52 protein-coding genes, 1 pseudogene and 1 riboswitch are annotated in these 55,846 nt (G+C 66.1%); of the genes and pseudogenes, 26 read left to right on the top strand and 27 right to left on the bottom strand.

Going from position 1 to position 55,846, the window contains the following annotated elements:
* Window positions 1-953: 953 nt before the first annotated feature.
* The 3 genes from LRA89_RS18930 to LRA89_RS18920 are packed head-to-tail and all read left to right on the top strand — an operon-like array spanning window position 954 to window position 3,216.
* On the top strand, window positions 954-1,904 hold the full coding sequence (locus tag LRA89_RS18930; protein WP_230772539.1) for a hypothetical protein: 951 nt from the start codon (window positions 954-956) through the stop codon (window positions 1,902-1,904).
* Window positions 1,901-2,752, top strand: a complete 852-nt coding sequence (locus LRA89_RS18925) for a sulfotransferase domain-containing protein (protein ID WP_230772538.1) — start codon at window positions 1,901-1,903, stop codon at window positions 2,750-2,752. The genes LRA89_RS18930 and LRA89_RS18925 overlap by 4 nt, the downstream gene beginning before the upstream one ends.
* Window positions 2,749-3,216 (top strand): lasso peptide biosynthesis B2 protein, encoded by a 468-nt coding sequence (locus LRA89_RS18920; protein ID WP_230772537.1) that lies wholly within the window; start codon window positions 2,749-2,751, stop codon window positions 3,214-3,216. Before LRA89_RS18925 ends, LRA89_RS18920 begins: the two co-directional genes overlap by 4 nt.
* On the opposite strand, the gene LRA89_RS18915 is transcribed toward LRA89_RS18920, so the two are convergent.
* Window positions 3,162-3,752 carry an aspartyl/asparaginyl beta-hydroxylase domain-containing protein gene (locus LRA89_RS18915; RefSeq protein ID WP_230772536.1) on the bottom strand — a complete coding sequence of 197 codons (591 nt, stop codon included), beginning with the start codon at window positions 3,750-3,752 and terminating at the stop codon, window positions 3,162-3,164. The two genes, LRA89_RS18920 and LRA89_RS18915, sit on opposite strands and share 55 nt — an antisense overlap.
* 138 nt (window positions 3,753-3,890) lie before the next feature.
* On the opposite strand from LRA89_RS18915, the gene LRA89_RS18910 reads away from it, so the two are divergent.
* Genes LRA89_RS18910 through LRA89_RS18900 form a run of 3 tightly spaced genes read left to right on the top strand, consistent with a single transcriptional unit; the run spans window position 3,891 to window position 7,302 of the window.
* Window positions 3,891-5,093 (top strand): sulfotransferase, encoded by a 1,203-nt coding sequence (locus tag LRA89_RS18910; protein ID WP_230772535.1) that lies wholly within the window; start codon window positions 3,891-3,893, stop codon window positions 5,091-5,093.
* Entirely contained in the window at window positions 5,090-5,371 is a 282-nt protein-coding gene (locus LRA89_RS18905; protein ID WP_230772533.1) for a PqqD family protein, read from the top strand. The genes LRA89_RS18910 and LRA89_RS18905 overlap by 4 nt, the downstream gene beginning before the upstream one ends.
* Entirely contained in the window at window positions 5,368-7,302 is a 1,935-nt protein-coding gene (locus tag LRA89_RS18900) for an asparagine synthetase B family protein (RefSeq protein ID WP_230772532.1), read from the top strand. Before LRA89_RS18905 ends, LRA89_RS18900 begins: the two co-directional genes overlap by 4 nt.
* Here LRA89_RS18900 and LRA89_RS18895 read toward each other — a convergent pair.
* The gene (locus LRA89_RS18895) at window positions 7,290-7,457 is read right to left on the bottom strand and encodes a hypothetical protein (protein ID WP_230772531.1); all 168 of its coding nucleotides are present in this window, start codon (window positions 7,455-7,457) and stop codon (window positions 7,290-7,292) included. The two genes, LRA89_RS18900 and LRA89_RS18895, sit on opposite strands and share 13 nt — an antisense overlap.
* A 202-nt stretch (window positions 7,458-7,659) precedes the next feature.
* Between LRA89_RS18895 and LRA89_RS18890 the strand changes: the two genes are divergently transcribed.
* From LRA89_RS18890 to LRA89_RS18875, 4 genes are read left to right on the top strand one after another with little or no spacing between them, the layout of a single operon-like run.
* The gene (locus tag LRA89_RS18890; RefSeq protein ID WP_230772530.1) at window positions 7,660-8,187 is read left to right on the top strand and encodes a phage tail protein; all 528 of its coding nucleotides are present in this window, start codon (window positions 7,660-7,662) and stop codon (window positions 8,185-8,187) included.
* A gap of 24 nt (window positions 8,188-8,211) precedes the next feature.
* The gene (locus tag LRA89_RS18885; RefSeq protein ID WP_230772529.1) at window positions 8,212-8,757 is read left to right on the top strand and encodes a phage tail protein; all 546 of its coding nucleotides are present in this window, start codon (window positions 8,212-8,214) and stop codon (window positions 8,755-8,757) included.
* Between the two features lie 17 nt (window positions 8,758-8,774).
* Window positions 8,775-9,314: a phage tail protein gene (locus LRA89_RS18880; RefSeq protein ID WP_230772528.1), complete on the top strand. Its 540-nt coding sequence runs from the start codon at window positions 8,775-8,777 to the stop codon at window positions 9,312-9,314.
* Between the two features lie 5 nt (window positions 9,315-9,319).
* The gene (locus LRA89_RS18875; protein WP_230772527.1) at window positions 9,320-9,832 is read left to right on the top strand and encodes a GNAT family N-acetyltransferase; all 513 of its coding nucleotides are present in this window, start codon (window positions 9,320-9,322) and stop codon (window positions 9,830-9,832) included.
* On the opposite strand, the gene LRA89_RS18870 is transcribed toward LRA89_RS18875, so the two are convergent.
* Window positions 9,829-10,119, bottom strand: coding sequence for a DUF6916 family protein (locus tag LRA89_RS18870; protein WP_230772526.1), 291 nt, complete (start codon window positions 10,117-10,119; stop codon window positions 9,829-9,831). The two genes, LRA89_RS18875 and LRA89_RS18870, sit on opposite strands and share 4 nt — an antisense overlap.
* On the opposite strand from LRA89_RS18870, the gene LRA89_RS18865 reads away from it, so the two are divergent.
* On the top strand, window positions 10,118-11,380 hold the full coding sequence (locus LRA89_RS18865; protein ID WP_230772524.1) for a nucleotidyltransferase family protein: 1,263 nt from the start codon (window positions 10,118-10,120) through the stop codon (window positions 11,378-11,380). The genes LRA89_RS18870 and LRA89_RS18865 overlap by 2 nt on opposite strands.
* Here LRA89_RS18865 and LRA89_RS18860 read toward each other — a convergent pair.
* The 5 genes from LRA89_RS18860 to asnB all read right to left on the bottom strand — a co-directional run bounded on the left by LRA89_RS18860 (window position 11,346) and on the right by asnB (window position 18,139).
* Entirely contained in the window at window positions 11,346-12,644 is a 1,299-nt protein-coding gene (locus tag LRA89_RS18860) for a sugar transferase (protein ID WP_230772523.1), read from the bottom strand. The two genes, LRA89_RS18865 and LRA89_RS18860, sit on opposite strands and share 35 nt — an antisense overlap.
* Window positions 12,622-13,920: a nucleotide sugar dehydrogenase gene (locus LRA89_RS18855; protein WP_230772522.1), complete on the bottom strand. Its 1,299-nt coding sequence runs from the start codon at window positions 13,918-13,920 to the stop codon at window positions 12,622-12,624. Before LRA89_RS18855 ends, LRA89_RS18860 begins: the two co-directional genes overlap by 23 nt.
* Before the next feature lie 102 nt (window positions 13,921-14,022).
* On the bottom strand, window positions 14,023-15,153 hold the full coding sequence (locus LRA89_RS18850) for a glycosyltransferase family 4 protein (RefSeq protein ID WP_230772521.1): 1,131 nt from the start codon (window positions 15,151-15,153) through the stop codon (window positions 14,023-14,025).
* Entirely contained in the window at window positions 15,147-16,226 is a 1,080-nt protein-coding gene (locus LRA89_RS18845) for an EpsG family protein (protein WP_230772520.1), read from the bottom strand. Before LRA89_RS18845 ends, LRA89_RS18850 begins: the two co-directional genes overlap by 7 nt.
* Window positions 16,205-18,139: an asparagine synthase (glutamine-hydrolyzing) gene (asnB, locus tag LRA89_RS18840; RefSeq protein ID WP_230772519.1), complete on the bottom strand. Its 1,935-nt coding sequence runs from the start codon at window positions 18,137-18,139 to the stop codon at window positions 16,205-16,207. Before asnB ends, LRA89_RS18845 begins: the two co-directional genes overlap by 22 nt.
* Window positions 18,140-18,228: 89 nt before the next feature.
* Between asnB and LRA89_RS18835 the strand changes: the two genes are divergently transcribed.
* The 3 genes from LRA89_RS18835 to LRA89_RS18825 are packed head-to-tail and all read left to right on the top strand — an operon-like array spanning window position 18,229 to window position 21,202.
* Entirely contained in the window at window positions 18,229-19,011 is a 783-nt protein-coding gene (locus LRA89_RS18835) for an FkbM family methyltransferase (protein WP_230772517.1), read from the top strand.
* Window positions 19,008-20,108: a glycosyltransferase gene (locus LRA89_RS18830; RefSeq protein ID WP_230772515.1), complete on the top strand. Its 1,101-nt coding sequence runs from the start codon at window positions 19,008-19,010 to the stop codon at window positions 20,106-20,108. The genes LRA89_RS18835 and LRA89_RS18830 overlap by 4 nt, the downstream gene beginning before the upstream one ends.
* A 5-nt stretch (window positions 20,109-20,113) precedes the next feature.
* Window positions 20,114-21,202: a glycosyltransferase family 4 protein gene (locus LRA89_RS18825; RefSeq protein ID WP_230772514.1), complete on the top strand. Its 1,089-nt coding sequence runs from the start codon at window positions 20,114-20,116 to the stop codon at window positions 21,200-21,202.
* On the opposite strand, the gene LRA89_RS18820 is transcribed toward LRA89_RS18825, so the two are convergent.
* Window positions 21,153-22,238 (bottom strand): glycosyltransferase, encoded by a 1,086-nt coding sequence (locus LRA89_RS18820; protein ID WP_230772513.1) that lies wholly within the window; start codon window positions 22,236-22,238, stop codon window positions 21,153-21,155. The genes LRA89_RS18825 and LRA89_RS18820 overlap by 50 nt on opposite strands.
* A 77-nt stretch (window positions 22,239-22,315) precedes the next feature.
* Between LRA89_RS18820 and LRA89_RS18815 the strand changes: the two genes are divergently transcribed.
* Window positions 22,316-23,251: a glycosyltransferase family 2 protein gene (locus LRA89_RS18815; RefSeq protein WP_230772512.1), complete on the top strand. Its 936-nt coding sequence runs from the start codon at window positions 22,316-22,318 to the stop codon at window positions 23,249-23,251.
* Window positions 23,252-23,253: 2 nt separating this feature from the next.
* Here the strand turns inward: LRA89_RS18815 and LRA89_RS18810 are convergent, their stop codons facing one another.
* The 8 genes from LRA89_RS18810 to LRA89_RS18775 all read right to left on the bottom strand — a co-directional run bounded on the left by LRA89_RS18810 (window position 23,254) and on the right by LRA89_RS18775 (window position 33,924).
* The gene (locus LRA89_RS18810; RefSeq protein WP_230772511.1) at window positions 23,254-25,149 is read right to left on the bottom strand and encodes an acyltransferase family protein; all 1,896 of its coding nucleotides are present in this window, start codon (window positions 25,147-25,149) and stop codon (window positions 23,254-23,256) included.
* Window positions 25,146-26,837, bottom strand: a complete 1,692-nt coding sequence (locus tag LRA89_RS18805) for an ABC transporter ATP-binding protein (protein WP_230772510.1) — start codon at window positions 26,835-26,837, stop codon at window positions 25,146-25,148. Before LRA89_RS18805 ends, LRA89_RS18810 begins: the two co-directional genes overlap by 4 nt.
* Window positions 26,838-26,911: 74 nt before the next feature.
* Window positions 26,912-28,072, bottom strand: coding sequence for a tetratricopeptide repeat protein (locus LRA89_RS18800; protein WP_230772508.1), 1,161 nt, complete (start codon window positions 28,070-28,072; stop codon window positions 26,912-26,914).
* Entirely contained in the window at window positions 28,069-30,273 is a 2,205-nt protein-coding gene (locus LRA89_RS18795; RefSeq protein WP_230772544.1) for a GumC family protein, read from the bottom strand. Before LRA89_RS18795 ends, LRA89_RS18800 begins: the two co-directional genes overlap by 4 nt.
* A 67-nt stretch (window positions 30,274-30,340) precedes the next feature.
* A complete protein-coding gene (locus LRA89_RS18790) occupies window positions 30,341-31,606 on the bottom strand; it encodes an O-antigen ligase family protein (RefSeq protein WP_230772507.1) in 1,266 nt (421 codons plus the stop codon).
* Window positions 31,607-31,692: 86 nt separating this feature from the next.
* A complete protein-coding gene (locus tag LRA89_RS18785; RefSeq protein WP_230772506.1) occupies window positions 31,693-32,010 on the bottom strand; it encodes a hypothetical protein in 318 nt (105 codons plus the stop codon).
* A gap of 146 nt (window positions 32,011-32,156) precedes the next feature.
* Window positions 32,157-32,849 carry a polysaccharide biosynthesis/export family protein gene (locus LRA89_RS18780; protein WP_230772505.1) on the bottom strand — a complete coding sequence of 231 codons (693 nt, stop codon included), beginning with the start codon at window positions 32,847-32,849 and terminating at the stop codon, window positions 32,157-32,159.
* A gap of 73 nt (window positions 32,850-32,922) precedes the next feature.
* Window positions 32,923-33,924 carry an NAD-dependent epimerase/dehydratase family protein gene (locus tag LRA89_RS18775; RefSeq protein ID WP_230772504.1) on the bottom strand — a complete coding sequence of 334 codons (1,002 nt, stop codon included), beginning with the start codon at window positions 33,922-33,924 and terminating at the stop codon, window positions 32,923-32,925.
* On the opposite strand from LRA89_RS18775, the gene LRA89_RS18770 reads away from it, so the two are divergent.
* The 5 genes and pseudogenes from LRA89_RS18770 to LRA89_RS18745 all read left to right on the top strand — a co-directional run bounded on the left by LRA89_RS18770 (window position 33,880) and on the right by LRA89_RS18745 (window position 41,155).
* A complete protein-coding gene (locus tag LRA89_RS18770; protein WP_230772503.1) occupies window positions 33,880-36,636 on the top strand; it encodes a hypothetical protein in 2,757 nt (918 codons plus the stop codon). The genes LRA89_RS18775 and LRA89_RS18770 overlap by 45 nt on opposite strands.
* Window positions 36,637-36,957: 321 nt before the next feature.
* Window positions 36,958-38,271, top strand: a complete 1,314-nt coding sequence (locus LRA89_RS18760; protein ID WP_268934949.1) for an IS701 family transposase — start codon at window positions 36,958-36,960, stop codon at window positions 38,269-38,271.
* A gap of 494 nt (window positions 38,272-38,765) precedes the next feature.
* A pseudogene (locus LRA89_RS18755) lies at window positions 38,766-39,577 on the top strand (IS5 family transposase).
* Between the two features lie 414 nt (window positions 39,578-39,991).
* Window positions 39,992-40,567: a hypothetical protein gene (locus LRA89_RS18750; RefSeq protein ID WP_230772501.1), complete on the top strand. Its 576-nt coding sequence runs from the start codon at window positions 39,992-39,994 to the stop codon at window positions 40,565-40,567.
* Between the two features lie 51 nt (window positions 40,568-40,618).
* Window positions 40,619-41,155 (top strand): RES family NAD+ phosphorylase, encoded by a 537-nt coding sequence (locus tag LRA89_RS18745; protein WP_230772500.1) that lies wholly within the window; start codon window positions 40,619-40,621, stop codon window positions 41,153-41,155.
* A gap of 40 nt (window positions 41,156-41,195) precedes the next feature.
* Here the strand turns inward: LRA89_RS18745 and LRA89_RS18740 are convergent, their stop codons facing one another.
* Together LRA89_RS18740 and LRA89_RS18735 are read right to left on the bottom strand one after the other, a co-directional pair.
* Window positions 41,196-41,582, bottom strand: a complete 387-nt coding sequence (locus tag LRA89_RS18740; protein ID WP_230772498.1) for a PIN domain-containing protein — start codon at window positions 41,580-41,582, stop codon at window positions 41,196-41,198.
* A complete protein-coding gene (locus tag LRA89_RS18735; protein WP_230772497.1) occupies window positions 41,579-41,821 on the bottom strand; it encodes an AbrB/MazE/SpoVT family DNA-binding domain-containing protein in 243 nt (80 codons plus the stop codon). The genes LRA89_RS18740 and LRA89_RS18735 overlap by 4 nt, the downstream gene beginning before the upstream one ends.
* A gap of 310 nt (window positions 41,822-42,131) precedes the next feature.
* On the opposite strand from LRA89_RS18735, the gene LRA89_RS18730 reads away from it, so the two are divergent.
* On the top strand, window positions 42,132-43,367 hold the full coding sequence (locus LRA89_RS18730; RefSeq protein WP_230772496.1) for a tyrosine-type recombinase/integrase: 1,236 nt from the start codon (window positions 42,132-42,134) through the stop codon (window positions 43,365-43,367).
* Here the strand turns inward: LRA89_RS18730 and LRA89_RS18725 are convergent, their stop codons facing one another.
* Together LRA89_RS18725 and ada are read right to left on the bottom strand one after the other, a co-directional pair.
* Window positions 43,368-43,523 carry a transposase gene (locus LRA89_RS18725; protein ID WP_230772545.1) on the bottom strand — a complete coding sequence of 52 codons (156 nt, stop codon included), beginning with the start codon at window positions 43,521-43,523 and terminating at the stop codon, window positions 43,368-43,370. It lies immediately after the preceding gene.
* A 101-nt stretch (window positions 43,524-43,624) separates the two neighbouring features.
* Window positions 43,625-44,707, bottom strand: a complete 1,083-nt coding sequence (gene ada / locus LRA89_RS18720) for a bifunctional DNA-binding transcriptional regulator/O6-methylguanine-DNA methyltransferase Ada (protein WP_230772541.1) — start codon at window positions 44,705-44,707, stop codon at window positions 43,625-43,627.
* 297 nt (window positions 44,708-45,004) lie between these two features.
* On the opposite strand from ada, the gene LRA89_RS18715 reads away from it, so the two are divergent.
* Complete coding sequence (locus LRA89_RS18715) at window positions 45,005-46,300, top strand: pyridoxal phosphate-dependent decarboxylase family protein (protein ID WP_230772495.1); 1,296 nt, start codon at window positions 45,005-45,007, stop codon at window positions 46,298-46,300.
* Between the two features lie 85 nt (window positions 46,301-46,385).
* Here LRA89_RS18715 and LRA89_RS18710 read toward each other — a convergent pair whose 3' ends face one another.
* Entirely contained in the window at window positions 46,386-46,790 is a 405-nt protein-coding gene (locus LRA89_RS18710) for a MerR family transcriptional regulator (protein ID WP_230772494.1), read from the bottom strand.
* A 76-nt stretch (window positions 46,791-46,866) separates the two neighbouring features.
* Between LRA89_RS18710 and LRA89_RS18705 the strand changes: the two genes are divergently transcribed.
* Window positions 46,867-47,676 (top strand): IS5 family transposase, encoded by an 810-nt coding sequence (locus LRA89_RS18705; RefSeq protein ID WP_230772493.1) that lies wholly within the window; start codon window positions 46,867-46,869, stop codon window positions 47,674-47,676.
* A gap of 44 nt (window positions 47,677-47,720) precedes the next feature.
* A complete protein-coding gene (locus LRA89_RS18700) occupies window positions 47,721-48,410 on the top strand; it encodes a cation transporter (protein WP_230772491.1) in 690 nt (229 codons plus the stop codon).
* Here the strand turns inward: LRA89_RS18700 and LRA89_RS18695 are convergent.
* Entirely contained in the window at window positions 48,338-50,323 is a 1,986-nt protein-coding gene (locus tag LRA89_RS18695; RefSeq protein ID WP_230772489.1) for a TonB-dependent receptor plug domain-containing protein, read from the bottom strand. The two genes, LRA89_RS18700 and LRA89_RS18695, sit on opposite strands and share 73 nt — an antisense overlap.
* A 219-nt stretch (window positions 50,324-50,542) precedes the next feature.
* A riboswitch (ZMP/ZTP riboswitch) is annotated at window positions 50,543-50,624 on the top strand.
* A 17-nt stretch (window positions 50,625-50,641) separates the two neighbouring features.
* Between LRA89_RS18695 and LRA89_RS18690 the strand changes: the two genes are divergently transcribed.
* Window positions 50,642-51,274 carry a LysE family translocator gene (locus LRA89_RS18690; protein WP_230772488.1) on the top strand — a complete coding sequence of 211 codons (633 nt, stop codon included), beginning with the start codon at window positions 50,642-50,644 and terminating at the stop codon, window positions 51,272-51,274.
* 131 nt (window positions 51,275-51,405) lie between these two features.
* On the opposite strand, the gene LRA89_RS18685 is transcribed toward LRA89_RS18690, so the two are convergent.
* The gene (locus LRA89_RS18685) at window positions 51,406-51,888 is read right to left on the bottom strand and encodes an Lrp/AsnC family transcriptional regulator (RefSeq protein ID WP_230772487.1); all 483 of its coding nucleotides are present in this window, start codon (window positions 51,886-51,888) and stop codon (window positions 51,406-51,408) included.
* An 83-nt stretch (window positions 51,889-51,971) separates the two neighbouring features.
* Here LRA89_RS18685 and LRA89_RS18680 point away from each other — a divergent pair, with 83 nt between their 5' ends.
* Entirely contained in the window at window positions 51,972-52,859 is an 888-nt protein-coding gene (locus tag LRA89_RS18680) for an EamA family transporter (RefSeq protein ID WP_230772486.1), read from the top strand.
* A gap of 128 nt (window positions 52,860-52,987) precedes the next feature.
* Here LRA89_RS18680 and LRA89_RS18675 read toward each other — a convergent pair whose 3' ends face one another.
* From LRA89_RS18675 to LRA89_RS18665, 3 genes are read right to left on the bottom strand one after another with little or no spacing between them, the layout of a single operon-like run.
* Window positions 52,988-54,154, bottom strand: a complete 1,167-nt coding sequence (locus LRA89_RS18675) for an ROK family transcriptional regulator (protein WP_230772485.1) — start codon at window positions 54,152-54,154, stop codon at window positions 52,988-52,990.
* A gap of 32 nt (window positions 54,155-54,186) precedes the next feature.
* Window positions 54,187-55,446, bottom strand: a complete 1,260-nt coding sequence (locus LRA89_RS18670; RefSeq protein ID WP_230772484.1) for an MFS transporter — start codon at window positions 55,444-55,446, stop codon at window positions 54,187-54,189.
* Window positions 55,447-55,457: 11 nt separating this feature from the next.
* A complete protein-coding gene (locus LRA89_RS18665; protein WP_230772482.1) occupies window positions 55,458-55,742 on the bottom strand; it encodes a phosphatase PAP2 family protein in 285 nt (94 codons plus the stop codon).
* Between the last annotated feature and the right edge of the window lie 104 nt (window positions 55,743-55,846).

The raw sequence follows: 55,846 nt of genomic DNA, 5'->3' as shown, positions 1-55,846 counted from the left end.
TTCGCTGCCGGGCTCGAACAGCAACGGGCGGGGTTAACCCCGCCCGTTGTTTCACCTGCGCTCATGCGCGACAACACCGGCAGGTCTCTGGTTGCCGCTGGATGAAAAATTGGGGTCACGTCAGAAGATCTCCGATGGCTACCCCTCAGCTACACCACCCCTCGGAACACGACCACCGCTGTTCAAATCTCCCGAGCCACTTCTCCAGACCACGGAGCTAATCCGCTGGTCCGCCCAGAAGATCCGCCGTGTCGTCATCAGGCTGGCCCAGCGGCGCATCGAGCCTCGTCACATCATCGCATGGTCCTGCTGGCGACGCGCCCATCAAGCCGCCGTTCGACGGGCACATGTCCGATCAAAAAAGCAACTGTAATGCTAGGCTCAGTCGGACGGTGCCGGTCGCGCCTGTAGTCCGACGCCAAAACCGCATATTCGTGCTTCGCGGAGAGCAGGTGGGCACCCCTATCAACGTGCCACCCGGTAATGGGAGGGCATTGCAAAGGGCCGGGGGTACGTCGCTGGCGGTTTGAACAAGCCTTTTCCAGGGTCTCCTGCCAGCAAGCGTCCGCGCCGGGCGCAGCTATCCCATGGCGGCACGCCGTTTGTGGAAGATCAGGTGGTCAATGTTGTAGGCCAGGATGGTAAGGCCGACCTTCACCTCGGCGCGAGCGATGCCGATGGTGCCGATGAACAGCCCCATCTGATCCTTTTGCCGAGCAAAGACGTGCTCGATGCCGGTGCGAACGGCGGGGCGCTTCGCGTTGGCACCGGCGGTGCCCGTATGGTCATGCCGGTCGGTTGTGGATCCCTCCGTGTCGAAATCCGGGCTCGGGGGCTGGACTCGTCTGGCTAAAGCGGGAAATCCCCTGCGTGAACGATATGCCGCACGATGACGGCGGCATGGCGGATGCGCGGGCGCGGGTCGATCTAGGAACGGAAAGGCGGGGAAGCCGATGGATGGCGAACGGGCGGACGCGACGACGCATGCGTTCCATTATCTCGTCGCGGGACTGCCGGTGCGCGCCGACCTGCGTCTGCCCGGCCTGATCGACGCGGCGGTGTCGGGCGATCCCGCGATCACGATCCGACGCGCGCGTCTGGCCCCGCATCTGCCGGACGCGATCGACAGCGGCCCGACGTGGCAGATGGCGGACGGCCGTTTCCTGCTCGAAATACCCGGTGTCGTCCGCATGCTGCTGTGCGATGGTCGGGAGCTTTGCTACGATCCTCTCGACGGAACCTGCGATTCCGATCTGGACGTGTTCGTCGGCGGCACGGGTTTCGGTATCCTGTTGCAACAACGTGGGTGGATTGTGCTGCATGCCAGTGCGGTGCGCGTCGGCGATGCCGCCGTGCTGTTCTGCGGCGCGTCGGGGGCGGGCAAATCGACGCTGGCCGCCGCACTGGGCGCGCGTGGGTTCGATCTCGTCGCCGATGATTTCTGCGGCATCATGATCGGCGCCGACGGGGTGGCGCGCGTCCATCCCGACGGCCGCCAGTTCAAGCTGTGGGACGACGCGATCGAGGGGCTGGCGCTTGCTGACCGGCGCGGTGCGGCGGTACGATCGCGTCTGCGCAAATTCCATGTCGATCCGATCGCGACCAGCGGCGCCGCGTTGCCGATCATGGCGGTCTACATCTTGGCCGAGGATCGCCCGCCCGCGGTTCCCGGCATCGTGCGCGCCAATCTGGTCGATGCCGCGCTGCTATTGCGGGCGCAGGCGTATCGCCCGGCGCTGGTGCGACGGATGCGGCAGCAGCCGTTGTACCTCGCGGCGGCGGCGGCGGTGTCTCGCGGCGGCGGCGTCTTTACCCTGACCCGCGCGCGGCGGTTCGAGGCGATGGACGCGGTGCTCGGCGATCTGGCGGCCCACTGGCGCGAACCGGGGCGAGTGGGCGCGTGACGCCGACGTTCTGGATCGCGTCCTATCCCAAATCGGGCAATACCTGGTTTCGGCTGTTGCTCGCTAATCTGGCGCGCGACACACCGCTGGCGATCAACGACCTGCGGCATGATTCGGGGACGGCCAGTGCCCGCCCGGTGTTCGACGAGGCGATCGGCTTTCCCTCCGCGCTGCTGACCCATGCCGAATGCGACCGGCTGCGCCCGCGCGTCTATCGCGCGCTGGCCGCGCGGGCCAGCGTGCCGCGCTTCGTCAAGACGCATGACGCCTGGACGCGGACCGATGCCGGCGAGCCGCTGATGGGCGGGCCGGACGCGGCGGCGGGTGCGATCCTGATCGTGCGCGATCCGCGCGACGTCGTCGCCTCGCTCGCGCATCACATGGACCGCGACATCGACTGGACGATTGCGTTCATGGCCGATCCGGCATCCGCCTTCTGCGGCCGGACCGATCGTCAGCATCACCAGTTGCGCCAACAGTTGCGTGGCTGGAGCGGGTTCCACGACGGTTGGATGACGCAGGACGTGTTGCCGGTCCATATCGTCCGGTACGAAGCGTTGCACGCCGATGCGGCGGCGACCTTCGCGGCGGCATTGCGTTTCGCGGGGGTGGATGCGTCGAGCGACGCGATCGCGCGTGCCGTGGATTTCGCCGGTTTCGACAAGGTGCAGGCGCAGGAACGCGCGACCGGCTTCGGCGAGGCACCGCCGCAACTCCATCATGGCGGCTTCTTCCGGCGCGGCATCGCCGGCAACTGGCGCGACGAACTGAGCGCGGCACAGGCGGCGCGGGTCGTCGCCGCGCACAGCGCGACGATGGCGCGACTGGGCTATGGAACCGGCGAATGAGGCGCGCGGCGGCACGCGCGGCGACCGCACTGACAATGGGACCGGCGCGTCAGGCGCTGGTGGTCGAGGCGGCGGTGAGCTTGCTGGCGGCGCGGCTGCGGCTGGGGCTGCGGCCGTTCGGGCGGCTTATGGCCGGGCTGGGCCGCTTCGTCCCGCCCGCCCGCGTCGATGCACCGGTGCCAATCGATCCTGTCCGTCGCCATCGCATCGCGCGGGTGCGCTGGGCGATCGCGGTCGCCGCGCCGCTGATGCCGTTCCGCGCGGTCTGCCTGCAACGCTCGCTCGCGGCGCGGGCGATGCTCGGACGGCGCGGGATAGACGCTATCCTTCATTTCGGCGGCACGATGCGGGAGGGCGCCCCCGACGGCGAGCATGCGTGGCTGACCGCCGATGGGATCGGCGTCGCCGGCTATCCGATCGACCCGGCGATGGTCGAGGTCGGGCGGGTCGTGCCGCATGGCTGAGCACTGTCGAGCAATTTCGCCAGCCAATCGTTCACTTCGCAATCGATGACCAGATGGACCCGGTCGGTCGTGCCGTGATTGGCGACGCCGTGGCGGTCCGCCAGGCGCAGATACCATGTCTCGCCCACCCCCATGTCGACGCGCGTGCCGTTCAGGCGGAAATCGACGTCACGGTTGGTCGTCACCGGCACATGGATGCGGGCCATTCCCTGTTCGGCCGACAGGTCGTGGTCGCGGTGCTCACGAATCGTCGACCCGGGTGTCAACCGCATCAGCCGCGCGGTCTGCAACGGACAACAAAACGCGGCCAGCACCGCGCGGAACGCCGGGCAATGCGCCAGCGCGGGGGCATCGACAAAGGCGGTCGCGGTCGGATCGGCATAGATCATCATCACCGGATGGGTCGCCCCGGCGACCATGCGCAGCGGCAGCACCTGCCAGTCGCCGTCGTAATTCTGGGGGACGAGGTGATTGACCCACTGCGATGTCGCAAGCCGCGCGAGATCGGCGGCGAGCGGCCCCGGGGCAAACGTCATCGGCAGGCGTATGCGGTCGGCCGAGGTCGCGGATTGGCGGTGCCCATGAAGCATGATATTCGCTCCCGCGTCAGATGGTTGATCGCCCGATGACAGGGAGACGCTATCGACGGCGAGGCGTGGGGGGAAGCCAGAAGAATGAGAGTCGACGTCGAATCGTCGGAAGCGGCGATGCTGGCACGGTTGCGTGACGCGATCGACACCGATCCGGCACTGGCGGCACGGCTCGCCGCGATCGTGGACGGCCATTCGTTCGCGATCGTCGCGCACGCCGAAGCCGCGGCGTTTGGGATCGATCTGTCGCTTGCCGCGATTGCCGCTGCCATACGTCCCGATCCACTGGGACTGGAACGGTTCGCGTTGCCGCTGCCGACGCACCACGAATGGCCCGCGCCCGCCTGGCTGCCGGTCGCGGTGGCCGACGGTGCGGCGGGGCCAGTAGTTGAATGGCTGCATTTCGCCGGACGCCGGCTGACCGAACCGTTCTTCGAGGAAGCGGTGCGTCGCGCGCGATGCCTGCCACTCAACCGGCTGCGTCCGGTGCGCACGCCGCTTGACCGGTTCGCCGAAACTATGCCCGCCGGTGCGGCATTTGCTCCTTCGGGCTTCGTCTTTCACCTGTCACGCTGCGGATCGACGCTGGTGGCGCAGATGCTGGCGGCGGTGCCGGACCATGTCGTCGCCTCCGAACCGCCGCCGCTCGACGCGATCGTCCAGCGGGCCTCGACCGGAGACGCCGCCGCACGGGGCATCGCGGTCGCTCAGTTGCGCGCGATGGTTGCCGCGCTCCTGCGCGACCGGCATGGCGACCGGCGGATCGGCGTGGTGAAGCTCGACTGCTGGCATATGCTGGCATGGGAGTTGTTTGCCGAGGCGTTTTCCGACGTGCCGTTCTTGTTCCTGTATCGCGATCCCGTGGAGATACTCGTGTCGCATGCCCGGCGTCCGGGGTCGCAGACGGTGCCCGGCCTGATCCCGCATCTGGCCGAGGATTCCGATGCCGCAGCCGATCCCGCGATGTTCGGCGCGCGGCTGCTCGGACGCATCGCCGATGCCGCCACCGATGCGGTGCGCGCGCGGCGCGCGATTGCCGTGCGGTACGACGCGCTTCCCGACGCATTCTTCGATCGCATCCTGCCCCATTTCGGCATCGCCGTTGACGATGCCGGTCGCACGGCGATGCGCGCTGCGGGCGGGCGCGATGCCAAGGCGCCGACCACGCGATTTATCGATGATCGCGCCGCAAAACATGTCGAGGCGACTCCCGAGCTACGCGGCCGGGCGGCTGCATTGGTAACGCCGGCGGTCGCCCGGCTGGACGCGGCGGAGGCGGCACGATGATCGTTCGCAAACAGGGCGACTGGCTGGCGGCACCGGTCGGCGACGAGGTGCTGATGATGAGCGCCGACCATGGCACCTATGTCGGGCTGAATGCGGTCGGCGCGCGGATTTGGGAACTGCTCGACGAGGTCGCCGAGGTCGACGATCTGTGCGTGCGACTGTGCGACGAGTTCGCCGTCACGCCCGAGGTTTGCGCGCGTGAGGTCGCCGCGTTTCTCGAAGCGCTTGCGGCGCAGGGCGCGATCGCGCGCGAATCGCCCGGCGCCCTTCCACGGTGAGCGCGATCGCCGGGATCGTCCGGTTCGACGGCACCGCGATCGATCCCCGCGCCATCGAACGAATGCTGGCAGCGATGGCGCCGCGCGGACCCGACGGCGCGCATGGCATCGTGCTGGATTCGGTGGGCATCGGCCACGCGTTGATGCGGGTGAACGTGGAGGACTGGCACGAGGCTCAACCGATCGCCGATGACGGCCTGTTGCTTGCCGCCGACCTGCGGCTCGACAATCGCGACGCATTGGCCACCGAACTGGGCATCGATGCGGCCGGGATGGCCGACTCGGCGATCCTGTTCGCCGCATATCGCCGCTGGGGCGCGGACTGTGTCGACCGACTGCTCGGCGATTTCGCATTCGCCCTGATCGATCCGGCCGCGCGGACGCTGTTGCTTGCGCGCGACCCCCTCGGCCAGCGCGGCGTTTACTGGCACCGCGGCGACGACTTCCTTGCCTTTGCCAGCGAACCCAAGGGACTATGGGCGGTCGACGGCGTGCCGCGTCGTTTGTCGGAGGCGGCAATGGGCAAGCGGCTGCTGTCGCCGGTCGATCCGGGGCCGGAGACAACCTTGTTCGAGGGAATCGAGTCGCTTCCCGGTGGCGCGACGCTGCAACTGGCGGCGGGCGGGCAGGTCGTGGTCGAACGATATTGGGTGCCGCACGCCGCCGCCGGGCATGTCGGGCACGACGATGCCTATTATGTCGAAACCTATCGCCGGATCATGGCGGAGGCAGTGGAATGCCGCGTTCGCCGGACATTGCGTCCGCCCGCGCTACTGTTCAGTGGCGGGTTCGACAGCGGCAGCATCGCCGCTATTGCAGGACCGATCGTAGCGGCACAGGGGCGGCGGATCGTCGCGGTGTGTTCCGCGCTAGCCGAAGGTGACACCCGTCCGGTGCGCAGCGCCCGTGCCGCCGCAAGCGCGTTTGCCGACCGCGACGGGATCGACCTGCGCTGGTTCGTGCGGCGCGACGAAACGGTGCTGGACAATATCGAGACGCTGTTCGCCGGTGCCGACGATTGCGCGGGCATATCGCACGTCCGTCCGCACCTGTTCGCAATGGCGGCGTCGTCGGGCGCGCGACTGGTGATGGATGGACATGGTGGCGACTATACCGTTAACCCGCGCGATGCGTGGGCGTTGGGCCGGGTGTTGCGCCGTGGAGAATTGCGGCGGTTCGTCCGCGAATTCCGCTTGCGCATGCGGACGACGGGGCAGGGGGTGGTGCGTACCGTCCGCAACGACGTGTTGGGCGCGCTGTTGCCGCTTCGTCTGATCGCGTGGCAGCAGGCGGCACGGCGTCGGTTCCTGCCCGCGTGGCGGCTGCGCGCGATCACGCCCGCGCTGGCGCGCGAACTGATGACGACCGGAGGGGTCGATGCCGGGCGACTGCGCCAGCCGATGCCGGTCCACGCGCGGTGGAAAGCGTTGCGCCGACACCGGCTTCACCGGATCACCTGCGCCGCGCCAGCGATGACCAACCTCGCCGGGCGATATGGCATGGACCTGACGCGGCCATTCCACGATCGCAGGGTGGTGGAATTCGCGCTGGCAATCCCTGCGCGGCTGATCTTTCGCGACGGCCGCGACCGCTATCTGGCGCGTACCGCGCTGGCCGATCTGCTGCCGGCGCGTCTGTTGGCATCGGGACCGGGCAACGATGCGGAGGAACCCGATTTCTTCCGCATGGCGGCAACCGTGGTGCCGGATGCCTTGCGAAGCCTGCGCGCGGATGACCGCGCCGGGCGTCTGGCCCGGATCATCGATTTCGATCGCATCGCAGACGAAGTCGCCAACATCAACGAGGCGCGCATGAGCGATCACCGCGCACTGTATCGAGCGACCTTCGGCATCGCGCTGGCGCGCTTCATTCTATGGTTCGAACGGCATAACGACGGTGCGGCGTCCGCCGGGCAGGATCAGGAGCCGTAGGGTCCGTACACCGGGGTCGATCCGTCCGATCCGAACGCGACCTGTGCGCCGGCACCGCTTGCGTCGGAAGTGATGACTTCGGGCGTCTGCCACGGACGCCGCGCGTCCGGCATGGCGGCCGACGTGGCCGAAATCCGATTGTTGGTGCCGTCCATGTGCCGCATCCTCTTGGCCGCTGATGCGGCTTTAGCTTGGCCCATGCCATGATACGATCGATCGCGCAAGTCTTTGCAAAGAATTGATCTGTATGGATAGCTATATTTCACCGACGACAGTTGTCGCTTGTGTCATCGTGTCGAATCGATCAAGTTATTGCTGTAACGGTGATAGCACCGGGCAACAGGAGCGGGATGGGACATGGCAGAGCCGTTCGTTGGCGAAATCAAACTATTCGGTTTTGGATTCGCCCCGCGTAACTATGTGGCGTGCGACGGGAGACTGTTGCCGATCAACCAGTATCAGGCGCTGTTTTCGCTGTTGGGCACTCAATATGGCGGTAACGGCGTGCAGACGTTCGGAGTGCCCGACCTGCGTGGCAGGACACCGCTGCATTTCGCGCCGGCGACGATCTCCATCGGCCTGCGCGAAGGCGTCGAGGCCGTCCCGCTGACACAGGGGCAGATACCGCCGCACACCCACCAGCTGTCGGGTACCAACCAGACCGCAACCCAGCGGCCGGTGACGGGTGGGGCCTTCGCGAACGACGTATCGTTGCCTGTAGATTTCTTCGCGCCGGCCAGCACGACGCCACCCGCCGCCAAGGTGGTGCTGGCGCCGCAGACGCTGTCGTCGTCCGGGGGGTCGCAGCCGCACAACAACATGCAGCCGTTTCAGGTGCTGAATCTCTGCATCGCGGTGCAGGGCATCTTCCCTTCCCGCAACTGATCTACGACGAAAGGCTACCCTGCGATGAGCGATCCCTTTGTCGGCGAAGTCCGCCTGTTCGGTGGCAATTTCGCACCGGTAAACTGGGCATTCTGCAACGGCGCACTTCTATCGATCAGCGAATATGAAGTGCTGTATACGTTGATTGGCACCACCTATGGCGGGGACGGGGCCACAACCTTCGGCCTGCCCAATCTCGCCGGACGGGTTCCGGTGGGGCAGGGGGCCGGCCCTGCCCTTACCCCGCGAACGATCGGGCAATCGGCGGGAGAGGAGCAGCATACGCTGACCTCGCTCGAACTAGCAACGCATACCCATGGCGTGGTCGCCACCACTGCTGCCGGGTCGTTGACCGGCCCGACCGGAGATGCGATCACCGCGGCGCCGACCGGGGGCACCGCCAAGAATTCGATGTACGTGACGCAGGGGACCAGCACGATGGTGCCCGCCGCGATGTCGGCAACGTCGGTTGGGGTGTCGGGCGGCAACCAGCCGCACGACAACATGATGCCGACGGTCTGCGTCAGCTACATCATCTGCCTGAACGGCATCTATCCCACGCAAAACTAGGTTGGGAGACAGAAATCATGTCCGACCCTTTCATCGGCGAGATCAAGCTCGTCGGCTTCAATTTTCCGCCGCGCAACTATGCCTTTTGCAACGGCCAAGCGATGCAAATCCGTCAATATACCGCGCTGTTCGCGGTTCTGGGCGTGCAGTTCGGCGGTGATGGCCGGACCACGTTCAATTTGCCCAATCTGGCGGGATCGGTCGCGATGGGATCGGGCGCGGGGCCCGGCCTGACCCCGCGCCAGGTCGGTGACGTCGTGGGTTCCACCACCGTGACGCTGACGCCGGCGCAGATACCGAGCCACAGCCATGCGCTGACCGGTGCGTCGCTCAACCCGCAGAATCCGGCACAGAATGTCGCGACGCCCGACGTCACGGCGATGTACGGCATTTCCAATCCCGGCCCCGCCTATCTGCCGACGACGACGCTCAACACCCCGATGTCGCCCGAGGCGATCGGCGTGACCGGTGGCGGCGAGGCGCACAAGAACATGCATCCGTTCCAAGCGGTCAATTTCGTCATCGCGTTGCAGGGCATCTTCCCCGCGCGCAACTGACAGCCATGATTCCCGTCGAACTTCCGCCAGCGCTGGTCGCGCAGGGCATCGCACTACGTCAGGAACGCGACGACGACGTCGCGTTCCTGACCGGACTATATGCGTCGACCCGTGCCGCCGAACTGGCGTCGATGACGCAGTGGAGCGATGCGCAACAAACGGCATTCGTCGCCCAGCAATTCGCGGCGCAACGACATCATTATCGCACCGCGCTGCACGACGTGCATTTCGCCGTGATCGAACAGGCCGGACAGGCCGTCGGCCGATTATATGTCCAGCCACGACGAACCGCGATGCAACTCGTCGACATCACCCTGCATCCTGACCGGCGCGGTGCCGGACTGGGCAGCGCGTTGATCGCGGCAGTGATCGATTCGGCGGCGCGGCAGCGGCTGGACGTGGGATTGTTCGTGGAGCGCTACAGTGCGGCGCTGCCACTTTACCGCCGGTTCGGGTTCACGACGTTGGTCGAGCACGATATTTATCTGGAAATGGAGCGCCCGCACGGCGCGGATTAGTTGAAGACCGCTTCGTAAAGCACGGCATCGCCGTCGCGCCCGATGGGCACGAGAAAGATGTCGGTCGGTCCCAGCGCGGGATGGGCCAGCGTATAGCTGCCTTGGCCGCGCACCGCCGGATCGGTCGTGGCGAACAGCAGGACGAACGGCGGACGCGGCAGGCGCCCGCCCGACCGGTCGCGCATCGCGGTCGCCTCACGCAGCACGAAGGGCGTCACGGCATCATTGTCGACCAGCGCGAACGCTTCGGCCAGATAGGGCGTGAAATCTTCGAGAACGAGCGTCATGGTCGTCGAGGTGAACCAGCTTTCCGTCACAATCAAGCGTCATGTAGCCGCCGGTGCCGATCCCGCGATCAACGGGAATCCGCGTGCCTTCGCGATCATCTGCGCCTGTAGCGTCTGGCCCCGGGAATCAGTGGACATTGCCCGTATCCGGCGGCTGCTGGCGCCGGGCCATGATGTCGGATTGTTGCGCGCGGTCGCACATCGGCATGGTGTAGCCGCGTTGGTGGCCGATGGCCTGCGCGCGGCTGACGTCGCGGTGCCGCCGGGGATCGATCGCATCGCCCGTGCCCGTGCCGGTGCCGCACTGGCACAGTTGCGCGACACGATCGCGCTCGACCGGTTGCTGGCGGACGCGGGCGTCGCCATGTTGACGCTGAAGGGTGTCGCACTGGCGCAGCGGCTGCACGGCGGCGTCGCGCTTCGCGAATCGGCCGACATCGACATCGCCGTCGCTCCGGATCAGGTCGATCGTGCATGGGTGGCGCTGGCGGCTGCGGGCTATGTCCGCGAACGGCCCGCCGCGTGGTTGCCACCCCCGGTTCTCCGCCGCTATCTCCGGGTGACGAAGGACAGCCTGCATCGGCGCGGTGCCGACGGGACGATCGTCGAGCTTCACTGGCGCTTGTCCGACGAATCGGCGGACGCCGCGATCCCGCGCGAGGCGGACTGGCAGCGTCAGGCGATCACGCCGGGGCTGACGTTGCGTACCCTCGGCGACGATGCCCTGTTCGCCTATCTGTGCGTCCATGGTGCGGCGCACTTATGGGCGCGATTGAAATGGCTTGCCGATGTCGCCACGCTGGTTCGCGCCGCACCCGACCATGGCTCGGCATGGTGGGACGCGGCGCGAACCCGGGGCGACGGGCGGGCGGTGGCATCGGCGTTGCTGCTCGCGCATGAATTTCTCGCCATGCCGCTGCCGGCCGGCTTCGTTCCACCCCGGTCGATGCGGTTGCGGTTGCTGGTCGCGCTGGCCCGCCGGGTATTGCGCGCTGGCGGCGGCGCACGCGAACTGGCGACGACGCGCTGGCGCGGTTGGGCGGAATTCGCCGCCAAGCTGCTGGTAGCGCCGAACGGGCGGGTCCGCGCGCGGGTGATCGCCCGGCTTCTGGTATCGGGCGACGACATCGCCGACGTGCCGCTGCCGCCGCTGCTCGTTCCGTTTTATGTCCTGTTACGGGTTCCGCTGCTGCTGCGTCGTCGCCGGGCACGTTACCGGGCGCGGCTCAGCGCGACCCATGGCCGGTCAGCATCGTCTTGATCGTGCGGACGACGATCAGCATGTCGATCCAGAAGTTGAACCGGCTGATGTAGAAGAAGTCGTAGCTCAGTTTGGCCAGCACGTCCTGCACGCTGGTGACATGTCCCTGCGTCACCTGTGCCCAGCCCGACAGGCCCGGGCGGACGATATGGCGATAGCGATAGAAGGGGATTTCCGCTTCGTACCATTCCGCCAGCACGGCTGCTTCGGGACGCGGGCCGATCCAGCTCATCTGTCCAAGCGCGATGTTCAGGACCTGCGGCACCTCGTCGATGCGCAGCCGCCGCAGATGACGGCCGATCCGGGTGATGCGCGGATCATCGGGCAGCGTCATCGCATCGATCCGCATCCCCTCTCCCGCGACCGGTACGCGGTGCGTCATGGTGCGGAACTTCCACACCTGGAACGATTCCCCCCGATACCCCACACGCTGCTGGCGGAAGAAGACCGGGCCGCGCGAATCCAGTCGTACCGCCAGCGCGACCAGCGCGAATACCGGCGCCAGCGGCAGCAGCAGCGCAATGGCCACGAACCGATCAGCGACGCTCTTGATGCCGAGATAGGTCGGATCTGGCAGCAGCGAGCCGAACACGTTTTCTGACAGGCGGTCGACCTGCACCCGTCCGGTCAGCGATTCGCGCAATTGCCGGTAATGGACGACCGTGATGCCGCCCAGCGCGCATTCGGCGAGGAAACGTTCCCACTCGGGCGCATGATCGTGATCGAAATCGGCCGCCACCGTCGCGCAGCCCGCGGGAAGCGCGGGCGCGGCCAATGGTCGCCACGCGATGCTGTCGATCGCGAACAGGCTGTCGGTCGCGCCGTTGGGAACGACGGCGATGGCCATGCGGGGGCCGCGCTGCAACTTGAAATAGACGGTGTAAAACCAGATCAGCGCCAGCACGAAACTGGCAAGCAGCAACGGCCGGCTGTAATCGAGCCGGGCCATGAACAGGATCGCGACGGCGGCCGCGAAGGTCGAGGAGAAAACCGGCAGCACGTAATAGCTGGCGCGGATGCCGGGAAATCCCACCAGCCCGCGAAACAGCCACCGGCCGAATGCGATTGCGATCAGGCTGCTGAACAGCGACACCGCGAACAGCGGCAGGCGCAGCAGCAACGGTTCGATCGCTGCGGCGATCGTGAACGGCGGCACGATCGCAAACAGCACCGCGCCGCCCAACTGGACCGTGCCGCGTTGCCAGAATGAGGTGCGCGGGCGCGTACGCCGTTCGCCGCCGCTACAGGGTCCAGCGTCGGACATACGCGAAGGCAGGCGAGGGGGGGATGATGTTCTTCAAGTCGCCGAACACGCCGCCCGACCGGACCAGCGCCGCGAGGCGTTCGGGCGCCAGCGCGCGATATTCGTCATGCGGCACCGCCAGGAAGACGATGTCGTAGGCCGCGTCGGGCAGCGTATGCAGCAGGTCGATGCCGTATTCCGCGCGGGCCTCGCGCGGGTTCGCGCGCGGGTCGTGGACGTCGACCCGGTGCCCGCGATCGCGCAACCGGGCGATCACATCTGCGACCTTGCTGTTGCGCAGATCGGCCACGTTTTCCTTGAACGTCAGCCCCAGCACCAGCGCGCGAGCCGGTGCCGCGACGGTATCGCACAGCCGATCGGCGACCCAATGCGCCATTGAATCGTTAGTGGTCCGTCCGGCGAGAATGACGGTGGGCGAATGGCCCAGAGCCTCGGCGCAATGGCTGAGGTAATAGGGATCGACGCCGATGCAGTGGCCGCCGACGAGTCCGGGCTGGAACGGCAGGAAATTCCATTTCGTCCCCGCCGCCGCCAGCACGTCCCACACCGACAGGTCGAGCCGCGCCATGATCTGCGCGATTTCGTTGACGAAGGCGATGTTGATGTCGCGCTGAGCGTTCTCGATGACCTTGGCGGCCTCCGCGACACGGATCGAGACGGCGGGATAGGTGCCCGCGCTCGTCACCTTGTCGTACAGCGCGCACAGCCGCGCGGTAATGGCGGGTGTCTCGCCCGCGACGACCTTGGTGATGCGATCGACGCTATGCACCCGGTCGCCCGGATTGATGCGTTCGGGAGAATATCCCAGGAAGAAATCGCGTCCGCGCACCAGTCCCGATACCTGCGCCAGCACCGTGCCGCATTCGTCCTCGGTCACGCCGGGATAGACGGTGCTTTCATATACCACGATCGGCCGCCGCGTGGAATCGAGCATCGCCGCGACGGTGGTGCTGGCGGCACGCAACAGTGACAGGTCGGGCCGGTTGTCGGCATCCACCGGGGTCGGCACCGTCACGATGTAGATGTCGGCACCGTACCCCGCCGCCGGATCGTCGGTGACGATCAGCCGCGACGTGGTCAGTGCATCATGCGCCACCTCGCCGCTATGATCGTATCCGTCCCGCAGCGCCGCCACGCGCCCGGCATCGCGATCGATCCCGATCGTCGGAAAATGTTCCGCAAGCCGTACCGCGAGCGGCAGGCCGACATAGCCCAGGCCGATGACGACGACGCGAGGCTCATCCGCGGTCCCGACACTATCTTCCGGGTCGGTCATGATCGCGCGACGGCATATGAATACATACGTCGCGAAACCGCGAACAGATACCGCACTGCCAAGATGTATCCTCCACCGATCGCACCTGACAGCGCAATTTTTCTAGTGGGTAGCGGACGTTACCTGACCGCGCAAGGCATTGGCGATGACTTTACGATAGTGCGCGATGACTTCACCTTCGGAAAAACGCGCAAGAATATCGTATCGCGCAGCGGCACCCATGACTGCGCGCGCAGCGTCGTCCCGTTCCAGCATCTCGCCCATCGCCCGTGCCAAGTCTTTAGCATCGCGCACACGGCATAGCAGTCCCGTCTCGCCGTCGCGCACCACGTCGCGGCATCCCGGCACGTCGGTCGTGATCGCGGGCCGCGCCATCGCTGCCGCTTCGAGCAGCACGCGCGACGTACCCTCCCGATATGATGGCAGCACGACGCAATCGGCCTGCGCCAGAAAGGGGCGAACGTCGTTGGCCGCGCCCAGATAGTCGATCAGGCCTTCCGCCACCCAGCCATCCAGCGTGGCGCGATCAATCGCGGTGCGATTGGCGACGTCGAGGAAGCCGAGAATCTGGAACCGGACCGCGGGGTGGGTCGTCCGGATCGCGCGTGCCGCCTCGACGAATTCAAACACCCCCTTGTCGCGGATCAGGCGGGCGACCAGCAGGAAGCGGAATGCCGCGCTGGTCGTCTGCGGATAGCGTGCTGGATCGAACACGGTGCCGTCGATTCCCGATCCGGGCAGCAGCGCCGTCTGTTCCACGCGCACCAGCCTGCGCGCGACGAACAGATCGCGGTCGGTCGGGTTCTGGAAGAACACCGTCGCCGACCGGCGCAGCCCCAGCCGGTACAGCCACCCTGCGACGTGCATCAACCATCCCGCGCCGAGGAACGCGGTGCCAAGGCCCGAGATGTTGTTGATCGCCGGTACGCCGCACAGCGCCGCGGCGATCGATCCATAGACATTGGGCTTGATCGTCCAGCCCAGATAGACATCGGGTCGCTCGCGCCGGAACAGCGCGACGTATCGCGCGAACAGCAGGAAATCGCCGAGCGGCGAGATGCCGGCATTGTCCATCGACAGCGGCACAACCCGCGCACCGAGCGCCTCGACTGCCGGGAAGGCGCCATCGTCGACGACGGCCGCGATCACCTCATGCCCGTCGGCGACCAGCGCCCGGACCAGTCCGGCGCGGAAATTGGCGACGTTCCATGCGGCGTTGATTGAGATCAACACTCGAGACAAATGCCATCCTCCAGCGGATAGAAGCGGTAGGGCAGCCAATACTCGACGTTCACCGCGAAATTGAGCCACACGAAGAAGGCGATCGCATAGAGTGCAAGGATCGCGATCACCATCAGCCGCCGGTCCTTGTTGCTTCCGGCGATCGCATCGGGCAGGCGGGCATAGACGAAACACTGGATCGGCAGCAGATACAGCGCCAGCCGGTCGACCACCGTCGACGAGGGGAACACGAACAGCAGCACCAGCGCGGCGATGGCGGCACCCGCCAACGCCATCCACACGCTGCGCTCCGGCCCGACGATCGTCAGCCGTTCGCGAAAGACCAGCAGCAGCGTGCCCGGCAGCGCCGTCATGACCAGTCGGATCGCCGCCCCTGACGATGCCATTTCGGCATCGACATAGTTGGTCACGAGGTCGCTGCGTGTCGAGGCGACGCTGTACCCGAGCAGCGCCACCACCGCAAAACCCAACAGGATGCGAACCACCACGTTGCGGTTCGTGACCATCACCGCCAGCGGGAGCAGGATGAGCGCGGTCGAATGGAACGCCGCGCCGGCCAGCACCCACAGCGTATAACGCGCGACCTGCCCATGACGCAGCGAGGCGAGCGCCAGCAGCAGGAAGGATACCGCGATCCCCTGTCGGATGTAGCCCATCCCCATCACCACCACGAGGTAGGGAATCGCGACCGATAGGCACAGCCATGGACGTGGCTGATCGAAACAGAATCGCGCGACGGCGACAGCCATCACCACCCCGCTGAAACAGGTTATCAGCAACATGCCGAGTTGCGAGCGGGCCGCGACGCCGGTCAACAGCGTGAACCCCGGGTCGGAAACCAGCGAGAGCGGCACCGGCCTCCACAGCGCATGGTCGACCATGCGTTCGTAGTTGAACCAGTCGCCACCGGTCTGCCAGCGCAGCCCGATCAGCGCGACCAGCGCCAGAACGACGATCCCCCATGCGAAACCGATCCGTCGCGCCTCGGGACGTTCGAGAAGCGCCATCGCCGCCGGAAAGCCGAACATTACCCAATAGACGATCATGCGCGTGCCGATGCCCATGCGCGGTAAATCAATATGCCCCACAGCGATGCGGTCCAGTCGTGCGTACCCGCCAGATGCTGCGCCCAGCGCGCGCGGATCGGCACCGGGTCGAGCAGGCAGTCGGCGGTCAGCGACACGGGTGACAACAGATCCTCTGCCCAGTCGCGCAGATCACTGCGCAGCCACGCGCCGATCGGTACGGCGAATCCGGCCTTGGGGCGTTCGATCAGTTCGCGCGGAACATGGCGGTAGAGCACCTGCCGAAGCAGCCATTTTCCCTGCCCGGCGCGTTTCTTCAGCGACAGCGGTGTCGCCCAGGCGAGCTCGACGATGCGGTGGTCGAGCAACGGCACCCGCACCTCTAGGCTAGCGGCCATGCTCGCACGATCGACTTTGGTCAGGATGTCGTCGGGCAGGTAGCGCGTTAGGTCGCGCTGCATCATCTGTTCCTCGGGGGTCGCGCGCAGCATGGGCCATGCGTCGTCGGTCCGCGGAACGGGGTTGCGCAGCGGCACGCCATCGAGCCATTCCTCGCTGGAGGCGCGGTGGATGTCGGCGGGACCAAGTGCCCCGCCGAGCATTCCCGCCATCTTGCCGAGCTTCGCGCCGAGCATCGGCACCTTGCGCGGTCCGGCACCGCCGATCCTGTCCCATCGTGCCGGCGGCAGCGCCCGGATCGCGCGTGCCGCGACATGCCGCAACGGGCGAGGCACCGCCGCCAATGTCTCCCACGTCCGACGCGATACCAGATAGCGGTTGTAGCCGCAGAACAGCTCGTCACCGCCATCGCCCGACAACGCGACCGTTACCGAACCGCGCGTCAACCGGCTGAGCAGCACCGTCGGCAGTTGGGATGAATCCGCGAACGGCTCGTCGTAGATCGCGGGCAGCGCCGGGATGACGTCGCGCACTTCGGCGGCGGTGACGTGCAGTTCGTGATGATTGGTGCCGAGATGCCGTGCGACCGCGCGGGCATGCGGCGCCTCGTCATAGGCGGGGTCGCCGAAGCCGATCGTGAAGGATTGCACCGGCCTGGGCGATCGCTCGGCCATCAGCGCGACGATCGTCGACGAATCGATGCCGCCCGACAGGAACGCGCCGAGCGGGGTGTCGGCGATCATCTGTCGCGCGATTACGTGGCGCAGTTCGTCGTGGAGCCGGTCGACCGCTTCGTCGGGTGACAGATCGTCGGTATCACGCCCGACGACCGCGTCGAGCGACCAGTAGCGTGTTGCGGTGATTCCGCCATGGCCCGAAGCGCCGACGACCGGTGGCGAGGAGGGCGCGGCGGCGCGCCCGTGATCGTCGATCGTTACGATCGACGCCGGCTCGACCTTGAACACCCGTTCCAGGATTGAAAGGGGAGCCGGCACGCAATTGTGCCGCAAGTAGCGGGCCAGCGCCGCTGGGGCGACCGGGTTGGCAAAGCCAGGCACCGCGCGCAACGCCTTCAGTTCGGAAGCGAAGACCAGCCGTCCGTCGTTCCACCCATAATAGAGCGGCTTTTCGCCCATCCGGTCACGCGCCAGCGACAGGGTGCGCGTCTGCCGGTCCCACAGCGCCAGCGCGAACATGCCGTGCGCCTGCTCAAGTGTCGCAGCAAGGCCCCAGCGCGCGATGGCACGGACCAGCGTCTCGGTATCCGATGTTCCGCGCCACTCGCCGCCCAGCATAGGGCGCAGATCAAGGTGATTGTAGATTTCGCCGTTGAAGACCAGCACATGGCGTCCACACGGCGATGCCATCGGCTGATGCCCGGCCGGCGACAGGTCGAGGATCGCCAGCCTGCAGTGCGACAGCGCGATTCCTGCGGCCGGATCGGCCCATGCCCCGGCGTCGTCGGGACCGCGATGGGCGATCGTATCCGCCATCGCGCGCGCGACCACCGTCTGATCGCCGCCTCCCGTCCAGATCCCGGCCAGCCCGCACATTTTTCGCTTCCCACCCAGCTCTGCGCGCGACAAAGCCGTGACGAGGGATAAAAGTCCAGCACCGACTTTTGTTTGGCGGGGGAGCGACCATGGCGGGGGTGGCCCGGATCAAGGCGGCGGTACGCAACGGACTGCCACCGGCATGGCAGGTGCCGGCGAAATACTGGCATGCGCGCCTGACGGGCACGCTGGAGCCCGAAATGGCGTTGCTGTCGCGGCTCGTGCCGTCCGGTGCGCGGGCGATCGACGTTGGCGGAAACTATGGTGCCTATGCGCTGGCGCTCTCCGGAATCGGGGCGCGGGTCGAGGTGTTCGAGCCGCATCCGGTGTGCCTGCGGGCGCTGAGCGGATGGGCGCGGGGCCGTGAGCGGGTGACGGTTCATCCCTTTGCGTTGTCGGACCGCGATGGCGAGGCCGAGCTGGCGATCCCGGTCGACGCCGACGGAACCGAGCATGACGCCGCCGGATCGGTCGACGGGTCGGTCCATGCCGGGCCGGTCCGGACGCATCGGGTGGCGCTGCGCCGGCTGGACGATTTCGGTTTCACCGACGCCGCGCTCGTCAAGATCGATGTCGAGGGCCATGAGGCGGCGGTCATCGAAGGTGCGTTGGCGACGATCGCGACGGCGCGTCCCGCGTTGTTGATCGAGATCGAGCAACGCCACCGGAGCGATCCGATCGCCACCACCTTCGCGCGGATTGCGGGCCTTGGCCATGACGGATATTTTCTGATGGGCGGGGTATTGCTGCCGGTCGCACAATTTAATCCGGCGATCCATCAGCGGGCCGACACGCTCGGTCGTTCGGGCTATTACAACAACTTCCTGTTCCTTCCCTGCGAACGGGACTATCCGGGTTTGACAGCGCCATGACGCCGCTGAGGATCGCAGTAGTAACGCCGCGCTATGCCGTCTCGGGCGTGCCGCTCGCGCAGCGGCGCTTCGCCGCCGCGCTGGCGGAGGCCGGGCACCGCATCGATCTCATCATCGGCAATTGCGATGCCGACCTGAGCGTACCGCCCGCACCGGGCGTGACCATCCATGTGCTGGGCAAGCCGCAGGTCCGTGGCATGGTCGTGCCGCTCTGCCGTTATCTGCGCCGGACGAAGCCCGATGCGGTCTTTTCGGCGGAGGATCACCTCAACACCTTCCTGCTGGCGGCCGCGATCGTCACCGGATCGCGCGCGAAGATCAGCGGATCGTCGCGGGTGACGCCGTTCGATACCTACTCCAACCGCCCGTTCACCAAGCGTTGGGTGTTGAAATGGGCGGCGCGTGCCGTGGCATGGCGCGCCGATGCGTTGACCTGCGTGTCGCAGGACATGGTCGGGCAATATCGTACGATATTCGGCCCGGCGACCAAGCATGTCTGCGTGTACAACATCGTCGACCAGCCCGCCGTGCGCGCGCTCGCTGCCGAGCCTGTCGACGATCCGTGGTTTCGGGACCGGTCGGTGCCGCTGGTCGTCGCGGCGGGCACGCTGGCGCCGTGGAAGGGATTCGTCGACCTGATCGACGCCATGGCAGTGCTGCGCGATCGGGGAAAGGCGGCGCGGCTCGTCATTCTGGGCGAAGGGGCGTCGCGCGGCGAACTGGAGGCGCTCGTCGCGACGCGCGGGCTGGCCGAACGGGTACGCTTGCCGGGCAGGGTCGCCAACCCGCTCAAATATTTCGCCCATGCCGACGTGTTCGCCCTCTCATCACATGTCGAGGGGATGCCCAACGTCCTGGTCGAAGCGATGCTGGCGGGCTGTACCCCGGTATCGACCGATTGCCCGACCGGACCGGGCGAATTGTTGCAGGGCGGACGCTACGGCTATCTGGTGCCGGTGGCGGACCCACCTGCGCTGGCCGACGGAATCCTCGCCGCGATCGACCGGCCCATCGCGCCGGCGGTGCTTGCCGAAGCGGTGGCTCCGTTCGCGCAGGACCGGGTAATCGCGCGTCACTTCGCGTTGCTGGGGCTGTAGCGGCGGTGCGCGTCGGGCTGAACGCGACCTGCTTCGACGACCGGCCCTCGGGGGCGAACCAGCGATTCCGCGAACTCTATGGTGCGTTGATCCGGGCAACCCCCGATGTCGACTATGTGCTCTACGAACCGGCCGAGCACCGGATCGGCGGCTGGTTCGCCGATTGCGCCAACGTCACGATCCGCCCGACGCCGGTGCCGGGCAGCGGGCGGCTGGTCCGGTTCGCGGCGGGACGGGGATACTGGCATCGGACGCTGCGCGACGACCGGCTCGATCTGTTCGAGGTATTCAGCCTGCCATTGGTGCGGGCGCCGTGCCCGACGCTGCTGACGATCCACGACCTGCGGCCGCTGCGCGCTGACCGTCCGTTCGCCGAGCGACTGGTCGGGCGCCCCATCCTGCGCCACGGCTTCGCCAACGCGACGCGCGTGATCGCGGTATCGCAGGCGATCGCCGACGAAATCGCCGTGTTCCGGCCGGGCACCCCGGTCGAGGTCGTCTACAACGGCGTCGACACCGCCCGCTTCGCCGCCGGCGTTGGCGCGGCGACGCCGTCCGACCGGTTCCTGCTTGCGGTCGGCCATGTCGAAGCGCGCAAGAACCTCGCGACGCTGGTGCGGGCGGTCGCGGTACTGCGCGAGCAGGGGCTGGAGCGACCGCTGCGGATCGTCGGCAACGACGGCGGGTGTACGCCCGCGATCCGGCGACTGACCGCCGAACTGGGCATCGGCGACCTCGTGCAGATCCTGCATGATGCCGACGATACCATGGTCCGGGCACTTTATGCCGCCTGTGCGATGGTCGTGGTTCCGTCCGCCTATGAAGGATTCGGGATCGCGGTGATCGAGGCGATGGCAAGCCGCCGCCCCGTCGTCACCAGCGACATCGCGGTGTTTCGCGAACTGAGCGAAGGGCAGGGCCGCGATTTCGCGCTGCACGACCCCCACGCCGCCGCCGCCGCGATCGAACGGGTCTGGTCCGATCCCGCCGAGACCGCGCGGCTAGTCGCATATGGCGACCGGCGGGTACGTCACTTCGCCTTTCCTACGCTGGCGGCGCGGCTGGCGGCGCTGCACCGGCAGGTGGCGTCATGATGGCCGCCAGCCGGTCGCGTGCGGCGGCGGTGCCATGGAACCGGTCGAACAACGCGCGCATCGCCGGGTCGAACGGCGGCAATGCCTGCCCGGTCCGGGCAGCGATCGCACGCACGAAACCATCGGCGTCGGTGGCGCAGGTGTTGGCGACGACGACGTCCCGCGCATAGCCGACGAACGCTTCCGGCGTGCCGATGACGTGCTTGCCGTGCATCAACGCCTCGGCGACCTTGGTCTTCATGCCCGATCCGTCGAAGATCGGCGCGATCACCACCTGCGCGTCGCGATACCACGGTGCGAGATCGTCGACCGCGCCCATCACCTCGACCCCGGCAATCGGTGGCATGTCGCGGCCGACGACGACGGTACGCACCGCCAGACGCGGCGCGACGCTCCGCGCGAACCATGCGATGCCGACGCGATTGGCATAGAAGCCACCGCCGACGAACAGCACGAAACCATCGTTCCGCATGCGCGGCCCGGCCGCGACCGGACGTTCGGCCATGGTCAGCGGCAGGATCGCATCGGCCCGCCGTCCGTACCACCGGGCAAGCAGGTCGCCGTCCCGCGCGTTGAGACAGACGAGGACATCGCTGTGCCGGACTGCCTGCCGTTCCGCCCGCCAGTTGGCGGCGACCACGCCGATCGGGCGCACCCCCGGCCGATCCCGGAACGCGCCCCAGAAGAACCGTGCCTCGACATTGTGGAAGAAGGTGACGATCCGCACTTCGGGGCAGCCGCGCCGGACCGCCCGCGCCACTGCGCCAAGATTCGATCCGTCGAGGAACAGTTGCGCGACGCCCCGGTCGCGAGCCAGTCGGACAATCCGCGCCAGCGCGGCGGAATCGATGCCGTCGATATGGCCGCGCAGCACTCCTGCGACCGGGCTTGCGCATCCCTCCGGCCGAACGGTCAGCAGATCCTCGCCGAACAGGTCGTGCAACACCGCGCGGTGCATCCGCGCCAGCATCGCCCGCCCGCCGGGCGGCGCGTGGTCGGCAAGCGGGCTGACGAGGAGCACGGGGCGGTCAGGCATCATCCGCCTTATTGCGTGGGGTGGCCCGGCCGGCAATCGCTGGTCTGGGCAATAGCGGTGCGGTACGGCATCGCTTCATGAGCGAACCGCGTTTCTCCGTCGTCATCCCGCTGTATGACAAGGGGACGACGATCCTGGCCACGCTGGCATCGGTGCGGGCACAGACCTGTCCCGCGATCGAGATCATCGTCGTCGATGACGAATCGCACGACGGCGGCGACGACGTGGTCGAGACGTTGGGCGATCCGCACATCCGCCTGATTCGGCAAGCGAACGGTGGTCCGGCAGCGGCGCGGAACACCGGAGTCGCTGCGGCGCATGGCAACTGGATCGCACTGATCGACGGCGATGATCTTTGGCACCCCCACCATCTCGCGACGCTGGTGGAAGTGATCGCCGCCGTCCCGGACGCGGCACTGGTATCGTCGGCATCGCGCACGGTCCTGCCGGGCGAGCCGATCGCCGACGTCCCAATGATGGCGACGCCGCCACGCCGGATCGATTTCTTCCGCGATCATCGGCCGGACCTGCTCAATGCGTCGAGCGTGGCGATCCGGCGCGACGCCTATCTTGGCATCGGCGGTATGCCGCCGGTTTTCCCGGGTGAGGACATGGCGTTCTGGATCGCACTGGCAGTCGATCACGCGATGGCAGTGAGCGACCGGGCGACGTCGTTTTACGTGCGCGGCGACGGCATCATGGCGCGCGAACAGGCGGCGCGGCAGGCGGGCGAAGCGATGCCGCTCTCTCCGGTGTTCGCGGCCATCGATCGCGCGGTCGCCACGATCGCCGATCCGGCGCGGCGCGTGGCGGCAACCGCCTTCGGCGACCGGACCCGACTGCAATATGTCCGCAGCGAACTATATGCGGGGCGCCCCGCCGATGCGCGGCGGTTGCTCGCCGGGGTCGTCGACCGTGGGGGAGGGGCCTATCGCGCCTATCGCGCGCTGGCACTGTTGCCCGGCGGCATCCTGCGCTTCGGCATGATCGCGCGGAGGTTGCTGCGCCGCTGATCTCAGCGCGCGTCGCGCCAGACCCGCTTGCCGAGGTCCAGCCGCCGCGCGACGATGATCGATCCGGTGCGGGTCAGATGCTTGCCCTCCACCCACAATGGCGCGCCGCGCCATGTCGAAGGACAAATGCCTTCGCGACAGAGCGCGGGATCGAGCGCGATGACCGGCGTGCCCTCGTGCGTGAAGCGGAACATCAACGCCGCCAGCCAGTCGCTGTCCCGCAGCCGCGTTGCCGGCGTGATCGCGCAATCGTGCGGCGCGCCGGCCAGCGGCAGCTCATGAATCCGGCGTTCCTGACACTGGCCGGCATCGAAGGCGGCTTGCGGCGGGGCTGCGACCAATATGACGCGCTTGCCCATCCGGCGCAGCCGGGTCACCAGATCGCGTTGCGCCGCCGCAAGCAGCGAAGGGTCGGGTGAATGCAACCGCCCGTCGTGCCGCAGGACCTGCACGCCGGGCCATGTATAGCGCAGATACGATCCCGACAGCACCACCACCTCGACCTCGGGGGTTCGTTCCAGCCACGCAAGGACGCTGTCGCCGAACGCGATGCACCCGCGCGCGACTGCCGTGCTCGCCTGAAGATCGACCGGGGCGAGGCCGGGCAACGGCGGGCACCCGCCCTTGCTCGCCTGCGCGAAGGCGACCGGCGTTGTCGCCTGCAAACCGGGGACGAGATGCTGCGAGAAACTGTCGCCCCACAGCATCAGGCGTGGCACGGGCCCGGTGCGGCAGGCGGGATCGAAGCTGGTACGCGATCCGTCGCAGGCTGCGCCTGGCAGTCCGGTCATGGGCGTCAGGTCGACCCGCGCCCGGTCGGTCCCGGTCAGCCGGGGTGCGACCGCGCCGGTCGCCGCGATGAGCGCCGATCCGGCCAGCAACGCCGCCCACCACCGGTGCGACAACGGCAGGCGGAGCGCGGGCTGCTCGACCAGCGCGTGCAGCGTCGCCCCCGCCGCCACGCTCGCGATCGCCAGCAGGACCGCGACCGGCGCCGGCGGTGCGTTGCCGAGCCAGATGGCGTGCGCGAACGCCATCGGCGGCCAGTGGACGAGGTAGATCGCGTAGGACCGGTCGCCCAGCCAGGCGAGCGGCCTGCCCGCCGCGCCCGCCGGACGTGCCCCGAGCAGCAGCACCGCCGTCGCGGCACAGGCGGGCAGTGTCAGCCAATAGCCGGTCGTCGTCGGCAGCCCGACGAACGGCAGGGCGAGCAGGGCTACGGCCGCCGCCGGTGTGGCGTGGCGGCACCCGCGCCCGACCCGGCCGTCCGCCGCCATCCCGGCGGCGATCGATCCGATGCCCAGTTCCCATGCCCGGGTTGGCAGCAGATAGAAGATCGCACCCGGCGACAGCGGATAGAGCCACAGAAAGGCGGCGAGGCTGGCGATAGTGACCGCCGCAACCGCCCATGGGCACCAGCGGCGCGGCACGATCAGCACCGCCAGCGGCAGCACCAGATAATATTGCTCCTCCACCGCCAGCGACCAGAAGTGGAGCAATGGCTCGAGTGCTGCGGAATCGTGGAAATAGTTGATCTGCCGCCACAGGACGACGTTGGTCGAAAAGGTCAGTGCGCCGAGCAACTGTGGCCAGAACCGCACCTGCGCGGTTGGGGTCAGCAACATGGCGGCGGCAATCGTCGTCGCCAGCAGCGTGACGAACGCGGCGGGCCACAGCCGCCGGATACGCCGTTGATAGAAACGGCCGATGCGAAAGATGCCGGCCTCGCGTGCGCGCAACACGTTGCCGGTGATGAGGTAGCCCGACACGACGAAGAAAATATCGACGCCGAGAAAGCCCGACGGCGCGATGCCGAGGCCGCTGTGGAACAGCACGACGATCAGCACCGCCCATCCGCGCAGGGCCTGGATGTCGTCGCGCCACTCCCGCCCGATCAACCGCCCCCCCCGACGATCGTGTCATAGCCGCCCATGGCGACGATCCGGCCGTCCTGCAGCCGCACGATCGTGTCGCAGCCGCGCAGGGTGGTGACGCGGTGTGCGATCGAAATGACGGTCAGGTCGCGCGACAGCCGGTCGATCGCCGCCATCACCGCCGCCTCGGTTTCGTCGTCGAGCGCGCTGGTCGCCTCGTCGAGCACCAGCACCCGTGCCTGTTTGTAGAGCGCGCGGGCGATGCCGATTCGCTGGCGCTGCCCCCCCGACAGGCGGATGCCGCGTTCGCCGACCATCGTGTCATAGCCGTGCGGCAGCGTCGCGATATGCTCGGCCAGTTCGGCACCCCGCGCCGCGTCGCGCACCCGGTCCATGTCGATGTCCGCAGGATCGCGCCCGAACGCGATATTGGCGGCAATGCTGGCGTCGGCGAGGAAGATCGCCTGCGGCACATGGGCAATCTGGTGTTGCCACGACGGGCGCGCGCCCGCATCAAGCCGCCGTCCGTCGATCCGCACCTCGCCCTCGCCCGGTTCGAGCAGGCCCATCACGATGTCGGCCAGCGTGCTCTTGCCGCTGCCCGACTTGCCGATCAGCCCGATCCGCATCCCCTTGGGAATCGTCAGCGTCACGTCCGAGAGTGCCGCGGCCTCCCCCGTCGGATAACGATAGCCTAGCCGATCGATCGTGATCGCGTCGGTGAAGGGGGGCAGGGGGATGACGGCGGGTTCGGGCGGGGCGGGCATGTCGAGCAGATCGGCGATCCCGTTCAATGCGCCGCGATTACCGTAGATTTGCGACCAACTGAAATACACCTGCTGGACGAGCGGCAGCAGGCGCTGCGCGCCCAGCGCCAGCGCGCCGAGCATCGGCAGCGCGGCGACCACGCCGCCCGGCTGGGTGCTGACATACAAGGCGAGCGTGGCGACCAGCACGACCGCGCCCGCCTCGACGACATAGCGCGGGGCGGCGGCGATAAACTGGTTGGTCGCCTGCGCTTCGCGGAAGCGGGCGTCGATCGCACTGAACTTGTCGGCGAAGATCGCCTGCGACCGGTCGAGCAGCACGTCGCGAATGCCGCCCAGCCCCTCCTGCAACGTCTGTACCCGCTGTTGCAACGCCGAGGCAATGATGTCGCCGTTGCGGTACAGCTTGCGCCGCGTGAGAAAACTGACGGCGGCATAGAGGGTGACGAAACAGGCGGCGGCGATCAGCGAGGTCGCCGGATCGACCCATATCAGCGCGACGAGTACGAACAGCGCGACGATCGCCGCCGTGGTGCCCGCCATCGCCGGGAGCAGCACGTTGCCGAGCACATATTGCACTTTTTCGATGCCCGAGATCGTCTGGCTGGTGTTGCGCTGGACGTGGAAGCTATAAGGCTGGTGCAGCGTGCGTTCGTAGATATGCGTCGCCAGATCGTGCGCGATGGCAAAGACGACATGCTGGCTCGACCGCGTCAGGATCAGGCGCAATGCACCCGCCGCCACCGCCACCGCCACCAGCAGGATCGCTGACACCGCGACGGTGCCGATCCCCGCTGCCGCGCCCAACCGCGCGACGGCTCGCACGACCATGTCATAGCGGCCGCCCTCGCCACCGGTGATGACGACCAGGAACGGCAACACCGCACCGATCGTCGCCAGTTCGGCAAAGGCTCCGATCACCATCAGCACCAGCGTGGCGGTCAACTCCCGTCGCCGGCGAGGCGAAAGGTGATCGTGGATCCGCTGCGCGGCAGCAAGCGCGCTGCGCCGGTCCGCCGTCATGCGCGGGTCAGTCGCACGTTGGTGACGGTGGCCGCGACGGTCCCGCCGGCATCGGGGGTGGCGACGATCCGCAGCCATGCCGCGCCACATCTCGCCGGGATCACCGCATCGACCGTATCGCCCTCAAGCGCGGCAACCGCGAGCGGCGCCTCGTCTCGGACACAGGAAAGCCGGGCGACGACGTTTGTCCCGCTGCCGTGCAGCGACAGGCGGAAGCGACCTTCGCCGACGACCAGTTGTTCGGCCACTGTCGCCGGAGCGTCCCCGCGATAGGTGATCCGCAGTCCGTCGCCCGGCTGCCTCTGCAATCCGGCCACGGAAGGCGCGTTCCAGACGAACGGCACGTCGCCGGGGGCGTCGCGGAACATCGGGTCGCGGAGCGGAGCGGCATCGCCCCGGACGGGCGGACGCCCCGCCCGCCACAGCGCCTGCGCTTCGCCATAGGCCCCGGCGCGCACCGTCGACCATAGCACCGCGCGCCGTTCGCGCGCGGCCGCCGCCGGATCGGCCGGGGGGGGCAGCGATGCAAACAGCCGCATCAGCCCGTGAGGATCAATATTGGCGCTCGCCTGGGTCGTCAGGAAGGATTCGCGCCAGTCCGGGTCGCGCGCCAGCGCGCCTCGCACCGCGCCACGCGTTTCCGGCTGCGCGGCCATCGCCGATACTAGCATGTAGATCGCCTTGCGCGTGCCGGGCCGCAGGCGTAGCGCCGGGCCAACCTCGGCCAGCGCCTTGGCCGACTGAGCGGTGCGGACATAGTGATCGAGCAGCCAGTAACGCGCGATACCCGATCGCGGATCGCGACCGCGTGCTGCTTCCATCAGCGCCTGTGCCCGGTCGGCCGCGCCATCGGCGCTGGCCGCGAGACCGGCAAGGATCAGCGGCGCCGCATCTCGCGGCGCACGGCGCAGCGCGAGCGCGGTCTGCGTCCGGGCCACCCGATCGGCGGTGCCGCCCGCCGCGACGATTCGCGCCTGCGCCGCATTGGCCAGCGCAGCTCCCCCGGCGGGGGCAAAGGTCATTGCGACGTTCGGCCGTGTTTCGGCGAAGGCGGCCAGCGCGCCGTTACGCACGACTCCCCACCCGAGGACCGCCAGGCCGGCGACGATCGCGATACGAATCCCCGTGGTGCGAACCGCAGGCGCGGTCCGGATCACTGGGTGATGTCCAGCATCGGCGTCTTCGATCCCTCGCCATAGGTCGCGCCATAGCCATAGCCATATCCGTCGCCATAGCCGTATCCGGCGGTCTTGGGATTATATTTGGTCAGCGTTATCCCGATGATCCGCGTGCCGGACGCGATCAGTCGCCCGAGTGCCCCCAGCGCAATCGCCCGGCGGATCGATCCCGCCTCGATCACCATCACCGTCGCGTCGCAGATCGACCCCAGCACCGGCGCGTCGGCAAGGCCGAGCACCGGCGGCGCATCGACCACCACGACGCCGAACCGGTCGATCGCTTCGTGCAGGACCGCCCGGATGCGACTGGTCGCCAGCAATTCCGCCGGGTTGGGCGGAACCGTCCCGCTGGGTAACAGGTATAGATTGGGCGTGTTGGTCTGCACGACATGTTCGGTGATGCTGTCGTTCCCGATCAGCAGGCGCGAAAGACCGATGTCGCCGTCGGCCTTGGCCATGAACGAAGGCTTGCGCAGATCGGCATCAACCAGCAGGACCTGCACGCCCGTCCGCGCCAGATTCTGCGCCAGCGCCAGCGACGTGCTCGACTTGCCTTCGGCCGCGCGCGAACTCGTCACCAGCAACGATCGCGGCAGGCTGCCGCCATTGGTGAACTGCAACGCGGTCATGATAGAATAATACGCTTCGGCGACCGGTGATCGCGGGGCCATCAACTCATCACGCACCGTCTTGCCGCGTGCCAGTTTGGGCACGACGCCCAGTAGCGGCAGGTTCAGCTTGGCCGCCACGTCCTCGGGCGTCTTGACCGCATCGTCGATGAATTCGATCGCGAAGGCGATGGCGAGGCCCAGCACCAGTCCGGCGACCAGACCGATCGCGAGGTTGCGGACCGGGCTGGGACGGAACGGGCTGGTCGGTTGGATCGCCGCGTCGACGATGCCGGCCTGGCTCTCGCCCAGTCCCCCGGCGACGCCCACTTCCTTGAATCGCTGCAACAGCGCATCGTACAGCGTGCGGTTCGTCTCCACCTCGCGTTGTAAAATCGTATAGCCGATGCCGCGCCCGCGCAGGTCGAGCACGTTGGAGCGCAGCGCGTTCACCTGTCCGCGCAACTCGGCCTCGCGCCCCAGCGCGGCCAGATAGGCCGAGCGCAATGAGGACGATACCTCGCCCGTTTCGCGTTGCAGCGATCGATCGATCTCCTGGATGCGACTTCGCAGCGCCACCATGTCGGGAAAGTCGGGTTTGAACGTCGCGAGCCGTTCGCGGTAATCCGCCTCCAGCTTCACCCGCTCGGCGCGAAGCGACTGCACCGTCGGGTTTTGCAGCGCGTCGCCCGACGACCGGTTCGCCACCGCCTGCCGGTATTGCTGCTCGGCGGCGATGCGTTCGCCGATCGCCGACGACAGCGCGCCGTTCAGCGCGACCAGCGATTGCGAACTGAGCGAATCGCCGGTCGACGACGTCGGCCCGTCGCCGCGCGCCGCGCCTTGTCCGCCGCCGTCGAGCTGAACGATGCCCTTTTGCTGGGCATAGGCAACCAGCTCGCGCTCGCTGGCTTCCAGTCGCTGCTTGGTCGCGTTCAGCCGGTTTTGTAGGAAGGTGCGGGCATAGGCGGTCGCCTCGAACCGGCGGTCGGCATTGGCGGCCATGAAGCCGGTCGCGAAACCGTTGACGATCCGGGTGGCCCGCGCCGGATCGGGATCGGTGTAGCTGAGCTGGACGAGATTGCTACCGCGGATCGGCATGACGTCGAGATTGGCGGTCAATCGTCCGGCGGCGTTGCTGGCGAATGCCGGATCGGCGGCCAGGTTCAGGGCCTGCGCGACCCGTTCGGCGAGCGAGCGGCTGCGCAACAGGCCATATTGCGTCTGGAGGAACTGATCCTCGCTGCGCAGCTTGGGCATGACGCCGCGATTGTTGCCCATGACCTCGATCGGGGTCGTGTTGATCTCCAGCGTCGCCGAGGCACGATAGATCCGCGTGGAGAGCATTGTGACCGTGATCGCCACGGCGAGGCCCAGCACGACCGCGCCGAGGATCAGCCATTTCCACTTGGCGACGACGCGCAACAGATCGGCGAGGTCGAATTGCGGAATCACGCGCGGCTTGGAATCGGTCCGGGTGATCGCCACCACCGGCCGGCCGAGCATGGCAGGATTGCCGCCATCGGTCAGGCGGCTCGGCAGCGTGCCGCCGTGATCGTCATGCTCGGCCATGTCTGCCACCCTCTCCCTGTGAGGCGATCAGCCCGTCCATCGCTGGCCGTGCGCCCCCGCTGGTTGCCTACCCCAGATCAAAGGTTTCCGACAACTCCCGTGATGCGCGGCGCCGTCCGGCCGTGGATGGATCACCTGGCGGCTGCCCGCTGGCGAGCGCCGCGGCGAACGCGGCAATCGTCGCGATCGCGGCGGTACGGAGCGGATAGTCGACAAGGCTGTGGAGCAGCATGATCGCCAGCGCGATCAGCGCCGCTTCCCCACTGCCACTTCGCGCCCGTCGCAACCACCATAGCCATGCTGCGACGATCAGAACCATGCCGACGACGCCGTGGTCCAGCAGCAGTTCGGCATAGTCGGAATGGGCATGGTTGACGAACGCGGGCGAGGCGAGCGCCGGATTGGTATAAGTCGGATAGATCGTCGTGAAGCTACCGCCGCCCGCGCCGACGGGCAGATGATCGATTGCCGCGGCCAAGGTGCGCGGCACGGTGACGTTGCGTCGCTGGTCGGCGCCACCAGCCGACTCGTCGAACGATGCCATCCGCCCCGCCACGCCGGCAGCGATCGTCCCGACGAGCAGCAGCGCGATCGTCAGGCGGTTGCGGTTGGCTCGCGACAGGCCGTGGCGACGCGCAACGCGCAGGCCGATGACCGACAGTACGACCGCCAGCAACGCCAGCCCGGCATCAGATCCGGTCAACACCACGCCGCCCGCCAGCACGGCGAAGCCGACCAACGCCGCGCCGCCATGCCGCAACCTGCGTCGCTCGATCAACCGGCCGAGGAACGGCAGCGCACACAGCAGCAGCGTCGCCAGATGATTACGATTAGCGAACGGCCCAACGGCCTGACCGGGATTGGTGACGCTATAGGGTTGGAAGGGTGAATCGGTTCCGCCAAGGAACTGGACGATACCAAGCAGCGCAGCACCGATCGAGACCGCGATCAGCGTGCCGATGACGATGCGGCGCGCATTGTCGGTCGCGCCCAGCGTCAATCCCGCCATCGCCGCCGGCGGCAACAAGGCGAGCAGGGCGGCGATCGTGGCGTCCGGGGCCAGCGACATCGGTTCCCAGCCGGGCGCAATGCCGCTGAGTGCCAATCCGTCGACCACCGTCGCCCGGCCGGGCAGATGCGACCAGATGGCAGGCGGCAGGGGAATGCACTGAACCAACAGCCAAGCTGCAAAGGCCGCGCCACCGATGACCAATGTTCGCGCCGCCGGTATGAGCCGTGCTGGCCGTGTGAAAGCCAGCGTCCCGAGCACGACGATGGCAAAGAGTTGCAGCAAGCCGTTGGCGAAGATGCCGGCCGAACTGGCGCCACCCAACAGGATGCAAACGCCCAAAAAGGCGGCGGGGACATACTCCCGAACCGACCTTGGCATCAATCGACGATCCCGCTGGTTCGGTCCGGTTACGGGCTGGCGGGCGCGCCGCTCTTGCTGCTGACGGCGGCAACAATGCCGAGCGACGCGGCGGCGATCGCGCCGAGCAGCACCGGCCAGCTCCGGCCGAGATAGCCGCCGCGCATCGCACCGGCCTCATCGCAGGAAACCGGCGTGCCATCGGCGGCACGGCATTGCCCAGTCGGCGCGCTCTGCGGTTCGGCGGGGATCGCCAGCGCGGTACGGTTGGTCGCGACTCCGGCGGTCACGCCCGGTGCCGCCATCGCTGCCGATGCCTGTCCGGCCATCGCGACCGCCGCCATCCACGCCATCGTCCTGCCTGCCATCACAGCCTCCCTAAGGCGATCCGGCCCGGGTCGATCCCGGTAGCGGATGATTTCATATTTCCGTTAAGAACCGATCGCGTCGATGGTTCCTTCGACCGTGGAGAATATCCGATTTCCCCTGGTCGCGCAACGATCTCGTGACGCGATCAGAACGGACGGAACAGTGATACGAACGGCAGCGACTGCAGGACGGACTTCATCGCCTGGCTGGTGCGCGATCCATCCACGACGATCACGTCTTCGGCATAAATCGTCGGATCGGGTTCCTCTCCCTTGCGGATCGTCGAGAGGTCGAATGCGGCGGCCATGCGCTGTCCGTTGATCCGCCGGAACACCACGACCCGGCGGGGATTCGCCCCTTCCGCCGTGCCGCGCGCCATCGCGATCGCGGTGATGAGCGTGCTGCCTGGCTGCACCGGATACAGGCCGGGCTGCATCACCGATCCATCGACGGTGATCGTTTTCTGCACGGCGGTCTTGAGCGATACCGCCACCTGCGGATCGTTGAGATACCTCGCGCCCAATTGCCGCTTGAGATCGGCTTCGAGCTCGCTCGTCGTGCGGCCGGCGGCGGGAACCAGCCCTAGCAGCGGCAGGTTGACCCGGCCGGCGGTGTCGATCGTCTGCTCGCCCGACATGCTGTCCACCCGGAACACTCGGATCGACACCACATCGCCGCTGCCCAGCCGATAATCGGTGGTCAGCGCGGGCAGGGGTACGGGATCGGGTGCGACAAAGCCGTCCGGGTTGTAGGGGATGTCCCCGCCGCGACTGCCCGCACATCCGGCCAGCAGCGCGGCCACCGTGCCCATTGCCAACCATGTCCTGGCGACCGACATTCCCGATCCTTCTCCGTTGGGCCGTACGTTCTGCGATAGGCGCGCTCGACGCACGGCGCAAATGCTGTCGCGTTCAGCGTCCGGTATAGTCGCGATACCAATCGACGAAGCGCGGCACGCCGACGGTGATCGGCGTGGTCGGGCTGAACCCCAGATCGCGGCTGATCGCGCTGATGTCGGCGCTGGTGCTGGGCACGTCGCCCGGCTGGATCGGCTGATAGTCGCGGATCGCCTTGCGGCCGAGCGCGTTTTCCAGCGTCGCGATCAGCGTCTCCAGCGCTTCGGGCCGGTTGTTGCCGATGTTGTAGAGCCGGTGCGGCGAATGGCTGCCCCCGGCTTTTTCCTCGCCATCGTCGAACGGTGGCCGGTCGAGTGCCGCGACCACGCCGGAGACAATATCGTCGATATAGGTGAAGTCGCGCACCATGCGTCCGCCGTTGAACACGGTGATCGGCCGGTCGGACAGGATGGCGTCGGTGAACAGCCACATCGCCATGTCGGGCCGCCCCCATGGGCCATAGACGGTAAAGAAGCGCAGCCCCGTCTGCGGAATGCGGTAGAGATGGGCATAGGTTTCGCTCATCAGCTCGTCGGCGCGCTTGGTCGCGGCGTAGAGCGAGAGCGGGGAATCCACCCGGTCCTCCACCCGAAACGGCTGCGCCGTGTTGCCGCCGTAGACCGAGGAGGACGACGCATAGACAAACGGCGCCCCCGGCCGCGCCCGCGCGACCTCGAGCATGTTGAGATGGCCGACCAGGTTTGCGCGGACATATTTGCGCGGTTCGAGGATCGAGTAACGCACCCCGGCCTGGGCGGCGAGATGGACGATCCCGTCGATCGCATCGGTTTCCAGCGCGGCATCGAGCGCGACGTCGTCGGCAATATCCACGTCGCGCAGCGTGAAGCGGCCGCCGTGTTCCGATGCCTTGATCGACGCGATGCGGGCATGCTTCAGCGCGACGTCGTAATAAGGCTCGAAATTATCGATGCCGATCACGTCGCGCCCGCTGTCGATCAGCCGGCGCGCGACATGCGAACCGATGAACCCGGCGGCTCCGGTGACGACGATACTCAAGGCCTGTCTCCGTCTGCTGGTAACGCAAGGAAGCGTCCGGGCTTTGCCGTTGCCATAGATTTGCCGTTCGGGCAGCATCAAAACGCGAGCAAATCTGACGGAACAATGCGCTGCCGCCTTCCGGCCGTTTCATTTCCGTACGGCAACGAGAACGAGGGGGAGGACAGGTTGGCGCAGGAACCGACGAGCAGGGAGAATCCTGACAAAGCTCCACGATCGACACAGGATGACGTGCCTCACAAGCGCTCGCCGGTTCCAGCGGCGAGCGAAGCCGACGGGTCGAAGAAGACGCCACGGGTCCTTCGCGATACGATCCAGAGCGACATCGAAACGGAGACGGCCATCCAGCTTCGGTTCGATGGCGATCGGGTCGAGATCTGGCGCGTGATGTATTCGATGGCTACGAAGCTCGCGACGCTGCGCAGCAGACTGGAAACTGTCAGGGCGATCAAGAAGACCGACAGCTTTCTGGTGGACAAGGCCATCGTACAGTCGAACGCTGAATCCAGACTGGCCGTCGCCGACGTCTTGCAACCCGGCGGTATCGTATCGATCCAGCGGCTCAAGGTGCCTGCTTCGGTTTCACCTGCGGTTACGCTTCCCGCCGATCGCAAGACGGCGGAGATCGGCGCCTTTCGGGACCTTGCCCAGCAACTTCCGACCATGGATCGCGGCAAGGCCACCAAAAGCGGGGACGACACATTCGCGGCGCTCGACAGCGATGCCGCGCGGCATGTTCTCGCGATCAGCGGCGTTACCGCAGGCATATTGATGAAGAGCGGGACGATTACCTGGAGCTACCGTGACGTGATTCCGATGGAGGAGGCGCTGCACGGCATGCGCTTCCGGACGCCGCAACAGACGTTCGTCAGCAACGATGTGCTGACCTTCGATCGTAACCAGCGTGAAATCCGCTCCACCGTCGGCATATCCGCCAGCGTCGGCGCATCCGGCTGGGGTGTGTCGGTCGCCGGTGAGATCGCCGGCAGCGATACCACCGCAAACCTCACGAAAGGCAGCACCGCCTACACCTATTCCGAGCTGACCGTGCCCAAGGTTCAGTTGCAGCTCGCGAACGAGCCGGTGAATCCGGACTGCCTGGCGGACCTTGAATGGTTCAACGGCAAGGACGGGCGATCGTTCGAACATTTCGAACGGCTGCGGCGCTTTTTCGAGGATTGGGGTGCCTATCTGCCGATCGAAACCATCGTCGGCGGCAAGTTGTTCATGACCGACGAAAAGACGGTGAGTTCGATCCAGGACGCCAAGAAGTTCGAACGTTCCGCGAAGCTCGCGTTCAAACATGCCGTGGTCGAAGGATCGGCGACCTTTGCCAGCACCAGATCCACCGCGACCGAAGACGAAAATCATGCGAGGACCGCCATGTTGCAGGCGGTCGGCGGCGATCCCGGCCTGGTGCATGATCCGTCGCAATGGGCCGCATCGCTGGGATCGTACCGCAACTGGCGACCGTGCCGGGTCGATCGTATGAAACCGCTCTACCAGTTCGCGTCGCGGGCGGCGCAGACCGGTATCTACAACACGCTGCGCTTCTGGGGGCAGTTGTGGCGGACCGATCAGCTCATGCTCGATTTTGATCAGTATCTTTATCCGCTCGCCCGCGAACAGGCACTCCATCTGCTCCCCGAACGCGACAATGTTACCGCCGTCACGATCGACCGCGCCGAAACCCGTCGCCCCGCGATAGTTTCGAACAGTCTCGGTAACCTTATCGTAGCGGAGCGCGGAGGCTATCTCGTGCTGAAGCCGTCCCGCCCATGGAACCATCCGCTTTGTACCCAGCGGCCGATCAAGCTTCGCTGCAGCCCGCTGGTCGTGTCGTCGGTGGACGGCATGCGGGCGACGATCATCATGGTCCATGGCGACGAGCGTACGCTGGCCCGTTTCGACGTCAGTCTGGACAAGGTCAGCCCTGATCCGGTGTGGCAATGGAAGATCACCGCGCATGTCGATTCGCATAGCGGCGTGATCGGACAGCCGGTTCTGCTTGGCGGCAAGCCGCCTGCCGACACGATCGGTGCATTCGCCGTTCGGTGGAGCAATGGTATCGCCATCTATGGCGTGAAAGCCGACGGCACGTTCAAGGACTTGTTCGACGGACACCGCTACGACCCGGGATGCACCTATTCGGGCAGTTTCTCCGGTTTCTTCGATCTTGCCGGCACCGTAAATCTTCTGCTCCCGACCAGCCCGATCACCAACGCCTTCCACACCCCCGGCCAGCAATGGGGTAGCCGCAAGCTCGATGTTGGTCGTCCGACGGGTACGCTGGCCGCCTTGGAAACCTGGCACCAGCACGACGACAAGCCCAAGCAGACCTTCCACGTCCTCAGCCCGTCGGGCGGTTCGCAGTTGCGCTATTTCCGCGGCCTCGACACCTGGAAATACGAGGACGTGCCAACGGGCATGCGCGACTTCGAGATGATGGTCGATGGGGACCGCGTGATCCTGCTCGGGCGGGTAGGGCAGGAGCTTCAGGCCTTTTCGATCGACATGGACAAGGGCGTGGGCAAGGTGCGTTCGCCAAAGCAACCGTTTGCCAGCGGCATCACCGGCAACCCGTATCTTTTCCTCGACGCCCGTGCCGACGGAACGCAACAGGTCGCCGCCGCCGTCTACGCCGAAAGTAACAAGGTGCTGATGCTATGGTACGATCATGGAACGGATGACTGGTCGATCTTGCCGTCCTGATGGCGTCCTCGCCGTTGCGCGCGACGGAACGAACGTGCTCCCGGAAAATGGAGAGTTACCTTGAAGCGAAAGGCGAACTCGATAACGAAGCAGCGACGGTGCATGAAGGAATACGCACGAAGCGGCACGGCTGGTGGCAACCAGCAGACGGACGCAGCAGGAGCTAGCGGAGAGTCTGGGTATCGGGTTATCGACGATGATGCGCTGGGTCGACCGCAGCTAAGAGCGTCTGGTAGAGATATCTGATAATGCGCCCTAGCACTACCTGGGCACTTTGATGCGGTGTAGATCGTTGTGGTTGCTGGCAGATGCGAGGTGGCGGTGGCTAGCGATCGTGACAGGGTGCAGGAACTGGACGCGTGGCTGGCGCCATTCCTGGCAGTGATGGGTCGCAGGACGCGTCGGACCTGGGCACCGTTGTACCTGCGTGGCCTGTTGGGTCCGGGCGACCGCAAGAGCCTGTCGCCGATGGCGGAGCGACTGGGTCTGCCGGGTCACGATCAGCTACAGCATTTCATCGCCAGCCCGGCTTGGGACGATGCGCCATTGTGGACGGAACTGGCGCACGAAGCGGATCGCCTGGTGGGCGGGCCAGACGCCTATCTGGTAATCGACGATACGGCCTTGCCGAAGAAGGGGGTGCTGTCGGTCGGGGTGGCGCGGCAATACTGCGGCGCACTGGGCAAACAGGCGAACTGCCAGTCGCTGGTTTCCTCGACGCTGGCGCAAGGCGAGGTGCCGGTTCCGGTCGGACTACGGTTGTTCCTGCCCGAGGCGTGGACGAGTGAGCCGGGCCGCTGCTCGCAAGCGGGTGTGCCTGAAGATGCGATGATGCCGCGGACCAAGGGCGAGATCGCATTGGCGGAGATCGATCGTATCCGGGCGGCCGGTGCGCGCTTTGGTACGGTGCTGGCTGACGCCGGCTACGGTACCAGCGCGACTTTCCGTCACGAACTGGATGCGCGCGGGCTACGCTGGGCGGTGGGGATCGTGAAGAACCAGAAGGTCTACGATGCCGATGTGCGGATCGTGCCTCCTGCCGGACGCGCCCGCAAGCCGGTGCCGGACAGGGAGCCACGCGACGCCGAGACGATGCTGGCCGGGCTGGCGTGGCGGCATGGGACGAGGGGCAAGCTGGCGGCCCGGTTCGCGATGTGCCGGGTGCGCGTCGGCGATGGCCCGACCTGGGGCAACAACCGTCACCTGCCCGGCGCAGAGGTCTGGCTGGTCGGCGAATGGCGCTCGTCGGGCGAGCGCAAATACTATCTGTCGAACCTGCCGGCCGACACGACGCGCCGCGCCTTGGCAGGAGCGATCAAGGCGCGCTGGGTATGCGAGCAGGGTCACCAGCAATTGAAGGAGGAACTGGGCCTCGACCATTTCGAAGGGCGGTCATGGACCGGCCTGCACCGACATGCGCTGATGGCGTGTATCGCCTGTGCCTATCTCCAGCACCTGCGCCTCGCCGAACATCGTCGGACGGGGCGGGGAAAAAATGACGACCGGACTACCGGGACCGCCGCCAGCACCAAGCCTGCCCGCGGTCCGACAAGCCATCATCGGCAAACTTTTCGAACGTCTCGTTCCACCCGTCTGCTGCCCACACTGTCAAAAACGCTTTCGGCTGCCTTCTGACATCAAAGTGCCCAGGTAGTGCTAGGCGGCGTGGACAAAATGGCTTGGTATCGTGGCAAGGTAGGATAGCATCTGACGATGCGCTTCCGATCTATTATGGCCTTGATCCCGGCCCTCGCCAGCTGCGCCACATCGCGAGCATTTGAGGAAACCCAGCCAGCCCCCGCACTGCCGACCGCTGAAGAGGTGAGCCGGTATGTCACGTCGCACTGGCCCGACCTGAGCAAGACCTTTGCCCACTTCGCAAATCGTCCCGGACAAACGGCCGAGCTGATCGGGGTGTCAGAGGTTTCTTGCGGGTACACCTACACAACGCCAGAATGCTCGTATCAGGTTGCTGGACGCTTCGGAGATGAGCCGAGGGTTCAGCATCGCCTGTTTTCGCAGTTTGATCGGGACGCTGCCGGAAACTTAGTCGAGGTGATCGTCATGTGGCATGAGCGGCGCCGATAATTGAAGATGCCTCGCGCTGGCGTTGACGGAACAATCCAAGGTTGATTCAAGGCTGCCTTTTGGAGGCAAGGTTGAGCCGGGGCGATCTGACCGAGGCGGAATGGCGCATCCTGAAGGACCTGCTGCCGATAGAGAGCAAGAACCGTGGTTGGGGCAGGCCTCCCGAGCAGAACCGCTCGATCATTAACGGCATACTCTGGCGGCTCCGGTGCGGTGCGCCGTGGCGTGATGTGCCGCCCAAATACTGGAACTGGAACACCATCTATCGCCGGTTCCGTCGGTGGAGCGAGGCCGGGGTCTGGGAGATCGTAGCAGTAACTTTGGCCGAGATCATGGCGGACACCGGCCACTACAGCATCGACAGCACCATCGTCTGCGCCCACGTCTCGGCAGCGGGCGGAAAAGGGGGGCTCATCGACGCGCTCTTGGCCGCTCGCGGGGCGGGTTCATTAGTAAGCTTCACTGCCTGGCTGATGCCCTCGGGCGACCGCTCGCCTTCCACCTGACCGGCGGCGAGGCGGCAGACTGCAAGGCGTATGACGCCCTGATCGTCCTTCCCGAGCGCACACCAGATGCGCTTCTGGCCGACAAGGGCTACGATGCCGACGCCATCCGTGCCGACCTTGCCAAACGGAACATCGAGCCCGTCATTCCCAGCCGCTCAAACCGCCGGATGAAGATCGAGCATGACCGGGTACTTTACAGGCAACGTAACCGCATCGAGCGCATGTTCGGTCACCTTAAGATCAACCGCGCCATCGCCACCCGTTATGATCAGCTCGCCAGCAGCTTCCTCGGCATGGTCCATCTCGCCACAGCAAAGTACTGGCTCAAATTTGTCCACGCCGCCTAGGCAGATGTAATCGCCGAATTAAAGCGGTCGGGGTAGCGTAGCCCGGCGACGAGTGTGGTCGTTCGGTGTTAACGATTTGTAATCTATACAATAAATTGGGTCATGAGGGATCCTGATCGGCGCCGATCGGGACCCCTCATGACCCAAAGCTTCGTGGCAGATTCAACAGCTTGGCAAGACTTTGTCGGGGTCCCACTTTTGGCGCCGATCCACATCGCCGTCCCGGCTGCACCCTGGCTTTTGCCCAAGCGAGATATCGGCGACGAATATTATTCGGTAGGGTTGCGACTATGGCTCTGAGCCCTCGAAGCCTTGGAGCTTCGCTGTGTCGTCCAGACGAACAAGCATATGGCTTGCTGGTTGAAGTTGGATTAAACTAATACTATATCATCCAGTATAAACCAGGAGAGCTTCATGGCGACACAATCAGCAAGTGCAGAGGTGGCAGACGTCATCTACCGGCGGATGCAAAACGGTGCCGCGTTGGTCGCGCGATCGCTGTCACCGGCGCACCTGAAAGATGTGGCTGGCACCGCAGACTTCACCCAGATGCTGCTCGCGATCTTGCGTAATACGCCCGCTGTCGATCCCGAGGAACTCCGTGTCGCTGAGCAGCTGGCTCGAACGGCTGCGTTCAAACGCGACCTCGTCTCGCAGGCGGGCGGGGCGCTTACCGCTGAACAGGTGCGTGCGCTGCTCGGCTATCGGTCGGTGCAGGCGGTGCATAAGGCGGTGACGAGCCACCGCTTGCTTGTTGTCGATGACAATGGTCGCAAGCTCTTCCCTGCCTTTCAGTTCGATGGCGGCAGCATCGCTCCCGGCATGGCGGCGGTGCTCGCCGCGACGCCGACCACCAGTCCCTGGGCGCTGTTGCAGTTCATGGTCGAGGGCGACGAAGGACTGGGCGAGGACCTGCCGATGACGATGGTTACCGGCGGTCCGGATACGATCCAGCGTCTTGTCCGGTTTGCCGCCACGCTCGAGGATTGAGGCGTGGCACGACCGGGACGACCGACGACGACGATCACTGCCAACGACATATTGTACCGCATCCATGCGTCGGACCGTGGCGCGCGCTTCTACGGCAAGCGTGACGCAACGTGGCGTTGGGACGATCCAAGCGGCACCTATGGGGTACTCTATCTTGGGCTGACACGCGACGGCCCCTTTGCCGAAACGCTGCTGCGCCGACCTTCGCAGAAGGTTGTGGTTTGGAGCGAGATCGCAAAGCGCCGCTTTGCGCGGTTTTGTGTAATCGAGCCACTGCGTCTCGCCGACGCGCACGGCAAGGGTTTAGGCTGGGCGGGAGTTACCGTGGCCGAGGTCGCCGCCGATCACGATGGCAAAACCTATCCCGGCGCCTATGCCCGCACCCAAGCGATCTCGGCCACCGTCCACGCCACAACCGACCTCGACGGTGTAGCCTATCGCTCCCGCCTCGATCCCGACCAGTTCTGCATCGCGCTGTTCGATCGCGCCGATCAGAAGATCAAGCTGATCGAGCAAGGCGAGCCGATCGATCGCGGATGGGTCGACGACCTGCTGGATGCACATGGGAAGTACGTCGTGGATATTTGACCAACGACCTGCATGGCGTCCTGAAACAGGATGCCATGCCTCAGCGGATCGCCACCACCTTGACCTCGGCAGCGGCGGCGATCTCCTTCCATGTGCGGTCAGCGGTCCAGGCGGGCAGGGCGTCGCGCCTGGCAAGTGCCAGGCAGAAGCGCTCGCCAAGCGAAAGGCCACCTTCAAGCGCTTGGGCGGACAGCCGCGCGGCGTCGCGGGCGAGCGCGGCATCGGCCGGAACCAGCGTGATCGGCAGCGAGCGCAGCATGCGGTCGACCGCGTCGTCGGGCATGCCGATCTTGTGATAGTGCGAGGCGACCTCGGCCATGCTGACGACTGACATGCGCGCGCCAGCGAGCGCGCCCTCGACCTTCTTGGCGCCGGCCTCGCCGCGCAGCAGGGCAAGCAGCGCGGAGGCGTCGAGCACGACGCTCATTCGCCGCTCTCGCGCGCACGATCGGCGAGGAAGGCATCGACGTTGCCGCCGGGGGCATCGCGGTATTGCCGGGCGAGCGCCTGTGCCTGTGCCACGATCTGCGGCATGGTGCGCAGCATGACACCGTCATCGGTCTCATCGAGATAGACCGTACCGCCGCTTGCAAGGCCCAGTCGCTTGCGGATGTCGGCGGGCAGGCTCATGCGCCCGTTCGGTGTAATGTTGACTTGCACGGTCATTGTGACGGTCCGCTACTCGATGGGGCTTCAGCGAAACGATAGCGTCGTTCATTTCACTGTTCAACCATGGTCCTGATGATAGCAAATACCAGTGATATGACACAAATATCACTATGCGCCATGCGCTATCCTATCACTTTCCATAATCGGACATTATGGTATGCACAGACTGGTTATCGGGCAGAACAGGATCCATAGTGTGACGGTGTGGCAGGACGGTGACGCACCAGTGGTAGCCGACGCGCAAGGTGACACAGGTGGTAGCATCAGTCCTGCAACGGAAATGATGCCACAGCCTAATGGTGATGGCATGACCGTTGCCGCCCCGTATCTCTACCCGCATCCGGAACCTTCAGTCGCAAGCGTGCTCGTTGTTCGCACCGATGGCACGCTACCGCAGCGCCGATCCGCCAGCGATGCCAGTGCCACCCCGGACAACCGCCTGCTCGCCACGCTGGCCCGTGCCGCGCCCGCCGACCTGGCCCCGGTCAGCGCGCTTGGGCTGGAGACCGCGCTCGAGGCGATGGCCGATGCCTCCAAGCTCGCGCTCGCCGCCGACCTCGACTGCTGGCTGACGTGGTGCGCCAGCGAGCGCCGCCTGGCCTGTCCCGCCGATCCGGAGGATCTGGTGCGCTATCTGCGCGCGCTCGAGGCCGATGGGCGCAAGCCCGCGACGCTTGCCCGCCGCATCGCCAGCCTCGCCACTGTTCACCGCCTGCTCGGCAGCGGCGATCCGCCGACCTCGGCGGCGATGGTCCGTAACGCGCTACGCGGCAATCGCCGCCGCCACGGCGCCGCCCAGCGACAAGCCGCTCCCTTGCGCTTCGGCGCCGGGCTTGGCCAAACCAGCGGGTTCACCCTCTCAGGCTTGCTCGCCGCATGTTCCGGTGACGTCCAGGGACTGCGCGACGCCGCGCTGCTCTCGCTCGGCTATGACGCGGGCCTGCGCGTCGGCGAACTGACCGCCGTCACGCTCGCCGATCTCAGACCACAGGCCGACGGCACCGGCCTCCTCCATCTGCCGCGGTCGAAAACCGATCAGGAAGGGGTGGGGGCCTGGGCGTGGCTGTCGGCCGACACCATGCGTCGGGTGGCGGCATGGCGCGCGGAAGCCGCGATTGCCGAGGGCGTGTTGTTCCGCCGGGTGGGGGTCGATCGGCGGCGGCAGCGATCGAAGGAACTGGCCGATGCGCGCTGGGGCGATGAGGACCTCGCGACCGCCGCACTGCTGGTGACCTACACGATCGGCGACGCTCCGCTTACCCGCCAGGGCGTCACCGCCATCTACCGCCGGATCGCGCTGGCTGCTGCGCGCGCCGGGCTGGTCGATGTGGCCCCGGGCGAACTGGACGCGGCGGTCGCCGCGCTCTCGACCCATTCGCTGCGCGTCGGGTTGACCCAGGACCTGTTCGCCGCTGGCGAGGATGGCGCGGGGATCGCGCTCACCCTGCGCTGGTCGTCGCCCTCCACCGCGCTGCGCTACGGTCGCCGGCTACAGGCGCAAAGCGGCGTTGCCGCCCGCGTCCTCTCCCGCGTGCGGAAATGATCATCCCCCGGCTAACCCAGCGTGTCCGCCGAACCGGGGGAAGATTACGTCATACTGCTGCGCCAGTTCGGCCAGCGTCTTCTCGCCCTTCACGGCAGCCAGCGCCACCTTCGCCTTGAACGCCGGGCTGTGGTTCCGGCGCAGTTGCTTGCTCATCTTGCCTCCTGCTCGCGGCCAGGATGGCCGCTATCAGATCGGCAATCCACTCATCCCCGTTGTGCAGATTCCCCGAGCCACCTCTACCCGAGCATAGCCTATCAACACTGTTCGTTATCCCGTTGCAGCCCGCAATCGGCTCGCTCGACCTCAAGGAGGTGCCGCTTGCGTTCCACGCCCCAGCGATAGCCGGACAGGTTCCCATCGTTGCGAACGACCCGGTGGCAGGGGATGGCAACGGCAATGTGATTGGCCGCGCACGCGCCGGCGACGGCGCGGGTTGCGGCGGGCGCGCCGATCCGGCGCGCCACCTCGCTATAGGTCACGGTCGTCCCCGCCGGCACCGCGCGTAGCGCGTGCCAGACCCGCTGCTGGAAAGCGGTGCCCCGCACGTCCAGCGGGAGGTTCAACCCAATGCCCGGTGCCTCTATGAAGCCGACGACGCGCGCGATCGTCTCCTCATAGGCTTCGTCACCGCCGATCAGTTCGGCACGGGGAAACCGGTCCTGTAGATCGCGCACCAGCGCGTCAGGATCATCCCCCAGCAGGATCGCTGCGACTCCCCTGCCGCTCGATGCGACCAGGATCGCACCGAGCGTGCATTCTCCCACGGCAAAGCATAGCCGTTCGCTCGCCCCGCCGGCGCGATAGGTCGATGGCTTCATACCGAGCAAAGCGGTCGACGCCTCGTAGAAGCGACTGTCCGATCCGAAACCGGCATCGTAGATCGCGGCCGTGACCGTTTCGGCCTCATGCAGGCTTCGACGCACGCGCTCGGCACGATGCGCGACCGCATAAGCCCTCGGCGTGAGGCCAGTCGTCGCCTTGAACAGCCGGTGGAAGTAGCCGGGGCTCAACTCGACCGCCTCAGCCAGCGTGGCGAGACTAGGGACGTTCCCGGCAGTCGCGATCAGGCGGCATGCCTGTTCCACGAGAGCGGCATTCTCGGCATCGATGGAGCTGCCCTCGGGATTGCATCGCCGGCAGGGCCTTGCCCCCGTCTCGCGCGCGCCCACCAGCGTGTCGTGGATCGTGACGTTGCCCGGGTTGGCGGTACGCGAGGGGCAGGACGGCCGGCAGTAGATGCCGGTGGTCGCAACGACATACCAAAACTGGCCATCCGCGCTCCTGTCGCGAGCGACGATCCTCGCCCAGCGCGGATCGGATGAAGTGGAGGATGGCATTGTGGCGTTCGGCATGACGATATCCCTATGCTGACCTCACTCTATGACGTGGAGCAAGTCGGTCGGCGCTCCGGTCCTTGCTTTCAAATTCGCCCGAGACCGTGAGTTCGGCAGCAAGAAGCGGAGCGCGGGCCGCGCCTTCCGGCGTCATGATCGCGACTAACTATCGAAGGGAACACCATGAATTCCGAAGTCGCCGTTCTGACGCGGGCCTGTCTCCATGCGACCGAATATCTGCAAGGTCTGGATAGCCGACCGGTGGCGACGACAGTCGGGCTGGCCGAGTTGCGCGACCGATTGAACGTCGAGCTCGGTGCGGCCGGGACACCACCTGAAACTGTCATCGACGATCTGGTAGCTGCAACCGCCGGCGGGCAGCTCGGCTCGGCGAGCGGGCGCTTCTTCGCGTGGGTGATCGGCGGTGCTCTGCCCTCCGCGCTGGCTGCGGACTGGCTCGCATCGACATGGGATGTGAACGCGACGATGTACGCCTGCGGTCCCGCCGCTGCCGTTACGGAGGAAGTCGCTGGTGAATGGGTCAAGGACGTGCTCGACCTGCCCTGCGAGGCTTCGTTCGCTTTCACGACCGGGTGCCAGCTCGCCCATGTGACGTGCCTGGCCGCTGCCCGCCATGCCGTCCTCGATCGGGTCGGTTGGGATGTGGAGAGGGACGGACTGGTCGGAGCGCCTGCCATTCGGGTGTTGGCGACCGACCAGCGGCACGGTTCGATCGAGCGGGCGCTGCGCTTCCTCGGGCTCGGCACACGATCGCTCGTCCCGTTGGCGACAGGCAGCGATGGCCGCCTCGGCGTGCAGGCCTTGGCCGATGCCTTGGTCGCCGGGGACGGTCCGACGATCGTCATCCTCGATGCCGCCGACCTCAACATCGGCGCGTGCGATCCGTTCGCCGCGCTGATCCCGATGGCGCAGGCTGCCGGGGCGTGGGTTCATATCGACGGCGCGTTCGGCTTGTGGGCACGGGCGAGCCGCGAGCATCGCCACCTCGTCGAAGGCGTCGAGCTGGCCGACAGCTGGGCGACGGACGCGCACAAATGGCTCAACACGCCGCAGGACAACGGCATCGCGATCGTGCGCGACCGCGCCGCCCACCGGGCCGCCATGACGCTCTCCGCACACTATCTCATCCCCGGCGGCGATGCGCGCGATGCGATCGACTGGACGCCCGACTGGACCCGCCGCGCGCGCGGCTACGCGATCTATGCCGCCTTGCGCGAACTCGGGCGAGATGGCTTGGCGAACATGATCGATGGCTGCTGTCGCCATGCCTGCGCGCTTGCACGCGGGATCGGCGAACTGGACGGTGCCGAACTGGTGGCGATGCCGAGCCTGAACCAGGGGCTCGTCCGGTTTCTTGATCTGCACGGCCGCACGGAAGCCGACCATGATCGTCATACCGATACGGTGATTGCAGCCATCAACGCGGAAGGAACGGCCTTCTTCAGCGGCACGCTCTGGCAGGGCCGTCGCGCCATGCGGATCAGCGTGGTCAACTGGCGCACGTCGGAAGCCGACGTCGACGCGACGGTGCTGGCCGTCAGCCGCGTGCTTTCCGACCTTACCCCGGCACTGTGACCCGCAGAATTCTCAAATGAGGATCGAGAAACGAGAAACCCCAAGCCTTCTCGAAACCCGTCCAGCATAGAGGTTTGGGAATAGTCTAACCGCCCACAGATGGTCCTAAGGCCTCAATGATCCGGCATTCGGCAATGGTGCCGCCATCGCATGAATCGATCACCGCCTTCAGTTCGCGACGGAGGGCACCCAGGTCAGCAAGCTTTCGATCAACCTCGCGCAAATGCTCATTGGCAATGCGGTCGATGCCGGCGCAGTCGCAGCTACGGTCGTCGGATAGACCTAGGAGCGCTCGCACTTGGTCGAGGGAAAAGCCGAGATCGCGGGCGCGGCGGATGAACGATAGGCGATTTAGCTCAGCCTGCCCATAATCGCGGTAATTACCCGCCGTGCGCGGCGGTTTCGGCAACAGACCGATGCGCTCGTAATAGCGCACCGTCTCAACCTTCGTGTTCGTCGCCTTGCTCAGATCGCCGATTGTCAGCGCCATGCCTTGACCCTGTAGCTACTACAGACACTAGAGGTTGTTATGGACTTGGAAGCGGGCCTGATTCATCCGTTATCGGATGAATATTTGCTGCAAGCCGTATCCGTCTGACGTCAGCGATGAGGAATGGTCGCTGGTCATGCCCTACCTGCTGTTGCAGCGTGAGGATGCGGGTCAGCGCGATCATGACTTGCGCGAGGTGTTCAATGGTCTGCGCTACATCGTGAAGACGGGCGCGCCATGGCGGTGGATGCCCAACGACCTGCCGCCCTGGGCAGCGGTGTATCAGCAGACGCAGCGTTGGCTGGCGGCGGGATGCTTCGAGGCGCTGGTGGACGATCTGCGCGCGGTGCTGCGCCTGGCGGCAGGGCGGACGGCAGAGCCGACGGCCGCGATCATCGACAGCCGGACGCTGCGTTCCACGCCCGAGAGCGGTGAGCGTGCCGGCTACGATGGTGGGAAACGCAAGAAGGGCTCGAAGATCCACATGGCGGTCGACACGCTGGGCCATCTGCTGGCGCTCCACGTCACGCCAGCCAGCGCGGAGGATCGCGGCGAGGTGGAACGGCTTGCTCGTACCGTCCAGGCTGTCACCGAAGACACGGTCGAACTTGCCTGGGTCGATCAGGGCTATACCGGCGAACGTGCCGCCAATGCCGCGGCCAAACACGGCATAGCCCTTGAGGTCGTCAAACTGCCCGAGGCCAAACGCGGCTTCGTCCTCCTGCCGCGACGCTGGGTCGTCGAGCGCTCCTTCGCATGGGCAACCCGCTTCCGACGTCTTGTCAAAGACTATGAACGTTATGCCGAAACACTCGCAGGACTTCACGTCGTTGCCTTCGCATGCCTCATGATGAAACAGGCTGCCGCACTCGCCACAGGTTCATAACAGCCTCTAGATAGGGCGTCATCAAACATTTGTGAGGTGACGGCATGGCAGGAGGTTGTTGCGGCGGTTGCACCGCCCCCGCCGCGAAGAATGAGGATCGGGCGTGGCGGCGAGCGCTTTGGATCGCGCTGGCGATCAACGCCGGCATGTTCGGCGTCGAGATCGCAGCCGGCGTTTCGGCGCAGTCGGCATCCCTCAAGGCCGATGCGCTCGACTTCCTCGGTGATACTGCAAACTATGCCATCAGCCTTGGGGTAGCCGGCTTTGCGCTCCGCTGGCGGGCGCGTGCGGCTCTAGCGAAAGGCGGTTCGCTGATCCTGCTTAGCGCATGGGTAATCGGCAGCACCGTCTGGATGGCGACGAGAGGCACGCTCCCGGCCGCGGAAACGATGGGCGTCGTGGGCGGGCTGGCGCTCGCCGCGAACCTCATATGTGCGGTCATCCTTTGGCGTCATCGACATGGCGAAGCCAATCGCCGGTCTGTTTGGATATGTTCGCGCAACGACGCGATCGGCAACATTGCCGTCGTTGCCGCCGCTTTCGGCGTATTCGGGACGGGCACCGGCTGGCCGGATATCGCGGTTGCCGTGATCCTCGCGGGGCTTGGGCTGTCGGGGGGCTGGCAGATCATACGCCAGGCCCGCGCGGAATTGCACGAGGATCAGTCGGCACCACCGCCGAACCGGAAGCGCACGCCCCCGTTGATCGTGCGGCCTTCCAGCGAGGCCCATTGATCCACAGTCCACGCGCCATCCGGCGCGCGGGATGGCAGCAGCAGAGGGTCATAGCGGGTCTGGCGGACGTTCAGCAGGTTCTCCGCGTTGACGAACAGGCTGACCGATCCCAGCACAAGCTCCCCCATCGCGCCCAGCTCGACATAAGGCCGGCTTCTCGATCGGTAGGGGTTGTCCTCCAAACCCTGCCGGCCTGTGTAATAGGCTTCCAGACCGATCCGACCCCGGCCGCGCTTTTCCCAAACAGCCGTCAGGCCAGCGGTATCGCGCGGGGTCAGTGGCACGGCGCGGCGTCCAAAGGCATCCGGGTTCGGCTCCGTCGCATCAGTGTGGACGTAGCTGCCCGTGAAAGTGATCGCCTTCAAATGATAGCGCAGCAGCAGTTCGGCTCCCCGCGTGCGGGTCACACCATCGGCGTTGCCGAGGGCGACGCGATCGGCGGCAATGTCGCGAAGTTGCACGGCATGGTCGATGTTCGAGCCGAACAGCGTCAGGCTCGCCTCAACGGGGCCTCGCGCATAGCCGAAGTCGATCGACGCGCTGTCCGCCGTCTCGGCACGAAGCCCACGCAGCGGATCAAGCCGAGACAGACCGGCCGCATCGATTTCCTCAACGAACGGCGTGGGCGCGTAGAAGCCCCGACCGAGTGACGCCCGCACCGTCCACGGTCCCGGTTTGAACAGCATCGACACACGCGGGCTTAGCCGGGAGCCATATTCGCTATGATCGTCCCAGCGCGCGCTTCCCGCAAGCGTCAGGTCCGGCAACAGCTTTTGCTCCAGTTGCGCGAACAGCGCCGGCACCCGGTAGGTGTAGTCAAACGCGGGAAAGGTGCGAGAGCGGTAGGTGTCCACCTGATAGGCTGCACCGGCAAGCCATGTGGTCGCACCCGTACCGCCGCCTAGCGATGTTTCGGTCAACAGCGTACGGTGACGATCATTCTCCACGACGTTGCCGAAACGGTGAAGATGCGACTGGGTGACGCCCGACGCGCGGAGGTACAGCGTGCCCAGCCCCTCAATTGGGGTTTGAGCGTTTAACCCGGCATCGAGGCGACGGCTGCGCTGATCCTGAGGAAATGCCGTGCCATCGGGCACTACCCTCCTTAGCAGTGTTCCGCCCTTGCGCTGTTCGGTCATCGCACCAACCGTCAGGAACGCTTTGGCCCCGTTCGCACCATCCCAGAACAGCCGGGGGCGAACGGTCCAGCGATGATAACCCGGTATGTTCGCCCAGCCGTCCCCATCCACGTCCTGCCGGTCCTGCCGGTCCTGCCGGCTGAAACCACCCGTGAGCGAGTAGCTTAGATCGTCGGTGAGCGGCGCTGAATTGTAGGCGGTCACGTCCTGTCCCCCCCGGCTTGTGGCGTTCAACAGGAGTTCGCCCTGTTGTTCAGTTGCGGGCCGACGCGACACGAGGTTGATGACGCCGCCCAGCGCCGAGGGGCCATAGAGCGCCGATGCCGCACCCTTAATGATTTCGACCTGTCCAAGATCGGTAGGTGTAATTTGCAGCAGGCCGATCGAGGGCGTCTGTCCGCCATAGAGTGGCAGGCCGTCAGCAAGGATTTGCGTGTAGCGACCCTTGAGCCCCTGCACGCGGACGTTGGATGCGCCGGTAGCCGGTGACGTTACCTGTACCCGCACACCCGGCGTCTCGTTTACCAGCATGGCGATGTTGCCGGGCGACATGAGGATTTTTTCCTCAATTTCCTCCCGGTCTAGCACCTCGACACGAATCGGTTCGTCCTGCACGCGGCGACCCGTCCGCGTCGCCTGCACGATAATATCCTCGCCTTCCTCTGGTTCCTCGCTGGCAGGGCGATCTTGTGCGAAGGCGGGCGGAGGCGCGAACAAGGATGCCGCGATCGTCAAGGCTGTTGAGGCGACCAGCCCGCGAGCATGTATCTTCATCGCAACTGCTATTCCCGAACTGCGCACCGCCTATGGATGCGTTCGAGCCATTCCATAAGGTCTGTAGTAGCTACAGGGTCAAGCGTGTTTGCCCATTCCCGAAAAGGAAGCTGGATCGAGAACGGCTCGCCGTTCCCAGAACTCGTAGAATCGGGAAGTGGGAATGATCGGCAGCATGGATCGACCCTCTTTACAGGTCGCGCCGCCTCTCTATCTTTCGGGATCTCGCGCAACTGACGCTGAAAGATGGGGACCCATCGGGAAGCGCGGGGGTAGCTCGCCGCGCGTCTGGGCATCCTTCCCGTATGGAGAATGTAGATGCCCGAACTGACCAGCCTGCTGACCTTTGCGGCTATCGCTCTCGGCATGGTCCTGACACCGGGACCGAACATGGTGTACCTCATATCGCGGTCTATCTGTCAGGGCAGAACCGCCGGCATGATCTCGCTGGGCGGCGTCGCCCTTGGATTCGTGTTCTACATGCTGTGTGCCGCATTCGGCATCACGGCCCTCGTCCTGGCGGTGCCCTACGCCTACGATACCATCCGCATCGCCGGCGCGCTCTATCTGCTGTGGCTCGCGTGGCAGGCGGTCCGTCCCGGTGGCCGCTCGCCGTTCCAGGTCAGGGACTTGCCCGAGGACGGGCCGCGCAAACTCTTCCTTATGGGCTTCCTGACCAACTTGCTAAATCCGAAGATCGCCGTGATGTACCTGTCCCTGCTGCCGCAATTCATCGATCCGGCACGCGGCAGCGTGCTGGGGCAGGCTCTCGTCCTCGGGACGGTTCAGATCGTCATCAGCGTATTCGTAAACGCCATGATTGCAGTGTCGGCCGCGTCGATCGCTGTGTTCCTCACCCAGCGTCCGACGTTCGCGCTCGTCCAGCGCTGGGTTATGGGGACAATGCTTGCCGGTCTGGCCGTCAGGATGGCAACGGAAGCGCGCCGGTAGTCCGGGATGATTGCCCGCTCACCGTTGGCGCGTTGCCGGCGGTGAGCGAAAGGGTGGATCATTCCCCTTCGGGAATGGATGGTGGATCGGGAAATGCAGACACGTTCCAAAGCCGGCTGCGCGCTGGTCGGTCACATCAGCCGATCCGCACGCAGCGGATCGAAGCGGACGATCTCGCGCAGGCTGACGAGCGTCTCGAACATCCGCACGTCCTCATCCGCCGCAAGAACTTCGTCGGAGAATCGCTGATACTCCTCGATGGAGGCGACCGCGACGATCAGCAGGAAGTCCGTGCGCCCCGTGACGTTCCACGCCGCCACCACCTCGGGCTGACGCTGCATCTTCAGCGCGAACGCCTGCTCCGCGCGCAGGTTGCTCTGGTGCAGTTCGACCAGGACGTGGATCGTGATCGCCGGCTTCAGCCGTGCCGGATCGATCACGGCGACGTCGGCCACGATGACCCCGATCGCGCGCAGCCGGCGCAACCGGCGAAGCACCGCGCTTTCCGACAGGCCGACCCGCTCGGCGATCGTCCGTGCAGGTTCGAGGTTGTTGCGTCGGACCATCGCGAGGATGCGATGATCGAAGGCGTCGAGGTCAGCGGTTTCCGTCATAATGACGATATGGATGATGGATTTCAGCGTCACACGCCAGAACTAGCCGCATCTCGGCGCGACCATATCGCTATTCTGGCACCATGAAATTTCAGACCACAGCCACGTTATCGCGCTTCGCGAGCCACCGTTTCCTGCCCTACGCGGCATTGCTTGCGGCGATCCTGACCTTTTGTCTCGGCACCTCGTTCGCCAAGTCGCTCTTTCCGTTGGTGGGCGCCGAAGGCACGACCGCCTATCGCGTCGGCTTCGCGGCCTTCATCCTGCTCGCCGTCATGCGACCGTGGCGGACGCCACTGAATCGCCGCGATCTGCTGAGGATCATTCCCTACGGGGTGGCGCTGGGCACGATGAACCTGTGCTTCTATCTGTCGCTGCGGACCATCCCGCTCGGCCTGGCGATCGCGATCGAGTTCCTCGGTCCACTGACGGTGTCGCTGCTCTATTCACGCAGGCCGATCCAGTTCGGGATGGTGGGACTGGCGGTGGCGGGATTGCTCCTGCTGCTGCCGTGGCGCCCGACCGATCATGCGCTCGATCCGACCGGGATTCTGTTCGCTCTTGCGGCGGCGTTGTGCTGGGCACTCTACATCGTGCTCGGAAAGCGGACCGCGCATCTGCCATCCGGGCAAACCGTCGCGCTCGGCATGGTATCGGCTGCGATTATCGTCGTCCCGATCGGCATCCATCAGGCGGGCGCGGCCCTGCTGACGCCGGGATGGATCGTCATGGGCCTCGCCGCAGCCCTGCTGTCCAGTGCCATTCCCTACTCGCTGGAGATGGTCGCTTTGAAATCCATCCCGGCCAGCAGTTTGGGGGTGTTGCTGAGCATCGAGCCGGCTGTCGGCGCGATCATCGGTGCGACTGTGCTGGGCGAGGTTCTGACCGGCCTCCAATGGTTCGCCGTCGCGCTCGTCGTTGGCGCATCGATCGGCATGGTTCTGACGAACAAGACGGTAAAGGCGTCGTAAGGATGATCGACGCAGGCGGCAGGAGCGTTCCCGATTAGGATGGCATTTTGAGAATCCCACAAGCGTTCCCGGTTTATAGGGCGACGTTGGGATTCCTCTGGCTGATATGATCCATCACGGCGATTCCGTTAAAGTAGCACCCTATTAAAGCAGAGTGCGCTTGCGCCGAGCGCAGCGGCGTCTCCCGTCACTTTCGACACCAGCAATTCTGGGAACTCGCGGTCGCGCCCGCGGACCGGCACGCTGTGGAAGGATAGGCGCGCCGCCAACCGGTCGGCCAGAAACGGAGGGAGGCGTCCGCCAATGACGATCACGTCCGGGTCGATGATGGCACTAATTGCAGAGATAATGGCGGAGGTCGTCGGGGCCGATCGCTCCAGCCAATTTTCGATCGTCGCGTCGGCATCGGGCAGGTTCGTCAGCAGGTCGGCCAGGCTGTCATAGACGTGACCGTCTTCCGCAAGCATCGCGCGTAAAGACGCCAACGTCGGTCGATCGGCCCGCATGGCCGGCGGTAGCATGCCGGTGAACTCGCCAGCATTTCCGCGACTGCCGCGTAGGAGCTGCCCATCCTGAACGATGCCACCGCCCAATCCGGCATCGATATAGAGATAGGCGAGGCTGGAGGCCGTCTCCCCTTGGCCATAGATATATTCGCCTAGCGCCGCCGCATTGCCGTCATTATCGACGACCACCTCGAGCCCGAGCGCCCGACCCAAGTCATGCTCGAGATCGGCGGTGGCCCAATCCTCCATGCCGAGCGGCGCGTTGATCCGCAGCGGATCGCGCACGAAGAAGCCCGGCAATGCGAGGCCGAGGCCGCAGAGGCGGTCGGGCGGTACGGCGGCATCCTCGACAAGCCGGTCGATCAGTCCAGCGATGGCGGCGACTATCTCTTCGCGCGATGCGCCAGCGGTCGGTGCGGTCCGGGATTCGACAACACGACCCGACAGATGCACAAGATCGACCGTCATCATGTCGGCGCGGACCGCAACGCCGAACGCATAGGCGGCATGCGGCGCGAGTAATAGCGGGAGGCTGGGCTGGCCGGTCCGACTCATCATCACTTTATCATCGGCGATCAGCAGCCCGTCACGCAGCAGCTGGTCGGCGAGGCGACTGACGGTCGGCAGCGCCAGGCCCGATCGACGCGTCAGTTCGGCGCGCGACAGCGGAGCATCACGGCGGATGGCGCCGAGTAGATTACGCTCGTTGGAACTGAGGGCGCGGAATGCATTGTGCTGCCACATCGCCCGTCCAAAGCGTGGGTTCGCCGCACCCGCCGGTTTACGCACCAATGTCCTCCAATCACCTTAAGTAATGGCGACTATGTTAGCATAGCATCGCGCTGTCCACGGCGGACCCATGTCAGCGCCGCGACGACGATCGCTCCGATCAGCGTTGTGGCGGCCATCATCATCGCCAGCGCTTGTCCATCGGTTCGCGCGAACCCTCCGTCGAACATCGCGCCAACGGCAATAATCGCGCAACCCTGCGCCGACTTGGCGATCGCGGTGAAGCGGCCGATGGTCGCTAGTGCATTGCCCCGCGCGCCCAACCGGGCAATGCCCGACCACAGCACGAACAGTACGCCGCCCGCCCCGATACCGTAGAGCAGGGCTGCCGCCGCGCCGACCGCCAAGACCCCGTGCGGTGCCGGTACGAGCAGGCCGCTACCGACGACCATCATCGCGAGCGCCCATCCAAGCAACGATCGAGGTCCTGCGCGGACGCTCGCCCTGAGCCACACCGTTTGAGAGAGTACGGCACCGGCTGCGACCGTACCCAAAAACATGCCGGCGGAAAGCCCGCCGCCCATGCCGTACATCGCCAGATAGGGTTCGACCTGGCCGAAGATCGTCGTCACGACCGTCAGGACCGCCATCATCGAGGTGAGGTAAAGCATGTTATGCGCGCGAGCCGGACTAGGGACCGCGCCAGCCATCTGCGGGGGACGTTCGGGTGTGATGCGCGCCAACACGACCGCCCCGCCAAGCGCCATCGTTACGAGCACCAAGACCAACAGCAGAAACGACGTGTCAGGACGCGTGCCCGCCATGACCGGCACGAAGGCGATGGCGAGTATCGTTCGGGCGATGGCGCCCGCCCCGTTGCGCACGGCGGTCAGCCGTCGTCGCTGTTCGTCGTTCGACGGCGCCATCGCGAGCAGCGCATTCTGCGGCACGTCGAGCAGCGCATAGGCGGCACGGAAGCCGAACAGCGTGACGATCCCGGCACCGAGCCTGATCGTCGGCGGCAGAAACGCAATGGAGGCAAACAGCAACAGCGCGCCGGCGCTGGCAAGTGCCCCCCAGGCCTGTAGCCGTGCAGACCCGGTGGCGGAGCCGAGATCGCTTACCCAACGCACCAAGACCAGGTCCGCCAGCCCCGCGAACAGCAACGAACAACCGATCGCCAGGCCGGCATATAAGGGGGCGACCCCGCAGATTTCGGTCATGAAGAAGGTGAAGTAGAGGTCGCTCGCGGCCCAGAGGAGCGTCTTGCCTCCGTGAGCGGCGCCGTAGGTCCAGGCCAGCGCACGGTCGGACGTCGCGCCCTTGGCGGGTAGCGCGCGACGTTTTCCCATCGGACCACCTCCTATCCTGTGGGACCGAGTTCCCGCCGTGCCGCCTCCAGATCGCCACGGAACTGCGACGATCCGTGCAGCACCGCAACGATCGCGGCCGCAGCCTGCCGCCCGGCCTCAACTGCACTGACGCTGTGCGCGCCGCAGATGACGCGGCTATTACCATATTCGCGGCCACGTTCGAGGATCGCGTCGGCGCGATCGGGCCGAAGCTCGGCGAGGACGAGCGCGACGGACGTTCCCCAGCTGGTATGGCCGGACGGATAGTCGAAGTGACGTGACCCCCGTTTCTTCATCCAGTTGGAACTAGAGACCGGTCCTTGAAGGGACGGACGGAATGAAGCGGAAGCAGTTTTCGGAAGAGCAGATCATTGGCATTCTGAAGGAAGCCGAGGCGGGC

The sequence above is a fragment of the Sphingomonas sp. Leaf4 genome (genome assembly GCF_920939515.1).
Taxonomy (GTDB): Bacteria; Pseudomonadota; Alphaproteobacteria; order Sphingomonadales; family Sphingomonadaceae; genus Sphingomonas.
This window is presented reverse-complemented; position numbering and strand designations above follow the sequence as displayed.

What these genes read in the sequence shown, in the direction of transcription:
- LRA89_RS18875 (WP_230772527.1), top strand. Translation starts at nt 9,320, where the DNA reads ATGATTCCCGTCGAACTTCCGCCAGCGCTGGTCGCGCAGGGCATCGCA.
- LRA89_RS18845 (WP_230772520.1), bottom strand. Translation starts at nt 16,226, where the DNA reads ATGGGCATCGGCACGCGCATGATCGTCTATTGGGTAATGTTCGGCTTT.
- LRA89_RS18870 (WP_230772526.1), bottom strand. Translation starts at nt 10,119, where the DNA reads ATGACGCTCGTTCTCGAAGATTTCACGCCCTATCTGGCCGAAGCGTTC.
- LRA89_RS18780 (WP_230772505.1), bottom strand. Translation starts at nt 32,849, where the DNA reads ATGTCGGTCGCCAGGACATGGTTGGCAATGGGCACGGTGGCCGCGCTG.
- LRA89_RS18915 (WP_230772536.1), bottom strand. Translation starts at nt 3,752, where the DNA reads ATGACGTTTGCCCCGGGGCCGCTCGCCGCCGATCTCGCGCGGCTTGCG.
- LRA89_RS18680 (WP_230772486.1), top strand. Translation starts at nt 51,972, where the DNA reads ATGAAATTTCAGACCACAGCCACGTTATCGCGCTTCGCGAGCCACCGT.
- LRA89_RS18710 (WP_230772494.1), bottom strand. Translation starts at nt 46,790, where the DNA reads ATGGCGCTGACAATCGGCGATCTGAGCAAGGCGACGAACACGAAGGTT.
- LRA89_RS18685 (WP_230772487.1), bottom strand. Translation starts at nt 51,888, where the DNA reads ATGACGGAAACCGCTGACCTCGACGCCTTCGATCATCGCATCCTCGCG.
- LRA89_RS18895 (WP_230772531.1), bottom strand. Translation starts at nt 7,457, where the DNA reads ATGGACGGCACCAACAATCGGATTTCGGCCACGTCGGCCGCCATGCCG.
- LRA89_RS18815 (WP_230772512.1), top strand. Translation starts at nt 22,316, where the DNA reads ATGAGCGAACCGCGTTTCTCCGTCGTCATCCCGCTGTATGACAAGGGG.
- LRA89_RS18855 (WP_230772522.1), bottom strand. Translation starts at nt 13,920, where the DNA reads ATGACCGACCCGGAAGATAGTGTCGGGACCGCGGATGAGCCTCGCGTC.
- LRA89_RS18705 (WP_230772493.1), top strand. Translation starts at nt 46,867, where the DNA reads ATGAATATTTGCTGCAAGCCGTATCCGTCTGACGTCAGCGATGAGGAA.
- LRA89_RS18785 (WP_230772506.1), bottom strand. Translation starts at nt 32,010, where the DNA reads ATGGCAGGCAGGACGATGGCGTGGATGGCGGCGGTCGCGATGGCCGGA.
- LRA89_RS18890 (WP_230772530.1), top strand. Translation starts at nt 7,660, where the DNA reads ATGGCAGAGCCGTTCGTTGGCGAAATCAAACTATTCGGTTTTGGATTC.
- LRA89_RS18770 (WP_230772503.1), top strand. Translation starts at nt 33,880, where the DNA reads ATGCGAACCGATGAACCCGGCGGCTCCGGTGACGACGATACTCAAGGC.
- LRA89_RS18835 (WP_230772517.1), top strand. Translation starts at nt 18,229, where the DNA reads ATGGCGGGGGTGGCCCGGATCAAGGCGGCGGTACGCAACGGACTGCCA.
- LRA89_RS18885 (WP_230772529.1), top strand. Translation starts at nt 8,212, where the DNA reads ATGAGCGATCCCTTTGTCGGCGAAGTCCGCCTGTTCGGTGGCAATTTC.
- LRA89_RS18820 (WP_230772513.1), bottom strand. Translation starts at nt 22,238, where the DNA reads ATGCCTGACCGCCCCGTGCTCCTCGTCAGCCCGCTTGCCGACCACGCG.
- LRA89_RS18830 (WP_230772515.1), top strand. Translation starts at nt 19,008, where the DNA reads ATGACGCCGCTGAGGATCGCAGTAGTAACGCCGCGCTATGCCGTCTCG.
- LRA89_RS18725 (WP_230772545.1), bottom strand. Translation starts at nt 43,523, where the DNA reads ATGAGCAAGCAACTGCGCCGGAACCACAGCCCGGCGTTCAAGGCGAAG.
- LRA89_RS18665 (WP_230772482.1), bottom strand. Translation starts at nt 55,742, where the DNA reads ATGAAGAAACGGGGGTCACGTCACTTCGACTATCCGTCCGGCCATACC.
- LRA89_RS18905 (WP_230772533.1), top strand. Translation starts at nt 5,090, where the DNA reads ATGATCGTTCGCAAACAGGGCGACTGGCTGGCGGCACCGGTCGGCGAC.
- LRA89_RS18750 (WP_230772501.1), top strand. Translation starts at nt 39,992, where the DNA reads ATGGCGACACAATCAGCAAGTGCAGAGGTGGCAGACGTCATCTACCGG.
- LRA89_RS18880 (WP_230772528.1), top strand. Translation starts at nt 8,775, where the DNA reads ATGTCCGACCCTTTCATCGGCGAGATCAAGCTCGTCGGCTTCAATTTT.
- LRA89_RS18695 (WP_230772489.1), bottom strand. Translation starts at nt 50,323, where the DNA reads ATGAAGATACATGCTCGCGGGCTGGTCGCCTCAACAGCCTTGACGATC.
- LRA89_RS18730 (WP_230772496.1), top strand. Translation starts at nt 42,132, where the DNA reads ATGACCGTTGCCGCCCCGTATCTCTACCCGCATCCGGAACCTTCAGTC.
- LRA89_RS18670 (WP_230772484.1), bottom strand. Translation starts at nt 55,446, where the DNA reads ATGGGAAAACGTCGCGCGCTACCCGCCAAGGGCGCGACGTCCGACCGT.
- LRA89_RS18795 (WP_230772544.1), bottom strand. Translation starts at nt 30,273, where the DNA reads ATGGCCGAGCATGACGATCACGGCGGCACGCTGCCGAGCCGCCTGACC.
- LRA89_RS18735 (WP_230772497.1), bottom strand. Translation starts at nt 41,821, where the DNA reads ATGACCGTGCAAGTCAACATTACACCGAACGGGCGCATGAGCCTGCCC.
- LRA89_RS18690 (WP_230772488.1), top strand. Translation starts at nt 50,642, where the DNA reads ATGCCCGAACTGACCAGCCTGCTGACCTTTGCGGCTATCGCTCTCGGC.
- LRA89_RS18865 (WP_230772524.1), top strand. Translation starts at nt 10,118, where the DNA reads ATGGTCGTCGAGGTGAACCAGCTTTCCGTCACAATCAAGCGTCATGTA.
- LRA89_RS18910 (WP_230772535.1), top strand. Translation starts at nt 3,891, where the DNA reads ATGAGAGTCGACGTCGAATCGTCGGAAGCGGCGATGCTGGCACGGTTG.
- LRA89_RS18860 (WP_230772523.1), bottom strand. Translation starts at nt 12,644, where the DNA reads ATGTCCGACGCTGGACCCTGTAGCGGCGGCGAACGGCGTACGCGCCCG.
- LRA89_RS18920 (WP_230772537.1), top strand. Translation starts at nt 2,749, where the DNA reads ATGAGGCGCGCGGCGGCACGCGCGGCGACCGCACTGACAATGGGACCG.
- asnB (WP_230772519.1), bottom strand. Translation starts at nt 18,139, where the DNA reads ATGTGCGGGCTGGCCGGGATCTGGACGGGAGGCGGCGATCAGACGGTG.
- ada (WP_230772541.1), bottom strand. Translation starts at nt 44,707, where the DNA reads ATGCCATCCTCCACTTCATCCGATCCGCGCTGGGCGAGGATCGTCGCT.
- LRA89_RS18740 (WP_230772498.1), bottom strand. Translation starts at nt 41,582, where the DNA reads ATGAGCGTCGTGCTCGACGCCTCCGCGCTGCTTGCCCTGCTGCGCGGC.
- LRA89_RS18700 (WP_230772491.1), top strand. Translation starts at nt 47,721, where the DNA reads ATGGCAGGAGGTTGTTGCGGCGGTTGCACCGCCCCCGCCGCGAAGAAT.
- LRA89_RS18930 (WP_230772539.1), top strand. Translation starts at nt 954, where the DNA reads ATGGATGGCGAACGGGCGGACGCGACGACGCATGCGTTCCATTATCTC.